The organism is Streptomyces sp. AM25, assembly GCF_058146165.1.
The window spans coordinates 468913-525193 of record NZ_JBKIWN010000001.1 but is presented as its reverse complement, the minus strand read 5'-3'; the positions used below and the strand labels follow the sequence as shown (position 1 = coordinate 525193).

Genomic DNA, 56281 nt, shown 5'->3' with positions numbered 1-56281 from the left:
GACGCCTACGTGAGCGACGCCGTGGAGGCAGGGGCGGCAGGGTTCCTGCTGAAGGACACGCCCCCCGCCGAACTGGTACGCGCCGTCCACCAGGTCTCCGAGGGCCACGCCATGCTCTCCCCGGCCGTCACCCGGCAGATCCTCGACCTGCTGCGCCACCGCCCCAGGACCGCTTCCCCCGAAGTCCGCAGCAAAATCGACACGTTGACCCCCCGCGAGCGGGACGTGCTGGAGCTGCTTGCGCAGGGCCGCTCCAACGCGGACATCGCCGCCGGCCTGTTCACCAGCGAGGCCACGGTCAAGATGCACGTCAGCCGGGTGCTCGCCAAACTCGGCGTCGACAACAGGGTGCAGGCGGCACTGCTCGCCCGCGACGCGGGCCTCGGATTGCCCTGAGCGGGGGCGCAACCCCGGTCGAAGCACTTACGGCGTGGAATAGCCACACCCGTGGCGGGACGGTCAGGCCGATTAGCATCAGCACATGCCCGACGACACCCCGGCTCCCGTCCCGTCCTGCAGGCCGGCGACGGACGGCCTGCTGATCCGTGAGCTGGATCTGAATGATGCAGCAACCGCAGCCGCCGTGTACGTGGCAGGCCGGCGCGCTTACGCTGTCGAGGCCGACGTCATCGGCTTCGACAGCATCCCTGCTCTGCGCGAATCGCTCCAGGAGCTCCAGGCCCGCCCGCTGCGTTGGCTGGGCGTGACCACCGGTGACGGACGGGTGGCGGCCTTCGTGGCCTGGCAGACCCACACCGACACGGACCCGCATGTCACCCGGATCGACCGGGTCTGCGTGGACCCCGACTTCTTTCGACGTGGCCTTGCCACCCGGCTGCTGAACCACCTGCTCAGCAAGGTGATCGACGGTGGCGAAGTGAGAGTCGGCACCGGCGCGGCCAACCGGCCTGCCACGACCTTGTACACCGGCCTCGGCTTCCACCACGCGGCTGACTTCGAACCCGTACCAGGACTCCGCATGTCCACCTTCGTGCTCCACCTCAGCCCCGGCCTCAATCCACACGGTTGAACGTGCCGGCTACCGCTGCCGCAAGGCAGAGGGCCCAGGTCGCCGGGCTCCGGTTCAGCGGGTGCGGCTCCCGGCCCGGCCCGCCTCGACCAGCCTGGCCACTGTCGCCGCGGCGTCGCCACCGGTAACGACGGCCTCGCCGACGAGGACGGCCCCGGCCCCCGCAGCCGCGACGGCCGCGACGTCCTGCGCGTTGCGGATACCGGACTCGGCCACCTTCACCACCGAGTCCGGCAGCAGCGGTGCGATGCGGCCGAAGGCGCTGCGATCGACCTCGAGCGTCTTGAGGTTGCGGGCGTTGACGCCGATCAGCTCCGCGCCCAGGGCGGCCGCGCGCTCGGCCTCCGCCTCGTCGTGCACCTCGACGAGGGCGGTCATACCCAGTTCCGTCGTCAGCCGGTACAACTCCGTGAGCTGTGCGTCCTCCAGAGCGGCCACGATCAGCAGCACCAGGTCGGCACCGCAGGCACGGGCCTCCCACACCTGGTAGGCGGAGACGATGAAGTCCTTGCGCAGCACGGGGACACCGACGGACCTCCGTACTGCGCGCAGATCCGCCAGCGAGCCCAGGAAGCGGCGCTCTTCGGTGAGCACGCTGATGGCGGCGGCCCCGCCGCGCGCGTACTCCGCCGCGAGCAGGGCCGGGTCGGGTATGCGGGACAGCCGGCCCTTGGACGGGCTGGCCCGCTTCACCTCGCAGATCACCGCGACGTCCGGGCCGGACCAAGCTGACACCACGTCGCGTGCGGGGACGGTCGCCAACGCCCGGTCCCGCAGCACCGGCAGGGGCATGGACTCCTCTCTCCTGAGGAAGTCCTCCGTCGCGCCGGCCACCAGGTCGTCGAGCACGGTCATGGGTGCACCATCCATTTGTCTGGGCCTTGCTCTGGGCAGTGCCGGTCACGGTAACAGTGACTCTTCGGCCTTGGCTGCGGCAAAAGTTGACCGATGCCGGGCAATTCTTCGATCGATTCCCCGCCGGTTTTGAAACCGGAAGAAAGCCGGGGCTCGTTCGTCACCGTTCCCGGCGGCCGGTCGGAGGCGGGCGAGACCACCAAGGGGGCAGCACCTACAACCTTTGCCGACAGGTGCGGAACGCCGGGATTTCCAGCATAGAAGTCCAGCTGGACGTCCGAGGGGTGAGGTGTGGGAATGCGCAAATGGCTGACAGGAATGATCTGTGCGATGGCCGCGGGAGCAGTCGCGTTCGGAGTGGAAAGTTCCTTCCCGGCGAACGCGAGCGAGCAGCGTATGGACGCGCAGCTGAGGGAGATCTCCGTCGAGGAACACGCCGCGGGCCGGCAGGACGACCCGGTCGGGATCGACGTGAGCGGCCCCGCTCAGGTGAACTTCCGCAAGATCACGATTCCGCCGGGCAGCGGCACCGGGTGGCACTGCCACTACGGCAACCTGGTCGGAGTGGTGCAGCAGGGGGAGCTCACCCACCAGTTGAGGTCGGGCGGCACCCACACCTACAAGGCCGGGGACTCGGTGATCGAGGGCAGCGGCTATGTGCACCAGGGCTACAACAAGGGCACCGAGGACGTCGTGCTCTGGGTCACCTATGTGACGCCTGAGGGCAAACCGCTCGCGGAGAACGACCTTGCGCAGTGCGACAAGGACACCACGAACCTATGAGAACCGGTGACCGACGGCACCGCCGACGGTGAACCGGGAAAGGATCCCTATGCTCAGCAGAACGCTGCGGAACACCGCGTTGGCGGTCGTTCTCGCCGTGGGTGCGGGGCTGGCTGCCCAGCCTGCGGCCGCCGGCACTCACCGTACATCCGACACACCGGCATTAACTGCGGCCGCCGAGTCCCCCGTTGCCGGTGCGCGCGCCACGGGACTCCCCTTGGACCCGGAGTTCAAGCGGCAGGTCCTCGAACATCTCGGGTCGACCGAGATGGAGGCCGATCACCACAAGCAGATCGTGCGATTCCTCGACCAGGTCGAGTCGGGCAACCCGACCCCGAACGAGCCGTTCAAACGCCAGTCCTACTTCGAGCTGCTGGAGCAGTCCCGCAAGGACATCGACCGGCTGAAGAAGAATGACGGCAAGTTCACCGACGACCTGGACACATACCTCGACGCCCCGGACAAGTACGTCTACATACCGTTCGAGAAGACTGCCAAGGAACTCAATCGGGCATGGACCGACTACATCAACATTCCGAACCCGGCCGACTTCGGCGCCAACCTCGCTGCGGCCCATGACACGGACTGGACGGCGTTCGCCCTCACCGTCGGCGGAGCCTTCAACCTGACCACCTCGATGTGGGGCCCTGCCTACAGCATGTACCTGTCCGCCCAGCAGCACGACTGGGTGAACTTCTCGCTGGCGATCGTCGCCCTGCACGCCATCGCCATCGGTGTCGCCCTGCCCGGTGTCGGTGCGGCCATCGGCCTGGCCACCGCGCTGGTGTCCATGATCTGGGGGCAATTCAACAAGCCGCCGGTGCCCGATGCCGCGAGCACGGCGCGAGAGGGGCGTGACAAGCAGTGGAAGGAGCATCTGGAGAAGAACCTCAAGGACGTGGTCGTGCCTGGTCTGGAGGAGTCGTGGCAGCGTGCGGAGCAGGACGCGGCCCGTGTCACGGCGTTGTCCGAGGCCGTCATGGACGCCCGGTTCGAGGAGCTCTCTCCGGCCGAGCAGCAGAAGGCAAAGGCTAAGGTCGAGGAGAACCGCAAGAAGATGCGGGACGGCCTGCGCGAGAACCTGGACGAATTCGCCTCGGAGGCCAAGAAGGAGCTCACCGAGAATGCGGTCGGAGAGCTCAAGCAGTATGCGCTGGAGAAGCCCGAGGAGGACCGGCGCCAGCCGCTGGGCGACCGGTTCCCCGAGCTCAAGAAGGCCGGCATTCGCTGGGCGGATGCCATCGTCCCCATGCCGGGCCAGGGGGCGGGGAAGGTGTACTGGTTCAGTGACACCAAGGTCGCCCATGTCACGGTGAGTTCCAAGGGTGGGCTCGAAGTCGTCCGTGGTCTTAGGGACATCCAGGAGGAGTTCCCCGCGCTGAAGAACACCGCGGGCGGTGCCTTCGGCAAGGTGTACGCGTCGTTCCCCCGCGGGGACGGGAAGTTCTACTTCTTCGACGGCAACCGCTATGCAGTGATCGATCCCAGCAGCCCCGGAAGCCTCGTCGAAAGTGGCTGGAACGCCGACAAGTTCGATCTCAGCGGCGGTTTCAACGGGTTCTACGCCGTGGCAGACGGTGGCACAAATCAATCGCAGTACAGGCCCCGGCACATCATCTTCAACTCCGACCGTTACCAGCAGCTGGTCATGGACACCTCGAAGCCGCGTCTGGAGAACGGCACTGGCCCGATCACCAACTGGTACGGGCTGAGGGACGCGGGGATGACCAAGGACCTGACCGCGTTCGTGCCGATTCCCGGTACAAACGACGCGTATGTGGTCGATACGCACGGCACCGTGGCCCGCGTCCTGTGGCAGCGGACGGCGAGCGGGCCCGCCACCCCGTTCGCCCGGTTCACCAACGGATACCTCAACAAGAACAAGGAAGCGCTCAAGCCCATTGTCGGCGGATCCGGCTGGTACGACGACAGGTTCGACGGACTCAAGCGGGACCTGCTCGCGGACGACCCGAAGAACTCGATGCCGTCCGATGCCGAACTCGAGGCGCTCGTGCCGGCGTCCGACTTCAAGCCGATCACCATCCCGTACGCGGGGTACTCGGACGTTCCGGAACCGGGCAAGGTCTACCGGCTGACCAACGCCAACAGTGGCCTCGACGTCGCGGTGAAGGACGGCGACAAGGGCCCGGGTGCCGATATCGTCCAGCAGCGCGCCGGTGGTCCGAGCGAGGAGTGGGAGCTGGTCATCTCCGACTCCGGAACCGGCCCGTACAGGAAGTTCGTCAACAAGAACAGCGGTCTCTGCCTCATCAACTACGACAGCCGCCATATGGAGCAGGGGCCCTGCAACCTGGGAGCGGCCCGGGTGCTCTTGAGAATGTGGCCGAACGATGACGGGAGTTACCGCATCCTCAGCTACTCCGGGGCGGAGCCCAAACTGGCCGTCAAGGACAACTCCACGTCGGCAGGCGCATTGTTGGAACTCGTTCCCGCAGCAACGCCCAGCAGCAGCTGGCTGTTCACCGAGGTGAAGCGGTGATGTTCGCCAAGCTCTGAGGACTGCGGACCGTCCGTGACACGGACGTGGCCATGGCCGCCGGGGCCGGTGCAATCGGCTTCGTGTTCACGGGCGGTCCGCAGCACATCGCGGCCGCTGGAAGCGGTGCGCCGTGTCAGACCTCCTCGCCGTCCGGGCCTTCCCCGGACAGCCCGGCCCGGTAGGCGAGCAGCGCGGCCTGCACCCGGTTGTCGGCGTCGAGTTTGGCCATGATGCGGCTGACGTGGCCCTTCGTCGTGCCCTCGGCCATGCCGAGGACTTTGCCGATGCGGAGGTTGGACATGCCGGTGCCGAGCAGCGCGAGCACGTCGCGCTCGCGGTCGGTGAGCCGGTGCAGCAGCCGGCGCTGGGCGAGCGTGAGGCGGGGGCCGCGGTCGCGGGCGGTGGTCAGGACGCGGCGCGTCACCTCGGGGGAGAGTGCCCCGTGGCCCTGGGCGATCCGGCGCACGGTGGCCAGCAGTTCGCGGGGCGGGGAGTTCTTCAGCAGGAAGCCCACGGCGCCGGCGGCCACGGCCTCGTCCACGTAGTCGTCGAGGGCGAAGGAGGTCAGGACCACCACGGCGGGCGGGCGCGGCAGTTCGCCGATCTGCCGCAGTGCGGACAGCCCGGACATACGCGGCATCCGGATGTCCATGAGGACGAGGTCGGGGGAGAGCCTGCGGACTTCCGCGACGGCCTCGACACCGTCCGCGGCCTCGCCGACGACGGTGATCCCGTCGCTCGCGTCCAGCATCGACCGCAGGCCGTAGCGCACGAGCGGGGCGTCATCGGCGATCAACACCCGTGTCGTGGGCTGCTGTCCGACGATCGACGCTGATGACGGCCGTTCCGGACGCGCGACGATCGGCGCCGTATCCGGCGCATCCTGGGGGCTGTTGTGGGGGACGCTGGCACAGTGGGCCATGGGAGCTGCTGCTTTCGGCCTTCGGGGCACGCCGGTTCCGTGCTCGTGGGTGCCGACCGGGCAGTGGATCCGGCGTTGCTCTGGGATTTGCCCGACTGTATCCCAAGAGGGTTCAAGGAAGAGGCAAAGGTCGAATTACCGGCGGGTATCACCTTTTGGCTTCCCCAATCGGCTGCCGACGGTGTAATCGGTCGGCGCGGCAAGGGAATTCACGGTGCCAGGACTTCGGCCCCCCGCGCAGAGGACCTTGGGCCCTTCTGGAGACGAATTCCGGGCTGGCAATGTTCAGGCTGGTTATGGCCTTTCAGGCCGGTGTGGCAGTGAAAGGAGCCGAAGTGCCCGCATCCGTCATGGTGGTCGACGACCAGGAGGCGATCAGGTCGAGCCTGCGCCTGCTGGTGGAATCGACCCCCGAATTCGAGGTCGTCGCGGAGGCCGGTGACGGCTTCGAGGCGCTCGCCAAGGCGCGTACCCACCGCCCCGATGCCGTGCTCATGGACATCCGGATGCCGCGTGCCGACGGAATCGTGGCGACGGAACGGCTCATGCGCTTCGTCAGTCCGCCCAGAATCCTGGTGCTGACCAGCTTCGACGTCGACGACCGGGTGCTGGACGCCCTGGAGGCGGGCGCTGCCGGATTTCTGCTGAAGGACCTGTGTCCGCAGCAGCTGACCGCCGCGCTGCGCACGGTGATGGCGGGCGGCCGGGTCGTGGCGCCGGAAGCGCTGGAGAGCCTCGTGCAGCGGGCCTCCGCGGGCGACCGGGAGAACGGTGCGGGCGCGCAACAGCGACTGTGCGGGCTCAACAGCAGCGAACGGCGGGTGCTCGGGCTGATCGGCGCGGGTCTGACCAATGCGCAGATCGCCCGCCGGCTTCACCTGTCGCAGGCAAGCGTGAAGACCTACGTTTCGAGGATGCTCGCCAAGCTCGGCCTGGACAATCGCACCCAGGCCGCCCTCCTGGCCTACGAAGCCGGGCTCGCGGACAGTGAGCGGGACCACGGCCTGATCTGACGGGCCCGGTGGCGCAGGGCGCCCCGTCGTCTTTCGCCGACGGGGGCCCTGCGCTGCGGCGATTCTGATTGTCATGCTCTGGACATCCTACTGCCGGGTATCGGCCCGTGTGCCAAGGACCGGCGGCGAAAGCGCTCCTCTTGCAAGCTGCACTGCCCTACTTTCGTCGGGGGTCGAAGGCCGACGTTCAGTCGTTCTCGTCCGTGTCGACGGGTGCTTGAGTGAAGAACGGATCCGGGGGAGTTGTCGCCTCGGCCTTCTGTTCGGAGATACACACCCAGATGCACGCTGAACAATTCTTCCGGCTGCGCCCGCCCCCCTTCCTGCCCCGTGCGGTCGACCGGCGCCTGCTGCGCGATGCCGGCATCGCGCTGCTCGTCGCGGTCGCGGCCTGTGTGCAGCTGCGCACGGAGGCCGTGAGCGGCACCGGCCTGGTGCACAGCTACCCCGTGGCCGCGGCGATCGCCGTCGGCGCCTCCGCGACCCTCGTGCTGCGTCGCCGCAGGCCCGAGCTCTGCCTGCTGGCCGGGCTCGTCGCCAGCTTCGCCTCCGACGAGCGGACCCTGCTGATCGCCGCCGCGTACGCCGCGACCCGCTACGGCGGGCAGCGTCGGCGTGCGCTCGTCGCCGCGACCGCCGTCGCGTACGTCGCCACCCGGTACTCCATCGGCATGGCCGCCCACAGCTACCAGCAGCTCCTCTACGGCGTCGTCGTCGAGATCGGCTTCCCCGCGGTGCTCGGCGGGCTCGCCCGGCACCAGCGGGAGCTGCGCGACCTGCTGCGCGAGCGGCTGGACCGGGCCGAGGACACGGTGCGGAGCGCGACCCGCTTCGCCCTGCTGGAAGAGCGGACCCGGCTGGCGTTCGACATCCACGACCACATCGGTCACGAGGTCACCTTCCTGGTCCTGCGCGCCGGTTCGCTCCAGCGGGTGCCCGGCCTGCCGGAGGACGCCCACACGGCCGCCGTCGCCGTGCAGGAGTCGGCGGAGCGGGTGATGGCCGATCTGCGGCAGATGCTGGGTACGCTGCGGGACACCAGTGGAAAGCACACCACCCCCACCGGGCCTGCGAGTTGTGCCGAGTTCCTGTCCGGTCTCGTGCGCAACATGTCGAAGGCCGGCCTGGCCGCCGAGTACCGGTTGCACGGCGTCGCCCGTCCGCTGCCGCCGGCCACCGAGCAACTCCTGTACTGCCTGTGCCGGGAGGCGTTCACCAATGCGGTCAAGTACGCACCGGGCGCTGCTGTCCGGGCGGAGCTGACCTTCGCCACCGGACTGGTCTCGCTGGAGGTACGCAACGGCCGGCCCTCCGGCGTCGCACCTCTGCACAGCTCCGGCCGGATGGGACTGGCCGGCCTGCGCGAGCGGGTCGAGCGGGCCGACGGGCGGCTGAGCGCCGGCCCGCTGCGCGACGGCGGATTCCGGCTGCTGGCGGCGCTCCCGACGCCGCCACCGGCCGGGGACGAGCCGGCGGTGACCGGCGATCCGGCCCGGCCGGAGCAGGAACGAAGCGGCAATTCCAGGTACCAGGGGGCATGGGCAGCATGACCATTCGCGTGATGATCGTGGACGACCAGGCCATCATCCGGATGGGTCTGACGACGCTGATCGACTCCTCCGACGAATTCGAGGTCGTCGGCGAAGCGGGCGACGGCGCCGAGGCGTTGCCGCAGGTGACCGCGCACCGGCCCGACGTGGTGCTGATGGACCTGAACATGCCCCGGATCGACGGGGTCGAGGCCACCCGCCGACTGAGCCGGCTGCCCGAGCCACCCCGCATCCTGGTGCTCAGCGTCTTCGACACCGACGACCGGGTGCTGGAGGCGCTGCGTGCCGGGGCCTGCGGGTTCCTGCTGAAGGACCTGCGCCCCGACGAGCTGTTCGCCGCGATGCACACGGTCGTCCTGGGCGGCCGGGTGATCGCCCCCGAGGTACTGACCAGCCTGGTGCGCAAAGCCGCGGACCGCACACCGATCCGGCTCAACGGGGCGCGCGAGAAGCTGACGCTGTTGAGCCAGGGCGAGCGCCGGGTCCTCGCCCTGGTGGGTGCGGGCATGACGAACACTCAGATCGCTCGCACGCTGGAGCTGTCGGGGGCCAGTGTGAAGACCTATGTCTCGCGCACCCTCGCCAAGCTGGGGCTCGACAACCGCACTCAGGCCGCGATCATCGCGTACGAGATGGGGATCGCCGGGCCCGGCGCAGCGCAGCCGCCCGCCACCGGTGCGCGGACGCCGGAGCCGTAGCGGGTGTCCGGCATCGGGCCGGATTGCATGGTGTTCGGAGCCCGGTCGGCCTCAGCCGACCGGGCTCCGTGTGGCTTGGGGCCCGCCTGGACCGACCGCCTTCAGCCGGCTCTCTCGCCCGGTCCTCGTTCCGGCCTGTTCCGGCCGGCCTTGCGCAGGGCGCGGCGCTCGTGTTCTGCCGTGCCGCCCCAGATGCCGTGCGTTTCGTGGTTGGCCAGCGCGTAGTCCAGGCAGGGCTCCCGGACGGGACAGATCGCACACGCCTCCTTCGCGGGCCCGGAAGACTGCCCCCGGACGGGGAAGAAGATATCGGGATCGGTCTGTGAACATACGGCATCGGACTGCCAGTCGAGTGCGTCGACGTCGAACGCTATGGCACGTATGGGCAGATGAATTCTCTTCTTCACCGGGATCTTCCGTAAACTGCTTCGTCAAACTGCTTCGTTCGTCGACTGAATTTCGTCGACTGAATAGCGAAGTTAACCGACGGTCGGGCGGGCGAACGGCGCGATAAGTTGATCCCGTCAATCGATTTGCGACCCATGGTTGAACCGGGACCCGGAGCCGTCCAGAACGGCTCTGAGGCGGTAGCCGCCGTCCGGCAGTACACCGGCTTCGAGCCGCCCTCCTTCGGCGGTCACGGCTTCGCGCAGGCCCCTCAGCCCCAGGCCGCCGGAGTCGCGGGCCCGCCCGGTGGCTGAGGACGGCCCGTTCTCCACCGACAGGGACACGTCGGTGGCGGTGAACTCCAGCGTCACGGTGACCGTGGCGCCGGGGGCGTGCTTGGCCGCGTTCGTCAGAGCCTCACGGCTGACACGGTGCAGCACCGCATCGGCGCCCGAGGACAGTTCCCGGCGGGTGCCCCGCACCCGGTAGGTGATGTCCATCCCGGCCACCTCCATGTTCCGCACCAGGACCGGCAGGAACTCTGCACACGGGAGCTGCCTGCGGGCAGGCCGGCCGTCGGCGTCCTCGTCGTTCAACACCCTGATGACCGAGCGGAGTTCGTGCATGACCGCGATGGCAGTGTCCGTGATCCGTTCTGCGACGGCGCGCGCCGGCGGCGGCAGGTCCGGCACCTGCTGGAGGCAGCCCGCGTGCAGCACCAGCACGGAGGTCTGGTGGCCGACGTTGTCGTGGATGTCGTAGGCGAGGCGGGTGCGCTCCTCCAGAGCCGCGAACCGGGCGGCGTGCTCCGCGGTCAGTTCGGCGTGGCGGAGACGGTCGCGCAGCAGAGCCTGCAGCGACCGTTCCTTGCGCAGCAGTTCGCCCATGAGCGCCGGAAGGAAGATGTCCACCGCCACCCCGTGGCCCAGCTCCTGGAGCGACGAGGCGGCGGTGCCGACGAAGCACCGGGTGGTGAAGTAGAGGCAGGCCGTGCCGACGACGGTGGGCCAGCGCATGCGGCCGCCGTACTGGCCCAGCGAGTAGAGGGCGACGATCAGCGGGGTGCGCTCGTCCGAGGCGAAGGTGGCCAGCAGCGCCGCGGCCACACAGACGATGGGATGCCTCCGGCGGACCACCAGCACGGCCGCTGCCGCGGTGGCGGCGGCGCAGCTGAGCGGATAGCCGGGGATCAGGCCCGTACCGCCCACCACAGTGATCAGTACGCAGGACAGCGCCGCGACCGCTCCTGCCAGCGCAATGTCGATCGTGCGCGTATCGCTCCACCGCTGCCGGTTCCGGCGGTCGGAAATCATCGGTGCCCTGCTCCGGTTGTCACGTTCTTCGTCACGTTCTTCATCACCTTCGTCGTCGCCAGGAGCGTAGGTTCCGCCGCCGACCGCCCCGGGCGGCAAACGGTGGAGGCGGATCACCGAAGGAGGACACGGGACCAACCAAAGGCGCCTGCTGCGTGGTGAATGCATCCATAACGTTGACGCAGTGCCCTTTCAGCGCCTCTGCCATGGCGCCGCCCCCGCACCGCACCCTCGAAGAGACGGAACGTCCGCGCCATGATCCCCACACCGCCGCCGCAGCGAACTCGCCTGCTGGGCTGGGAGCGTGGCGCGGGCGGCAGGATCCGCCCGGCCGTCTGGGTGTGCCCCGCACTGCTGACGTTGCTGGTCGGCGTGTGGCGGATCGGCCGTGCCGAGGTGTGGCGGGACGAGCCGGCCACCTGGAGCGCCGCCACCCGCTTCCCGGGTCGGCTCGTGGCGTCGGCTGGCGAGATTGATGAGGTGTACGCCCCGTACTACGCGTTCATGCACGGCTGGGTACACCTCTTTGGCGACTCAGCGGTCTCCCTGCGTACGCCGTCGCTGCTGGCGGCGGCTGCCGCTGCGGGGACGGCGGCGCTGCTCGGGTCGCGGATGTTCGGCTACTGGGCGGGAACGCTCGGGGGATTGGTGGTCGCCGTGGTTCCGGCCGTCTCCCGGACGGCCCAGGAGGCAAGTCCGTACAGCCTGGCGATGTTCGCGGCCGCCCTGGCCACGCTGGCCCTGTTCAGAGCGCTGGCCAGACCGACCTGGCAGCGGTGGGCGTGCTACGGCGCGGCGCTGGCCTTCACCGGCGTGTGCCACGCCGTGGCGCTCTGCGTGATCGCCGGGCATGCCGTGGCCGCGATCGCCGCCTGGCGGTGCTCGCGCGACCGACGGACCCTGCGCTTCGTGCCTGCCGTCGTGGGCGCGGTGGCGGCCATCTCGCCGCTGCTGCTGCTCGGCCGGCGGCAGCAAGAGGCGCAGCTCTCTTGGCCGCACCGCCCGTCGCTCGCCGACATGATCGGTGCCGACGACCCGTTCGCCCGCGGCAGTTGGCTCGGGGCACAGGTGTTCTGCTCGTCGTGGGCGGCAGGGGCCGTCCTGGTGCTCGCGGCGCTGGCGTGGCTGCGCCACGACCGGTCCAAGGTCGCCGTCCTGACGGTGGTGGCGCTGCTACCCGTCCCGGTTCTGTGGGGCCTTTCGCAGGGCGGGACTTCGTCCTACGTGCCGCGCTGCCTGATGTTCACCGTCCTGGTGTGGGCGGTCCTGGCCGGAGCGGCGCTCGCTGCTGTGCGTCCGCGGGCGCTGGCGGTCGGCGCAGTCGTGGCGGTGGCGGCGGCAGGAGCTCCCGACCAGGTGGCCAACCACCGTGCGGCGGGCCATACCGGTTCCTCCGATGCGGCCGGCATCATCGTCGACCGGCAGCAGTGGGGCGACGCGATGGTCTACGGGGAGCGCCGCACGGGGTTCCTGGACGAGGATCTCGCGCGCCTGCTGGGCGACCGGCTGCCGCGCGACGTGTTCCTCGACCGCACCGCGGCCGAGGCGGGAAGCCCGTACGCGGTGGAACGCACCGACTACGCCGAATGCCTCGGCGACAACCCGCCCTTGCGGCTGTGGGTACTCACCGCCGGTGAGAACTCCGGCCCGTTCACGCAGGACGCGGTCCAGGGGGCACCGCCGGTGCCGCCGCAGAAGACACACGTGCTGCGCACCTACTACGAGACCGCCGAGACCTTGCACCCGCCGGGGCTCACCCTGACGCTGATGACCTTGCAGGAGAGCGATGAGTGACAAGGACCTCACCTGTGACACCCCCTGTTCCTCCCCACCTGTAACGGCCCTTGTTCCCCGTCCCGAAGGAGTCACTGTGCAGCCGTCCGCACAGACCGCCCCTGCACCGACCCGCACAGAGGTGCACGGCGCGGGTCGGCGCCCGACCGGTGCCGACGCCGGCCCGGCCGAGCAGCTGCGCAAGGCGCCCTCCGGCCGGCCGGCCGTGATCGCCGCATGCGCGGGGGCGATGGCCGCCGCCTGGCCGGCGATCGGCCTGCTCCCCGCCGGACTGGCCGAGTACCTCGTGCCCGACACACCCCGCAATGCGCTTGCCGCGCATACCACGTTGGGCGCCTTCGTCGCCGTGGCCTCCGTCGCGGTCGTCGTCGTGGCACTCAGCGGGCTGGCCCGGGTGCCCAGCGGCAGCGCCCTCGTGCTCACGTTCTGCGGCCGCTATTGCGGCACGGTGCGCAGGACGGGACTGGTGTGGACGAATCCGCTGCACCTGCGCCGCCGCGTCGATGTCCGCGTGCACCACTGGCGGAGTGACGACGTGCAGGCGACCGACCGCGAAGGCGTTCCGCTGCGTGCGTCCCTGCTCGTGACCTGGCAGGTGCGGGACACCGCCCGCGCCTGCCTGAGCACGACGGAACACACCGCATACCTCCGCAACGTGGTCGAGGCGGCGGCGAGCCGCGCGTTCTCCGCCCTGCCCTGCGACCGCTTCCTGCAGGACGGCCCCTCGCTGCGGGCCGACTCCGGGCTCGGCGACGAACTCACCCGGACGGTCGCGGACGGGGCCGGGGCCGTGGGCATCGAGGTCCTCTCGGTCCAGGTCGTCCGGCTCGGCTACGCACCCGAGGTCGCCGACGCCGTGCGCCGCAGGCAGCTGGCCGTACTGGAGGCGAAGGACCGGGAAGCGGTGCTGGACCAGGTGGCCGGGACCGTGGAGGCCGCGACCGCGCGGCTGACGCGGAGCGATGCCGTGGAGTGGGACGCGTATGAACGCAAGAGGTTCGTCCGGGAATTGACCCTCGCACTGTACGCGACCCGGACTGCCGCCCCGGTGCCGCCCGTGGCGAAGGCCGACGAATGACGCCGCCCGCGGCCCGGCCGCCCGTGCGCGTCCTCGTCGTCGACGACCAGCCCCTGATGCGCTCCGGACTGCGCGGACTGATCGACACCTTCCCGGACTTCGAGACCGTCGCCGAAGCGGCGAGCGGTGCCGAGGCGGTGGACCGGTGCCGCGAACTGCGCGCCGACATCGCCGTCGTGGACCTGCGCATGCCCGGCATGGACGGCACGGAGTGCACCGCCCGGCTGCTGGAGCTGCCGGAGCCGCCCAAGGTGCTGCTGCTCACCGGCTTTCCCCTCGACGGTCGGACCCTGGGCTGCCTGGCCTCCGGCGCCGCAGGGCTGCTGGGCAAGGACCTGCGGCCGGCCGAACTGGCCGCCGTCCTGCGCTCGGTGGCCGCCGGCACCGGGGTCGTCTCCCCGGACGTGCTGACCCTGCTGCTGAGCCGGTCGGAGGAGAGCACGGGCATGGGACAGGAACGGGCACAGGAACTGCTCACCCGGCTGAGCGCGAGCGAGCATCGGGTGCTGGCGCTGGTCGGGTCCGGCATGACCAACGACCAGATCGCCTACCGGCTCGGCCTCTCGGGGGCGAGCGTCAAGACGTACGTCTCCCGCGCACTCGCCAAGCTGGGCCTGGAGAACCGCACCCAGGCCGCCCTGATCGTGCTCGAAGCCGGACTGGGCGAGGACCCGTGGGAGTCCGGAGACTGACGCGGCCTGCCGGCCGTGCCGTTCGTCCATCCGCTGTCCACTTTCTCCGACGCTGCGTCACGGTGGCCGGTCCTAGCGTGACGAGTACAGGCCAGGGCGCCGCCGAGGGACCGACACGAGCGTGACCCTCGCCGTCCGGCAGCCGACAGGGCAGACGCCCTGCGGGTGCCACGGCGCCCCCGAACCGAACGCAGGAAGAATCAGATGACCGCTGGGCCCCGCGCCGCCCGCAGCCCTGAAGGGCGTGGCCGGTGGCGCTCTACCGCAGGCTGCCCGCCTGCATCCGGCGCCGGGTGGCCCAGGGCGTCTGCAAGTGGGGCAAGCGGCGCTGTGTCCGCGTCCTCGCGGTGGCGAACCGTGCACACGCCTGCCTGGCGCTGGGCGACGCCTCCCTGTGGTACGTCTGCGTCCGCGGCAAGGCCCTGCGGTCCACCGTCGCCGCGGTGCGCGCCCAGGACCGTCCCCACGCGGAGGCGGCCCTGCGCGCGTCCTGCCGCGAACACCCCGGCTACATCGCCCCGGTCGGCGGAGGGGGCCGACCGGGGCGGCTACGGCCGGGCGCGTCGGCGCGCGCGTGGCGGGCGGCCACGGGCGATGCGGTGGTGCGGGTGACGCGCTTCGGCTGCGACGTGGAGTTCTGGCCCCAGGAGGACGACTTCCTGCACGCGCCGCGGCCCGACTCACCCTCGTCCTGCGCCGGCGCCGGAGCCCCAGGACGTCACTCGTCGCGGGCGATGTCCGGGTGACCGGACGGGACTTCGAGTGCCTGGTGCCGACACGTGAACGGCTGCACAACAGGCTGCTCCGGCAGGAGAACTAGGACTTCCACCTGGCAGCCCACCCGTACCCGTCCCGAGTCCGGGTGGGGCGATTCCTGGACGACGTGCAGGGAGGCAAAGCGATCCACCGCTTCGCGGAACTGACCGTCGCAGAAACAGCCCCCGTGGACCTCTTCCGGCACGGCGCGGAGCCCGCCCAAGTCGCGGTCCGCCCGTACTACACCACGGACAACGATTTGTCCGTGGTGGTGAACGAACTCGCCTGACGGCAACAGCACAAGGAGCGGAAGGAACGGCATGAAGGTCGTGTTCCTGATTCACAACGCCTACGCCATCGGAGGGGTGGTCCGCGCCACGGCGAACCTCGCAGCGGCCTTCGCCGAGCGGCACGAGGTCGAGATCGTGTCGGTGTTCCGCAACGCCGACCGGCCCGCGCTGCCACTGGACCCGCGGGTCAAACTGGTGCCCCTGGTGGACCGGCGGCCGGGAGCGGGCGACGAGGCACACCCCCTGCACGCGGAGCCGTCGCGCGTCTTCCTCGACCTGGACGGCTTCGCCCCCGGCTACACCCGGCTCGCCGACGAACGGGTCGGCGACTACCTGCGCCAGACCGATGCCCAGGTCGTCGTCTCCACCCGGCCGGGCCTGTCCGCCTACTTGGCGGCCCGCACGGACGCCCCGTACCTGCGCGTGGCCCAGGAACACGAAGGGTTCCGTGCCGCGCGGGGACAGATGCGCACTGAACTCGACGCCGTCTACCGGAAATTGGATGCGGTGGTGCCGCTGACCGAGGCGGACGCCCGGCTGCACTGGGAGCACTTCGGCGACACCGCAGTGCGGATCACCGCCATCCCCAACGTCGTTCCGGCACCGCCTGTCACCCCGCCACGGCAGCGCGCCACACTGGTCGTGGCCGCCGGGAGACTGGCCCGGACCAAGCGGTTCGACCTCGTCATCGACGCCTTCGCCCGGCTCCTTCCCGACTATCCCGACTGGCGACTGCGCATTTACGGCCGGGGCCCGGACGAGGCACGGTTGCGCCGCCTGATCAACGACCGGGGCCTGTACAACCACGTGAGCCTGATGGGTTCCCGGGCGTCGCTGGACACCGAGTGGTGCAAGGGCGCCATCGCCGTGGGTGCCGCCGTCCGCGAAACCTCCGCGATGCCCCTGGCCGAGGCCATGCAGTGCGGGCTGCCCGTAGTGAGCACCGACTCCCCGCACGGGCCGCGAGAGATCATCAAGGACGGCGTCACCGGACTGCTCGTCCCCAACGGTGACACAGAGGCGCTCGCGGGCGCGCTGCGCACCCTCGTCGAGGACCGCGAGCTGCGCGAGCGCATGGGCGCCGCGGGCCGGCTCGCCGTCCGACGCTTCGCCCCCCACCGGATCGTCGCCCGCTACGAGTGGCTGTTCGCCTCCCTGGCCCGCACCGAGCCGCCGGTGGCGGACTGCACGGTGCTCAGGCCGGGCCTGCTGCGCATCCGGCTGCGCCCGGTGGGGATGCTGCCCGCGGACACCACGCTCGTCCTGCGACGGCGCGGCAGGGCGGCCGACGAGGTCCGCCTCTTTCGCAACGGGGCCGACGGCGGCTGGGCCTTCGACGTGGAGACGGACATGACGGAACTCCCAGAAGGGCACTGGGACCTGACGGCGGACGTGCCCGGGCGGGCGGCCGTGCCGCTGACCGCAGGGGTGGTCGAGACCGCGGAACTGTTGCTCCGGGGTAATCCCGGCCCGGCGCCGCTGAGCTGGTCCATCCCGTACGCCACCGTCGACGGCAGGCTTGCGTTGCGGGTGTGGAGACGGGAGCGGCACGCCGAGATCACTGATGTGGCCGTCGAGGAGGGCACGGTCACGGTCACCGGGCGGCTCTTCGGACCGGACTGCGGGCCTCCTGCGGACCGGCCCACCGCTGTGCTGCGCGCCCGGCGCAGCGCCCGCGCGGCCGACCTCGAACTGCTGCTGGAGGTCCGGGCCCCGGGACCGGGCCGGCACGACCCGCGCACCTTCACGCTCCGCTTCGCCGCGGTCGACCTCGGCAGCGCCGGGGCCGGACCGCACGACGACTGGGACCTGTGGCTCGTGCCCCGCGCGGAGGAGGAGCCCGTCCGCGCCGGACGCCTGCTCGACGACATCGTCAACCGCAAGCGCGTCGACGTCTACCCGCACATCGAGGTCACCGACGCGGACCGTGGCCCGGTGCGCGTCCGCCCGTTCTTCACCCCCTCCAACGAACTGTCCGTGAACGCCGTTGACGCCATACCGGCCCCTGCAGAGCAGGACAGCGCCGGGTGAGCGACTCCCAGACGACAAGCACCGGGTCCTTGCGGTGTACGGAACCGGGTCGGCCGGGGGACCGCAGGGTCGGGCAGGCGCTGCACCGCAAGGCCTACGGGAGCAGCTGCGCGGAACGTTGCCCCGGCGGGGGCCTGGTCCTGCTGCGGCTCGCCTCCGGGCAGCTCGCCGCCTTCTCGGTCCAGGGGCCCGTGCAGCCGTTGCTCGCCGCCGGGGGAACCGGAACGCCCGGCCCCCTGCGGTTCGAGGGTCGGGGCGTGGGCACTCCGGCGCTGTTCCGCGAACCCGGGGGCGGGCGCTGGCTGTAGGGCTGGGCGACGGCGGGCGGTGGCTGCACGCCCGCGAGCTGCCCTGGTGACCGGGGCCAGCCGGGCCGAGGGCCTCGGCCGACTCTGTCGGGGCTCCGGTAGCAGAACGACGACCTGTATATCGTTGCCCGGCATGGAGTGCCCCTGCCGGGGGTCGGTTTCCAAGGAGATCCTGACGGCCTCGACGGCGGTCCGCTCGCTGCCGGTCAGAGCGACTCGGGCCTTGTCCGCGGCGTCGGAGTAGAACGCGCGTCGGTCACCGGGCGCTGCCGGCGACGTCGGCGAGCTTGCGCCGCAGCTCGGCCGTGACGTCCTCGGCCGACCGGCCCACTGCAGCCGATCCCACGGGGTCGAGCCGCAGCAGGACGCGGTGGCGGTAGTGCTGCGTGATCCGCCGGACCGTCGTCAAGTCGTCCAGGTCGGCCGTTTCCATCGCCTCCGCGAACTGCCCCAGGTCGCCGGGGCGGCCGTGAGCCCGGAGGGCCGCTCGCAGCTCTGGCAGCGTGCGCATGGTCGGCGGCTCGGGCACGGGACGCTGTTCGGGCTGTGCGGTCACGGTGCCCTCCTTCGTGGTGAAACCGACAGTACCCGGCTCCCGGGCGGCCGCACTGCGGTTCCGCTGCCGCACCGTCCCCGACGGGGGCAAGCTCAGTCGATGAGGTCCTTGGCCCTGGACTCCTCGCCCGCCGAGTTCTGCGTGACGGAGGCGGGGATCTCCTGGTCCGCGCGCAGTGCCTCCCACAGCTGCCGGGCCTGTCCGGGGATCGCCACCACACGGTTCGGGTCGATGGTGTCCCGGCTCACCGGCAGTGTCACCAGGTGCAGGTCCGGGGCGCGCAGGTTCTTCAGGGAGCGGGAAAAGCCCAGCAGCTTGTCCACGGAGGCCAGTTCGGAGTCGGTGGTCAGCGACTGGGTCGCGGTGTCGGCGAGTCCGTAGAGGCGGACGGGGTTGCCGAACAGGTCGATGGCGTGGGTCTGCTGCACCAGGGCCCTGACGAACCCCTGCTGGAGCTGGATCCGGCCCAGGTCGCTGCCGTCGCCGACCGCGTGCCGGGTGCGCACCAGAGCGAGGGACGTCCTCCCGTCGAGGGTCTGCGGGCCGGCCTGCACGTCGAGTCCGCTCTCCCGGTCCTTGAGGGCCTGCTTGACGGTCATTTCCACTCCGCCGAGCTGGTCCACCAGCTGCTCGAACCCGGTGAAGTCGACCTCGAAGAAGTGGTCCATGCGGATCCCCGACATGCTCTCCACGGTCTTCACCGCACAGGCCGGGCCACCGATGGCGTAGGCCTCGTTGAACATCACCCGACGTGCTCCGGGCGCGGTGCCACCGCTGTTGTACGGGCATGCCGGCCGGTCCACCAGAGTGTCCCGCGGGATCGAGACGATCGAGGCTTTGCGGTGGCCCTTGTGCACGTGCACGACCATGGCGGTGTCCGATCTGGCGCCGCCTCCGTCGTGCCCGTACCGGCCGTTGTCGCCCGCCCGGGAGTCCGAACCCAGCACCAGGAAGTTCAACGAACCGTCGGTGCTCTCACGAGGACGGTCGTCGCCCAGCGCGGCGTCGATGTCGACGCCCTTGAGGTTGTGGTCGAGCCGGAAGTAGAGGTAGCCGAGGCCGATGATGCCGGCGAGGAGCAGGCCCACCACGCTCCACACGGTGATCCGCAACGCCCTGCGGCGGGAGGGTTTCTTCGATGACATGCCAGCGACGCTAGGGGCGGCCGGCGCCGGGGGACGCTCTCCAAAGTTGACTGCGGAGCATGCAAGGATGACCCGGGTCAGCTCCCAAGCAGCGCTGGAACGTGGACGGTTGCCGCTGCGTGCGGGACGGCCGCCAGCGTGCCCGCGGCCACCGCGGCGGCCAGCGCCGGGGTCAGCACGACCGGTACGAGCACGTGCGGCGGCCGCGGCCCGCGCCACCGTATCGCAGCCGTGGCCACCGTCGTGCCGCACACCGCGGCGCCCGTGCTGACCAGTGCCGCGAGGCCGAAGTCCGTGCCCCACAGCGCCCGGTCCGAGCCCGGCCCGGTCCAGGCGGTCCAGCCGCCGGTGACGGCCGCCAGGGCCAGGGCGGCCAAAGCCGTCACGACCGGGACGCCGCCCCAGCGGTTCAGGGCACCGCAGGAGGTGAGCACGCCCAGCCCCACGGCCGACGCCAGCAGATGTGCCACGGTCAGCGCATCGGCCCCGTCACCCGGGGTGCGGTCCCACAGGGGCCACAGCAGGGCGACCGACAGCGCCAACAGGACCGAGGCCCCCAGGACTTCGCCGGCACGGGACGGTCCGCGCAGCACCCGGTGCCGCGCGGCCGGCGCCGTGACGAACCCGGCCAGCGCCCCGGACAGCAGGGCGCAGGCGGCGAAGGTCAGGGAGTAAAGGACTGCCGTCGTCACGTGGTGGTCGGGAAGCAGCCTCATGGTCCTCGGTGTCGCTTGTCGGTCGGTTCGCGTGGTCCGGTGCTCCGGCCCACGGTCGAACGCTAGAGAGGCTCTGTGCCGGAAACGGTCGGCAAAAGATGACCGGTGTCGGTCAGGAGTCGATGTGCCCATCCCGAACGCGCCGGTGGCAGTGACCGTGTTCGGTCACTGCCACCGGGTCGTCCGCCGCCTGGTTCTCTGGCCGTGTGTACGAACGTGACGCCGGTCGCCGTCCTCTTTGGATACGCGTCTGATCACCCCACCGGGTCGCCGAAGGGCAACTCCAGCACGAACACGGCCCCGCCGCCCGGCGGTTCGGGGGAGACGTACAGTCGTCCGCCGTGCCGCACGGCGATGTCGCGCGCGATGGCCAGCCCCAGGCCGCTGCCGCCGGCATCCCGGCTGCGGGACGCGTCCAGCCGCGTGAAGCGCTCGAAGATCCGTTCCCGGTCGGCGGGTTCGACGGCCGGACCGTCGTTGTGCACCTGCACATGCCAGATGTCCCCGGTGCCTTCGACGGACACGGTGACGGCCGTCCGCGCATGGCGTACCGCGTTGTCGAGGAGGTTGCGCAGCAGCCGCATGAGGTGCAGGGCGTGGCCGCGCACGGGAACGGTCGCAGGCGCGTGGACGTCGATCGCAGGCCCGTCGGGCCGTACCGTACGGGCCTCGTCGGCCAGTTCACGGGCCAGGCCTGCCAGGTCGACCAGGGCGTCCTGCTGTCGTCCGGCATCGGGGCGGGCGAGGAAGAGCAGGTCGTCGGCGAGTGCCTGGATGCGGCGGGTGGCCGTCAGCGCGTGGCGGGTCGCCTCCGGCCAAGGGGTCTTCTCGGGGTGGGCGAGGGAGATCTCCAGCTGCGAGCGCAGTGCCGTGACGGGGCTGCGCAGCTCGTGCGAGGCATCGGCCACGAAGCGCCGCTGCTGCTCGGCGGCGTGCTCCAGCCGGTCGAGGGTCTCGTTGGTGGTGACGGCCATGCGGGAGATCTCGTCCCGGGCGCGCGGGACGGGGACGCGCCGGTCCAGTTGCCGTTCGCTGATCTCTGCGAGTTCGCAGCGGATCGCCTCCACGGGGCGCAGGGCGCGCCGGGTGGCGGCGTAGGCGGTGGCAGCCACGATCAGGGTGGCCACGGGGACGCCTGTCCGGAGGGAGGGGGCCAGGCCGTCGACGACGGCCTGGGCTGCGTCGGGTAGGACGACGACGTAGACCGTGTAACGGCCCCCGGAGCGGCCGAACATGGTGGACTCGCCCTGGGCGACGTCGACGGAGGCCGCGACGAGGGTCAGGGTGCGGTGGGCGAGCGGGGCGGAGGAGGGGGTCCCGTCGCCGGGTGTCGGCTCGGCGGCGAAGCTGATGGTGCCGGTGTCCGGGTCGGTGGCGGGGGACGCGCCGACGGGTGCCGGTTCGGGGGCGCCGAAGCGGACGGTGCGGGTGTCGGTCCAGTCCGGGCGCGCGTCGGCGGGCGCGGCGGGCAACTGCTCCGCCAGCCCCCGGTAGCTGCCGGCGCCGTTGCCCTCGGTGCCGATGCTGCCGTCGGGCTTGAGGACCAGGTACAGCCAGTCCGACTGGTCGGCGGAGATGCCGTTCGCCCGCTGGCTGAGGATGATGTTGCGGGCCACGGCGCGGGCCTGGACCCGGGCCTTGTCCACGGTGTCCGCGTAGCACGCGGTGTACAGCTGCTGCTGGAGCCACCACGCCCCGCCACTGAAGACCACGAGCGCCGCCAGTCCGGCGAGGGCAGCGGTGCGGACGCGCGTGGGCAGCCGGTCAAACATGCACGGGACCGTCCTCGACCAGCCGGTAGCCCGCGCCGCGCACCGTCTCTATGGAGTGCCGGCCGAACGGTGCGTCGATCTTGCGACGCAGGGTGCTGATGTAGACCTCGACGATCGCCGTCCCGCCCGTATAGGCCATGTCCCACACCTCGTCGAGGACGTCGGTCTTGGACAGCACGGTCCCCGGGGCCTGCAGGAGGCACTTGAGGACGGCGAACTCGCGCGGGGTGACGGCCACTTCGGTGTCGCCGCGGCCGCAGCGGCGGGTGGCCGGGTCGAGCCACAGGTCACCGCAGCGGAGCAGTTCCCCGCCGGTGCCGCCGCCGCGGCGGATCAGTGCCCGCAGCCGGGCGCACAGCACCACGTAGGAGAAGGGCTTGGTCAGGTAGTCGTCCGCGCCGGTGTCCAGGCCCTCGGCCTCGTCGTGTTCCCCGTCCTTGGCGGTGAGCATCAGGACGGGGGTGTGCACGCCGGCCGCGCGCAGTTCCGCGCAGACCCGGTAGCCGTGCACGCAGGGCAGCATGATGTCGAGGATGATCGCCCGGTAGGAACGGCGCTGGGCCAGTTGGAGCCCAGTCAGACCGTCCGTGGCGAGGTCCACCGTGTATCCCTCGGCCTCCAGCCCGCGCCGCAGCGCCGCACCGACCTGCGGATCGTCCTCCACCACCAGGATGTTCATGGCGACCAGGATGGCAGATATATACATCTACTCCTTAAGTCGTCTTAAGACTCTTTGGTGGCCATTAGGCGCTTTTCATGCACGCTGTGCGAACCTCCGGCCGACCCGTGCCGGGCCCCGAGCGTGAAGGGTGCTCATGGACGCGCAGGACGACACCGCGGCGCTGCCCGCCGTCAGACACGCCGCCCACGACCCGGACGACGGCCCTCCAGCCACCCCGTCCCGACGGAAGAAGGCGGCAACCGGCACCCTGGTGGCCCTCGCCGTCCTGCTCACCGGCGGCGGTGTGACCTACACCTGGCTCCGCGACCGCCCCGCCGCGGAAGCGCCCGAAGGACCGGGCGAGGCCAGGACGGTCGCGGTGGTCAAGACCGACCTCAGCGAGCACAAGACCATGGCCGGGACCCTGGGGTACGGCGAGGCGGCGACCGTCAAGGGCCCGGGCGCCGGCACGGTCACCTGGCTGCCGAAGGCCGGGGAGACCGCCGAGCGCGGCAAGCCGCTCGCCCGCATCGACGACCGGCCGGTCACCGTCTTCTACGGGGACATGCCGCTGTACCGCAAGCTGGGCCAGGCCGCCGAACCGGCCGAACCGGCCGCCGAGCCGTCCGCCGGAGCCTCCGCGAAGGCCGGCCCTCCCGCCTCCGGCGAGCCCCGTCCCGCAACGACCCCCTCGCCCGGCGGACGGGGCTCCGAAGGCGGCAGCGCCGGCGACGTCGCGGGACCCGGCACCCGCGGCGCCGACGTGAAGATCCTGGAGGAGAACCTCTACGCGCTGGGCTACCGGGACTTCGGCCGTCCCGACACCCTCCTCACCGACGCCACCGTGACGGCCGTCAAGCGCTGGCAGAAGGCCAACGGCGACCAGCACCCCTCCGGCGTCGTCGACCCCGCCGACGTTCGCGTCATCGCGGACAGCGCCCGCATCGGCGAGATCAAGGCCCATGTCGGCGACCGCGCCGACGGCGAGTTGCTCACCCTCACCGGCAGCACCCGCTCCGTGACCGTGCCGCTGCCGGTCGCCGACAAGCTGCTGGCGCCGCAGGGCACCAAGGTGACCGTCGACCTGCCGGGAGGCGCGAAGAGCACCGGCACGGTCCGCGACGTCGGCACCGTCGCCGCCCAGGACGGCAAGAACGGCTCCGGCGGCGACGGCGGGGGAGCGGACGGCGCGGCGGGTGACGCCAAGGTCAAGGTCACCGTCTCGCTCGATGACCCCGGCACGGCCGACGGCCTCGACGGGGCCCCGGTGTCGGTCGGCTTCGCCGGCGGCTCCCGCACCGGCGTCCTGGCCGTGCCCGTGGGCGCCCTGGTGGCGCTGCGCGAGGGCGGGTACGCGGTGCAGGTCGCCGGACAGGGCGCCGAGAAGCCGCACTTGACCTCGGTGAAGACCGGGATGTTCGCGCAGGGCCTGGTCGAGGTCTCAGGACCGGAGATCAAGGAAGGTGTCCGGGTGGTGACCGCACAGTGACCGGCGTCGCACGCCCGACCCCGCCGCCCGTCCTGGAGCTGGAGGACGTGTGGAAGAGCTACCCGGGCGGTGTCCATGCGCTGCGCGGCGTCTCCCTGTCCATCGCCGCGGGTGAACTGCTGGGCATCGTCGGCCCGTCCGGCTCCGGCAAGTCCACCCTCCTGCACCTGATGGGCATGCTCGACCGCCCGACCTCCGGCAGCGTGCGGGTGGGCGGCCGCGATGTCGAAGGGCTCGGCGACCGCCGGCTGTCCGCCCTGCGCGGACGCTCGCTCGGCTTCGTCTTCCAGCAGTTCCACCTCGCCGAGGGACTGACAGCCACCGACAACGTGGCCACCGGCCTGCTCTACGCGGGCGTCCCCGCGCGCCGCCGCCGGGCCATGGCCCGCCAGGCCCTGACACAGGTCGGGCTCGCCGACCGGGCCGATCACCTGCCGCACCAGCTCTCCGGCGGCCAGAAACAGCGCGTCGCCATCGCCCGCGCCCTCGTCAACCGCCCCGCCCTGGTGCTCGCCGACGAACCGACCGGGGCCCTCGACAGCCGCACCGGCCACGCCGTGATGGACCTGCTGCGCGCACTGCACGCCGCCGGCACCACCATCGCCGTCATCACCCACGACCGGGAGCTGGCCGCCGCACTGCCCCGCCGGGTGGAGATCCTCGACGGCCGCGTCCGGCACGACACCGGTGCCCGGCCGCCGGCGAAGGGAACCGCATGATTCCCCGCTTCCACAGGACTGCCCGGCAGGACGCCGGAGCGTACGGCACGGAGGACATCCGGCCCGCCCGCCTGCCGCTGCGGGACGTCCTCGCCCTGGGCGTGCTGCGCCTGCGCACCCGCCCCGCCCGCGCCGTGCTCTCCGCCCTCGGCATCTCCATCGGCGTCGCGACCATGGTGATGGTCGTCGGCATCCCCGCCTCCGGAAAACAGGCGCTCGACGAGGACATGGCGCGACTCGGCACGAACCTGCTGAAGGTGCAGAAGTCCGCCGACGCGGGCGGGGTGCGCAGCGAGGAACTGCCCGAGCAGGCTGCGGCCATGGCCGCACGCATCGGGCCCGTCGAGGCCACCGCGGCGGTCGGCAAGCTGCCCGGCGTGTCCGTGCGCCGCTCCGACAAGGTCCCCGTCGGCGACACCTCCGGCGTCTCCGTCGTCACCGCGAGCGGCGACTTCCGCACGGCACTCGGCGCCGAGGCCCACGCCGGCGCCCTGCCCGGCGGGGCCGCCGAAGCGTTCCCCACGGTCGTCCTCGGCGCGACCGCCGCCCAGCGGCTCGGCATCACCGACCTGCAACCGCAGGACGGCACCGCCGGACCCCAAGTACGGCTCGGCGAGCACTGGTTCACCGTCACCGGCATCCTCAAGTCGATGCCGCTGCTGCCGGAGATGGACTCCGCGGCCGTCGTGAGCCTGCCCGCCGCCAAGGCGCGGCTCGGCTTCGACGGCCACCCCTCCGTCGTGTACGTCCGGGCCAGGGAGTCCGCACTGGACGACGTCCGCGCCGTGCTCGCCGCCACCGTCAACCCGCAGAAGCCCTCCGGCGTCTCCGTCAGCCGGCCCTCCGATGCGCTGCGCGCCAAACAGATGACCCAGACGGCCTTCTCCTCCCTCTTCCTCGGACTGGCCGCGGTCGCACTGCTCGTCGGCGGGGTCGGAGTGGCCAACACCATGGTCATCTCCGTACTGGAGCGCCGCACCGAGATCGGTCTGCGCCGCGCCCTGGGGGCCGCGCGGGGCCAGATCCGCGCCCAGTTCCTCACCGAATCGGTGGTGCTCTGCCTGCTGGGCGGCATCGCCGGGGTGGTCCTGGGCGTCGCCGGGACCGCGGCCTGGGCCGCCTCCCAGGCCTGGCCGGCCGTCCTGCCGCTGCCCGCCGTGTTCGGCGGACTGGGCGCGGCGCTCGTCGTCGGCACCCTCGCCGGGCTCTGGCCGGCCGTGCGCGCCGCACGCCTCACTCCCACCGAAGCACTCGCAACGTCCTGAACTCCATTGAAAAGGAAGCCTCTTATGCGTCGTATCACCCACTCCGCCGTGTTGGCCCTGGCGGCTGTCACCGCCACCGCACTGCTGGCCGGCTGCGGCAGCAACAGCAGCGACTCGGGCAAGGGCGCCGACAACGTCGCATCGCTCCAGAAGCCCGGTGACGGCGCAACGCACCAGAGCTCCGGCACCCCTTCGGCCAAGAAGTACAAGGCTGGCAGCAAGGAAGCCGCCCAGGCGTTCGACGCGTGGCACGCCGAGTTCCGGACGTGCACGGCGAGGAAGGCGCAGCAGCAGGGCATCGACGTCGTGGAAGGCACCGGCAAGGACGAGGGCGAACTCAGGCCGAAGGACCAGAAGGAGTTCGTGCTCGGGGAGGACACGAAGGGCAATCCCACCTACAACAGTCCTCTCACCAAGCAATGGTTCGAGAAGGTGATCAGCCCGTGCCGCCAGGAGCACCCGCTGCCGGAGACCGACGACGACAAGAACGACGCCGCACACCTCGCGCAGCTGCGCAAGACGTACGAGTGCCTGCGCGGCGAGGGCCTGGACGGTCTGCACGAGCCGACGGCGGACGCCCCGGTGCTCTTCACCCAGGAGGGCACGAGCAAGTACTTCAGAGGCAACGCCGACCCCAAGGCCGAGGCGGCCATGGACAAGTGCGGAGCCGGCCGGGGCTGAGCGCCGCCGCGCCGGGGGCTGCACCGTACGGGCACCCGCGGCGTGGTGCGTCCCCCTCCGCTCCACAGCCACGGTACACACGAGGGCATGGCCCGACCGAGTATCCGCAGTGTTGCCGCTCAGATGTTCGCACTGCAGGTGGTGATCGTGCTGCTGCTCGTGGTGGCGGCCGTGACCACGCTGCTGCTGAAGGCCCGCGCGGACAGGTTCCAGTCGGCCCGCGACCGCTCGCTCGCCGGGGCCGAGGCCTTCGCCCACGGCCCCGGCCTGGCGGACGTGCTGGGCGGCCCCGACCCGACCGCGGTGCTGCAGCCGCTCACCGAGGCGGCCCGCAAGGAGGGCGAACTGTCCTTCGTCGCCGTGCTGAACCGCGACGGCATCCGCTACACCAACCCCGACCCCTCCCTGATCGGAAGGCCCTTCCGGGGCACCCTGGGGCCCGCGCTCAAGGGCGGCCGCACCGTCGAGACGGTCGAGGCCACGCAGGGCGAACGGGTCCAGGCGATCGTCCCGGTGAAGGACGCACGGGGCACCGTCGTCGGCCTGGTGGCGGCCGGCATCCAGGTCAGCCAGGTCAGCAGCACGGTCAACCGGCAGCTCCCGGTCGTCATCGGCGCCGGTGCCGTCGCGCTCGCCCTGGCGACGGGTGGCACGGCGCTGGTGAGCCGGCGGCTGCGGCGGCAGACCCGCGGCCTCGGCCCGGGCGAGATGACGCGGATGTACGAGCACCACGACGCGGTGCTGCACGCCGTCCGTGAAGGCGTGGTCATCGTCGACGGGGACGGAAGGGTCCTGCTGGCCAACGACGAGGCGCGCCGCCTGCTCGGCCTGCCCGAGGAGGTGGACGGGCGGCACGTCTCCGGACTCGGCCTCGACCCCCAGGTGGCAGAACTGCTGGCCTCCCGGCGCGTGGTCACCGACGAGGTGGTCCCGGTCGAGGACCGGCTGCTGGCGGTGAACACCCGGCGCACCGACCGCCGCGGCGGCCCGCCCGGCAGCGTGGCCACCCTGCGGGACACCACCGAGCTGCGCGCGCTCGCCGGCAAGGCCGAGGTCGCCCGCAGCCGGCTCGCGCTGCTGTACGAAGCGAGCGTGGCCGTCGGCACCACCCTCGACGTCGAGCGCACCGCAGCGGAGCTCACCCAGGTGGCCACCCGGGAATTCGCGGACTACGCGAGCGTCGACCTCGCCGAGCCGGTCCTGCACGGCGAGGAACCGCCGGCGCTGACATCGGGCACCCAACCGGCCGAGCTGTACCGCGTGGCGCTCAGCGGCGCCCGGGACGACCACCCCCTGTACCGCGCGGGCGGGCCGGTGAGATTCGCCGCGCCCTCTCCAGCAGCCGTGGGCTTCGTCAGCGGACGCCCCGTACTGGTCGCCGACCTGGAGACCGACTCCAGCTGGCGGACCCAGGGCGCCCAGCAGAACCAGGCCGTGCTGGACCACGGGCTGCGCTCGCTCATCACCGTTCCGCTGGCCGCGCGGGGCGTGATGCTGGGCATCACCACCTTCTGGCGCACCCGCGACAGCGAGCCCTTCGAGGAGGACGACCTGTCCCTGGCCGAGGAGCTGGCGGCCCGCGCCGCGGTGTGCATCGACAACGCGCGCCGCTTCACCCGCGAGCACGCCATGGTCGTGACCCTGCAACACAGCCTGCTGCCGCGCGGACTCCCCGAGCAGAACGCCCTCGACGCCGATCACCGCTATCTCCCCGCCCAGGCCGGTGTGGGTGGCGACTGGTTCGACGTCATCCCGCTGCCGGGCGCCCGCGTCGCGCTGGCCGTCGGCGACGTGGTCGGCCACGGCCTGCACGCCGCCGCCACCATGGGCCGCTTGCGCACCGCCGTGCAGAACTTCTCCTCCCTCGACCTGCCACCGGACGAACTGCTCAGCCACCTCGACGAGTTGGTCTCCCGCATCGACCAGGAGGCGGCATCGGCGGACGACGCGCCCCCCGTCGCGGGAGCCACCTGCCTGTACGCGATCTACGACCCGACCACCGGGACCTGCTCGATGGCCAGAGCGGGCCACCCACCGCCCGCGATCGTCCTGCCCGACGGCACGGTGGAGCTCCCCGACCTCCCCGCCGGACCACCGCTCGGCGTGGGCGGTCTGCCCTTCGAAGCGAAGGAACTGCAACTCCCCGAAGGCACCGGCCTGGTGCTCTACACCGACGGCCTCGTCGAGGACCGCGACCGCGAACCCGGCACGGGCCTGCGGACCTTGACAGCCGCGCTGTCCCGCCCCGGACGGACACCCCGGGAGGTCTGCGACGCCGTGCTCGAGGCGCTGCCCCCGGCGGACGACCGCCGGGACGACATCGTCCTGCTGGCCGCCTGCACCCGCGTCCTCCCGCCCGACCACATCGCCGGCTGGGACCTCCCCTCCGACCCCGCAGTAGTGGCCCAGGCCCGCGCCGACGTGACCCGACAGCTCACCGCATGGGGCCTGGACGAGGCCGTGTTCACCACCGAGCTCATCCTCAGCGAGCTCGTCACCAACGCCATCCGCTACGGCACCGAACCGATCCGGCTGCGCCTGCTCCTCGACCGCTCCCTGATCTGCGAAGTCTCCGACGGCAGCAGCACCTCCCCGCACCTGCGCTACGCGGCCGACGAGGACGAGGGCGGCCGCGGCCTCTTCCTCATCGCCCAGCTCGCCGACCGCTGGGGGACGCGCTACACAGCGCGGGGAAAAGTGATCTGGGCCGAGCAGGCGCTGCCCGTGTCACCCGAAGGATGATCCGCAAAATGGCACGTGCGGTGCAAAGATCTGCCGCTGCCGATTGACCATGGCTCTTCTGCGAGCACAACCACCGCCCCCGGCCATCGGCCCAGGGCGCTGGGCGAGGAGGGCCCTGCCCTCCGCCAAGTAGGCAAGAGCAGGCAAGCAGGCGCTCCTTCTGCGCACCGAGCGCCGGTGGCCAATGCACCCCGGTGCGGGCCGTCCCGCCGCCGGCGCTCTCTTGTCGCCCGTGCTGCGGACACCAGTCGCCAGAAGATGCGGGGAGACCATCCCATGACCTACGGCGTGGGCCGAGGGCGCCGCTTAGGTTCGCGACGTACCGCTCTTCCCGTGCCGCATCGGCCGGCCTCCAGAAAAGGCAGCGGAGGAAACACCATGCCCCTCGGTCTTCCCCACGGCGCCCCCCGCCACTCGGGCGGCGGCCCCGCGGCCGTCCTCTCCGGCCTGGGGTCGGCGCTGCCGTCCCGGAAGGTCACCAACGACGAGCTCTCCGAGCGGCTGGACACCTCGGACGCATGGATCCGGCAGCGCACGGGGGTCGAGCAGCGCTTCTGGGTGGACGGTGGGCAGTCCACAGGTGATCTCGCCGTGGAGGCGGGGCGCAAGGCGCTGGAGTCCGCAGTCGGCGAGGCCCGGGTACGGGTCGACACGCTCATCGTGGCGACCACCACACCGGATTACCGCTGCCCGGCCACCGCGCCCGCCGTGGCCGCCCGCCTGGGACTGGGGAACATTGCAGCCTTCGATGTGTCCGCGGTGTGCTCCGGCTTCGTCTACGCCCTGTCCGTGGGGGCATCGCTGATCACGTCCGGACAGTCCGCCCACGCACTGGTGATCGGCGCGGACACGTATTCGACGATTCTCGACCACACGGACAGGAGCACGGTCGTCATCTTCGGCGACGGAGCAGGAGCCGTACTCCTGTCCCGGGGCTCCCGGGGCGACGCGGGGGCCTTCTTCGGGTTCGACCTGGGATCCGACGGGCACCACGTGTCGCAGCGCGTGCTGAACAAGATCCGAGAACGCCAGGAGGGCGCTTCATGATCTCGCATGACGCGAGAGGCGTCCTTGCCGTCGGGGCGCATCCGGAGGACATCGAGCTGAGCTGCCGGGGGACGCTGCACGATCACGTGCCGGCCGACGACCGCGTGGTCATGCCGGTGTTCACCGACGGCGCTGCTGGCCCCGGCACCACGCATCTGAGCCATGCGGAACAGGAGTCGGCCGCGGGCATCATCGGAGCCCGACTCCGCTGGGGCATGCCGGCCGACGGCCGCAGCCGACGGTTCGTCTTCGAACTGCGCGAGAGAGCGGCTTCGAGGAGGGAAGTCGCCTCCGCGGTGAGTGCCGGCTCGAGGCCGGTATGACCTTGCCCCGCACGGCGGCCGCTCTCCAGCACGTCTGCGCGCGAAGGCAACAACCTGGAACAGAGGGCAAGGTGACGTGATCAGCAAGCTATTGGTGGACCGTCTGAAGGCGGTGGAGGAGCGGCTGGTGGCGCTGCACGCCGAGCGCGCGGGCACCGGCCACCGAGCATCCAGCGGTGCCGGGCCGGACCGCGAGCCGGAACCGGGCGTGCAACGGGCCGGGCAGTGGAGCCTCGCTCCTTGGGGCGAGGTGGATCGACTGGCGGTTCTCGCCCGGGACTTCGGGCTGAGCCCGATGGAAGTGGACCTGCTGGTCTGCGCGATGCTGCCCGAACTGAACCCTTTCTGCGGCGGGTTGATACGGCAGTTGACCGGTGCACAGCATTCGTCGCGGCCCACGGTCGCCCTTGCCCTGGACATGATGGGAATTTCGATGTCCGAGGGGCTCGTACGCGGCTTGCTGTGCGCGGAGTCGGCTCCGCTGGCTGCCGGGCTGCTGAAGTACGAGAACCCGGATGCGGTGCACCCCGGTCGTCTGCTGCGGATCCCGGACCGGGTCCTGGGACACCTCGTCGGTGCCCGGCAGAGTGTGGCGGCCGCGCTGGAACGTACCTGCGGACCATGCCTGCGGGCGGTCGTCGACAGCGGGGGGCCCGCTGTCCCATGGGCGATCGAGGCGTTGAGCAGGGCATGGGCCATCGCTGCGGGTTCACCGGTCTACGTACGGGAGCGTGCGGGCGGCGTGGCATTGCCTGCTGCCTGTGAGGCACTCCGGCGGGCCGGGACCCTGCCGCTGCTGGTCGACCCCGACGAACTGGAGCATTCCCCGGCCGACTTGCCGGAGGCGATGGTCCTGGAGGCCCGGCTGCTGCACGGCGGGATCATTGTTCCGGTCTTCACCGACCCGGACGTCCCGGCCGCCGGACTGCTGCGCCGCTTGATCGCGCGTCTGACAGCCTCGCGGGTGCCGGTCGTCCTGTACGGCAGCGGGGAGTGGGACCCCGAAGCCTGGGGGCCGACGCCGCACACAGCCATGGAGCTGACCGCGCCGCCCGCAGGTACCGCGGAGAGCCGGGGGACGGGCCGTGACGTGTATGCAGGGCTGGCACCCCTGCTGGACCAGGCTCAGCGCGAGGCCGCAGTGCGGGGGCGGCACCTCGCGGAGGGCGAGGTCCGACGGATCGTGCACAGCGGAGCCCTGCGCAACCTGGGGCGGCTTGCCCGGCAGGTGAGCCCGGCCGTCACCACGAACGATCTGGTGCTGGCGGAGGCCGCACGCGAGCGCCTGGACGCTCTGCTGATCCGGGCGCGTCACCGTGACGAGGTGCTGGACACGTGGCGCCTGCGCCGGGGCGGCGGCCGGGGCCGGGGGGTGACAGCGCTGTTCGCCGGCGATTCGGGTACCGGCAAGACGATGGCCGCCGAGGCGGTGGCGGCAGAGCTCGGCGTCCCCCTGTCCGTGGTGAGCCTGCCGTCGCTCGTGTCGAAGTACATCGGTGAGACGGAGAAGAACCTGGAACGGGTCTTCTCCGCCGCTGAAGTGCTGAACGGGGTGCTGCTCTTCGACGAAGCCGACGCAGTCTTCGCCAAGCGCGGCGAAGTACGAGGCTCCAACGACCGGCACGCCAACCTGCAGAGCGGGTACCTGCTGCAGCGGCTGGAATCCTTCGACGGTCTCGCCATTCTGACGACCAATCTGCGGGCCAACCTCGACAGCGCCTTCACCCGGCGCTTCGACGAGGTCATCGAGTTCGAGCGCCCCGGCACAGAGGTACGCGTCCGGCTGTGGCGGGGCTTTCTCGGCGACGGGGCCGCGGACTCCTGCGGCATCGAGGACATCGCCGCCCGCTTCGACCTCTGCGGCGGCAGCATCCGCGCGTGCGTGGAGACCGCGGCCTTCATGGCAGTGGCCCACGACCGACCACTGTGCCGCGCAGACCTGTTCAAGGGCATTGAGGTCGAATACCGCAAACTCGGGCGGCTCTTCGACGGCGAGTCCTGACCGCGGACACCGCCTCCGGCTCCCTCTCCCCCCAAGCGCGACGAATGGAAGACGACCATGGAAGCAGTACGGAAAGAGAAGCCGAAGACCAGGAACAGCACGAGGCCGTCCACCCCGCCGCCCCTCGCGCACGAGCCGGCACACGTGCCGGAACCGGAACCGGTCAACTGGGGTGCATCGACGTCAAACAGCCACACGAATGCAACCTCCGCTGCCTCGATCATGGAAGACATCGGCCTGAAGTACGAACACATCGCCGATGCATCACTTGCGAGTGCGGACATCGTCCACCGCTACCACGAGGTGGGGACAGCCGCCGAAGAGCAGATCCAACGGCTCCAGGAACTCCAGGAACAGGAGAACCAACGGCTGTTCGCCGCCATGGACAGCCTCCTCGACTCCATCGGCGTGGACGACCTGAAGCAGGAGGTCAAGGTGATCCTCCAGGAGGAGAAGAGGGAACGACACGTCGCCGCTGCCGCAGCATATGCACAGATCAGGGCCTATGCCCAGGCCCACGGCTACCTCGATGACCGCACGCGGAGCCAGGCGCCGGACACCTTCACGCGACACTTCGTCAGCTCCTTCCAGGAGAACGAGCGGCGCGCCGCCGTCTCCAGTGCCCAAAAAGACCTCGACGATCAGATCGCCAAAGAGCGGAAGGACGCAGAAATCTCGGCCAAGTACGCCCGCCGGGCTGCCGAGCTCGAGATCCACATCCAGAATCAGAAAATCCTCAACGAGCAACTCGAGGCGGAAAGAGTGCGGCTCCAGGCAGAGGAGAAGAGAAAGGAGCAGGAGAACAAGGCCTGGGTTGCCTCGCTCACCGCGCCCAGTCCAGAGGAAATGGCCGTACGGGCACTCCCGGCCGGGGCCTACAAGAACATCCAGCTCAAGCGCCAGGAAATAGAGAAAATCGAGAGCGGGATACGATCCGAAGAGCGCATCGTCGCGGACAGGATCCACGAGTACAGGATGGAATCCAGGAAGCAGGCCGTGATTCTTGCGAATTCGGCGATGGCGAATTACCTGAAACTCCAGGACGGTCTCGAGCGGGCGCGGGGTGAACTCGGCAACCTGCCCCAGGACGAGTTCGTGGCGAACCCGGAAGGATTCCTTCAGCACATCATCGTCTCCACAGGATTCGATCAAGGGCTGGCGAAGCTCTACCCGGAAGTGCCCAATAGCCTCCGAATGGAATTCATCAACGCCATGAAGAACTGGGACAGGCACTGGTTCCGCCTCGCCCCGCACCAGGAGCGCGAGCGGAGGGGCTACCCCTCCTTCATCCTGACGCCTGCCCTGGAGAAGTATGCAGAAGAATTCCCCCAGGATAAACTGCTCGCGCAACTCAGGGACTATTGCCCTGTATCACCGCAGCGTTCCTATGTATCCGCCGCGTACGTGCCTTACTTCACCGGGAAGCCGAGCCCCGGCGACTTCAAGGGCACGATCGGCAACGCACGCGTGCGACGGGAGCAGGACTCGAAGGGTCGGGAATTCAGCCCGGATTTTGTTTTCACTCCGGCAATGAACGGCTGCGCCTTCACTGTTACACGATCCGAAGATCCGGATTACTTCACCGCCTGGCATTTCCAGTCGCCGGGCGCCAACAGGGAACAGGTGGATGAATTTCTGCTGGGAGAAAAGCCGACGGATTGGTTCGGTGACGACAGGTATGAAAGCGCCGTGCAACTGGGCCTGTTCGAAACGACCAACATTTTGTGGCGCAGCCCTGAAGGCTGGAAGATTCTCAGCCAGGAAACAAAATACAGTCATCTCGACAGAGATGACGTTCACGGCATGAAGTTCGGCGAATGGGATTTGAAGCTCAGTGACTGAAAACTCGAATCGGAGTGGCGCCATCTCGAACACGGGAACAGCAGCACGCCGCGTCCGGGGCCGGGCGGCGGCCGCGCTGATCGCGGTCGCTTCACTGGCCCTGTCCCTCACCGGATGCGCGGACAATGCGATTTCGCCGCGTTCGGCACGCAACCTGGCGCTGGACGACAAGGATGCGGCCAGCGGCGTGACCCTCAAGGTCGACTGCCAGAAGGCCAAATGTATAGCCCTGACCTTCGACGGCGGGCCGGGCAAGGACACCCCCCGCCTGCTCGACACCCTCAAGGAAGAGAAGGTGCCCGCCACCTTCTTCCTGCTCGGCAAGAACCACGTCAAGAAGTACCCCGACACCGTGCGCCGTATCGCGGCGGAGGGACACGAAGTGGGCAACCACACCTGGTCCCACCCGCGCCTGGACAAGGAAAACAACGCCACGATACGCAGCGAACTCAGCCGGACCCAGGATGCCATCGCCGAACTCACCGGCATTAAACCGGTGTTGATGCGTCCGCCTCAGGGCCGCACCAATGCCGACGTCGGCGAGGTCTGCAAGGAGCTCGGGCTCTCGCAGATCCTGTGGAACGCAACCGCCAAGGACTATTCCACGAACGACAGCGCCCTGATCGAGAAACGAATCCTGGACCAGGCCGAGCGCGACGGCATCATTCTGCTGCACGACATCTACGACGGCACCGTCCCCGCGGTCCCCGGTATCATCGACGAACTGAAGAAGAGAGGCTTCACGTTCGTCACCGTGTCACAACTGCTCGCCCCAGCCGCGCCCGAGCCCGGGCAGCTCTACCGCCCTTAGGCGTGGTCGGTCGGCTGCGGCGCTACTCGTCACCGCTTGAATTCATACAGGTGGCACTCGTCCGGGTCGCCGGCGTACATGGCAATGTGAGGCTTCTGACGGCTGACGGACAGTGCTCTGTCGTGCCCGCGCCCGATTTCCGAGGCGTGGCCAACCAGGTGTGAGCCAGGGCATGGCGAACTTCCTGTTGCTGGTCGACTTTTCCGGATCTATGTGGAAAGAGTTTCGTGAACAGGTACACCTACTCCTGCCCGCTGCGATGGTCCGACGCTGATGCCAACGGGCACATCAACAACACAAATTTCCTCCGGTACATGGAGGAGGCGCGCATGCGTATGTTCCGGGAAGTGCTCGCCACCGATGAAGAGGGCCGCCGCCGGAAGACATTCGTCGTGGCGCGCGCTGCCGTCGATTACAAGGCCCCTCTGAACTACCGGGACGAACCCGTCGACGTGCGCGTCTGGGTCACCGAGGCCGCTGGCGCCAGTTTTGAACTCGCCTATGAGATCTGCGACGCCGACTGCCTGTACGTCGAGGCGACGACCATGATCGTTGCCTACAACTTCGAGACCGAACGGCCCCGTCGGCTCTCCGAGGCGGAACGCAACTTCGTGGCCCGATACATTCATTCTGCGCATCAGCCAATGCGACCTCGGAGTGCCCGCGCACGGTCGCTGGAGCGATCCGCGCCACCGATGCAGCCATGATGGCCGCACACTCGTGAAGGCCCTGTGGACCGGATACATGCCAAAGGCGTTGCCCGGTGTGCTCAACCCGCACACCAGACACGACCACCAGCATCAAACAGCCTCGTTCTGTCAGCCGTTGTCAGAGCGTCCGCCAGTAGGTCATGGCGGCGACAGCAAGGAGGCACGACGGAACCGAACCGGATGATCATAGAGTTCTCTACGCTCTGTGACCATCGGGAGAGTTCGTGTCCGCCGTGCCTGCGTCCATCATCGCCACCCCAACTCGCCACCTACTGGCGGACGCTCTCAGAGCGAGTTGGCCGTGTGATACAAGGTCTCGGCTTCCTTGCCCAGATGGGTACCGTATTCCCTGCCGTCACCTACGCCCTGAGAGTTGACGGCGACAATGGTGCCGGTGCCCGTCTTCTCGCTGAACCCTTTGAGGTGGGGGCCGCCGCTTGAACCCTTGCCCAGGTCGCAGGAGCCCCACAGCGCAGGCGCGAACTTGTACTTGTCAGGGGCCTTGGTGATCGGGTCGTGGCAGGACAGCAGACGCTGCCCCTGGTTACTGTCCCCGATCCGCCCCTGTCCCTCTTCGCGGCCGCCCTGATAGGGGTAGCCGAAGTTGTACAGCACCTCGCCGACCTTGGGCTCGTCCTGGAAGGAGATCGGCATCGCCCCCACGGCCTTGGCCGCGCTCTGGCCGTCCTTCCCCGAGTTCAGCACAAGCATCGCAGCATCATGCCCGTCATCGATGGGATTCTTGGCCGTGGTCCATTCCTTGGTGACGACGGCACGGCTGACGGTGTATCCGCCCAAGGGAGCCTTCCCGTCTTGGTAGCCGGGAACGAAGTACATGTTCGTGTTCCAGCCACCCGCGCGCTGGTCACCTCCCAGGCAGTGCGCCGCGGTCACGGCCGTGCTGCCCGACCCGCCGACGGTGACGGTCGCCGTGCAACTGCGGTCCTCTCCGTCCTCGGCCGAAGTGAAGAACAGCCGGCCCACAGCCTGGGAAACCAGGCCCTTGCCCTTCCACTCGGCGTCGGTCTCCTTGCGCGGATATTCGGGACCGGGGGTCTGCACCGCCTTCAGCTTCTCCGGTGGGTGGCCGGCCCGGGACGATGTCCCGGTTACTGGGGCATGCTCGTGAGGCAGGTGTGGAACTCGACGGCGAGGTTGCGCATCTCCTCGCCGGCTGCGTGCACAGTGGTGGTCTCGAAGTGCCATTCCTCGGACGGGGGCCGGTCGTGGATACCCCACGTCAGGTGGACATAGCCACCGGGGCGGTGTTCCGCAGAGAGAGTGAGATCCTGCTCCAGGGAGCACCAAGTACGCGCTCCTTCCCCGCCCGGAAATCCTCGGCCAGCGAGGAGAGGAAGCTGTCGAGGCCGTCGCCGTCCCAGGTCCGCACCAGGGTCTCGATACTCACCCATTGCCCGCGCGCCTTCACAAGGAAGTCGAGCGTCGGGTCGTTCCCGAACGGCCGTGACGGCTCGGAGAACAGCAGGTGGACGGGTCGCGGTCCGGGGTCTCCCACCCGGACCGTGGGACTGCCGGAGTCGTCGTAGTCGATCACGGGAACAGGGTAGAAGACCAGGCTGGGCAGCCCGACGTCGTGTTCGTCGCTGAGCTCGTCAAGGCCGATTTGCCCGTAGGGGCAGCGCGGGAAAGGATCGGCGGGCCGTCTCGATACGAGCGGCCGGCAATGCCCAGGGAAAACAAAGCGGGGTGGGATGAGCGAGCACGGCCGACGGCGGCATCACCGTACGGTGGACCGCGTCGTGTGGATTCTGGAGGCCGCTGCGCGGGCGCCGGGCGGGGTGACCGTGGCCGAGTTGGCGCGGGCGGTCCGGGCGCCGGCGAGTTCGGTGCAGGATCTGGTCAACGGCCTTGTCGCGACCGGGTTTCTGCTGGAACAGCACCGGCGCTTCAGGCTCGGGCCCGCCCCGCATGTCCTCAACCTCATCGCCGGCCGGGTCGTCCCGCGGATCAGCCAGGCCGAACTCGGCGAGATGAGCCGCGTCGCGGGTACCCCGGTGCTGCTCACGGTGCGGGTCGGGCTCGACGCCGTGTACCTCGCGCGCGGTGGCGAGGACCATATACCCCGCCTCGTGCCGATCGCCGACCAGCACGTCGCCCGGCCGCTGCTGCGCACCGCCGCGGGCCGACTGCTGCTGGCCTTCACTGACGAGGCGGAGCGTCGTGGGCTGCTCGACGAACTCGCCCGTCACGACCCCGAGGCGGTCGCCGAGTTCCGCTCCGCGCTTCCGGCGATCCGCGCGTCGCGGATCAGCCGCAGCGAGGGGCTGGCCGACCCCGAGGTCAGCGCACTCGCGATCCCCGTCACCGACGGCCCCGTTGTCACGGGAGCCCTCGCCCTGATCCACCAGCGTCGCGGTCGCTCGGAGCGGCTGCGCCTGGACCGGGCGGCGGCCCGGCTCCTTGCGCACCTCCAGGAGAGCCGGATGTGACGTCCGCATCGATTCACGGATATCCGTGAATCCGGGCGCTCGTGCAGGGCCGGGAACGAGCATCCCGGCATGACTTCGAACACTGCGCTGACTACAACCGTGCTGACCACGACCGGCGAGATCGTCTCCCGGCTGCTGCACACTCTCGGCGACCCCGATCCGGCCCGCGGGGCCGAGGACATCACCGTCGTCGGGGCCGACCCCCTGGTGCCCTCGGTGCACCGCCTCGCCGATGCCATGTCCGCCGCGATCGGCGTCTTCGGACGGCAGACGGCAGCGCTCGGCGAACAGCGCGGTCACCGCCGCCAGAAGGTGGAGGTGCAGGCCGGCGCCGCGATCGACCAGCTCATGGCGACGTATCACACGACGCTCTCGGGGCGCCCGCTCACTGCCCTCCTCGACGATCCGACCCTGCTCGGCAACAACGACTTCTACCGGGCCCGCGACGGCCGTTGGATCTTCATCATCACCACCTACCCGCATCTGCGGGACGCGGTCTGCTCCGTGCTCAGGTGCGGCCTCGACAAGGTGGGGATCGCCCAGGCCGCGGCCGACTGGGACGCCTTCACCCTGGAAGAGGCCATCTGCGCGCGCGGCGGCGTCGCCTGCGCGGTGCGCAGCCGGGAGGAGTGGCTCGCGCACCCTGCGGGGCGGTATGTCGCGCAGCGCCCGGTCGTCGAGATCGAACGCATCGGTGACGGACCGGCCCGCCCGCTGGAGCCGGTCGGCGAGGCCGCCGAGGCGCTCACGGGCGTACGGGTGCTCGATCTCACCCATGTCATCGCGGGTCCCGTATCGACGCGGCTCCTCGCCCAGTTCGGCGCCGATGTGCTGCACCTGACGCGTCCCGACCGCCCCGACCCGATCCCGATGATCGCGATGACCGGCGGCGGCAAGCGCAACGCCTACTGCGACTTGCGCGACGACAACGACCGGGCGGCCTTCCACGACGCGCTCCAGGACGCGGACGTCTTCGTGCACGCCTACCGGGGACTCGCCCGGCACGGGGCGTCGACCGAGGAACTCGTCCGGTGCCGCCCCGGGCTCGTCACCCTCGAGTACCACGCCTGGGGCGCCGACGGCCCCTGGGGCGAACGCGGCGGTTTCGACCAACTCGCCTGCTCGGCCACCGGATTCGCCGTCGAGGAGTGGACGGACCGGCCCTCGCTGCCGCCGACGTACCTGCTCAACGACTACCTCGCCGCCTACCTCGGGGCCGCCGCCGTCGCAACGGTCCTGCGCCGGCGTGCGGCGGAGGGCGGCTCATGGCGGATCCGCGTGACCTTGGCCGGGGTGTGCCACTGGGTACAGGAACTCGGGTTGCTGGCACGGGAGGACGTCCTCAACTTGCCCCTGCCTGGGCGTGCGCCGCTCGCCCCGCTGTCGACCACCGGGACCGACTTCGGCCCGCTCACCGAACCGGCGACGCCGTTCGCGTACAGCGGGCGCACGGTCCCGCAGCCCGGCCGGCGTTCCCCGCTCGGGTCCGCCGAGCTCCAGTGGCGCTGAGCGCTCCGCCGGAAGTGCAGTACGTCGACTGCGGGCTCGTCATGGCTGGTCGCGCAGTTCCCCGCGCCCCTTTGGGGCGCGATCACGCACCGCACTTCACCAAACTCACCCAATACCCCAGGAGGCACCGGAAGATGTCCGGAACACCGAGCGGCCCGTCCGGCCGCGGACTCCTCGCCGGAGTCCGCGTCATCGAACTGGCCGGCGTGATCATGGCCCCGTACGCCGCCCAGCAGCTCGGCGACCTGGGCGCCGACGTGATCAAGGTCGAGCCGCCCGCCGGTGACATGACGCGCCACTACCCGCCGCGGCGCCACCCCGGCATGGGCGGCACGGCACTCAACCTCAACCGCAACAAGCGCAGCGCCGTCATCGACCTCAAGGCCCCGCACGGCCGCGACGCCCTGCTCGCCCTGCTGCGCACCGCCGACGTCTTCATCACCAACCTGCGCCCGCAGGCCCTGGAGAAGCTCCGCCTCGGCTACGACGACGCCGCGGCCGTCAACCCCCGCTTGATCTACGCCAACGCCCAGGGATTCCGCAGCGACAGCCGCTACGGCACCCACGCCGCCTACGACGACATCATCCAGGCGGCCAGCGGCCTGGTCTGGCTCAACCACAAGGTCTCCGGCCAGCCGCACTACGTCCCCACCGTCCTCGCCGACAAGATCTGCGGCATGCAGATCGCCCAGTCGGTACTGGCCGCACTGCACTACCGGGAGCACGGCGGCAGCGGCCAGCACATCGAGGTCCCGATGGCCGACACCATGCTCGCCTTCAACCTGGTCGAACACCTGGGCGCGGCCACTCTGGAGCCCGACGGGGAGTTCGGCTCGGCCCGCTCGCTCAGCCCGCAGCGCCGCGCCCAGCGCACCGCGGACGGCTGGATGTGCATCCTGCCGCACAGCGACCGCAACTGGCGGGACTTCACCGTCTTCGTCGGCCGCCCCGACCTGGCCGACGACCCGCGCTTCGCCACCGGCCCCGAACGGGCCCGCAACGCCGACGTGTTCTATCCACTGCTCGCCGAACTGACACCACGTCACACCAGTGCCGAATGGCAGACGTTCTGCGACCGGGCGGGCATCGCCGCCGCCCCGGTGCTCGATCTGGAGTCCGCCGCCACCACCGCCTACGCCCGAGAGGGCGGCCTGCTGCGCGATGCCGAGCACCCCACCGAGGGCCCCTACCGGGTGATCGGCCGCCCGGTCCGCTACTCGGCCGACCCGGATCCGGAGCTGCGGCCCTGCCCGGGCATCGGCCAGCACACCGACGAGGTGCTCAGCGAAGTCGGCTTCGACCCTTCCCTGCTGCAGCCCACACACTGACGGAGCGCATCACTCATGTCTTCTTCGACGCTTTCACCGCTCGCATTCCCCGACGTCGCCCTGCCCGAATCGACGCGTCGGCTCCGCACCGAGGTCCGCGCCTTTCTCGACGAGGAACGCGCCCGCGGCACCGTACTCGGCCGCCCCGACTCCTGGCTCGCCGGCTGGGATGCCGGCTTCAGCCGCCGCCTCGCCGAGCGCGGCTGGGTCGGCATGGCGCTGCCCACCGAGTACGGCGGAGCGGGCCGCGGCTTCCTCGAGCGCTACGTGGTGATCGAGGAACTGCTCGCCGCGGGCGCCCCGGTCAGCGCCCACTGGGTCTCCGACCGGCAGGCCGGCCCGTCCGTCCTCCAGCACGGCACCGAGGAGCAGCGCCGCTTCTTCCTGCCCCGGATCGCCGCCGGGCAGTGCTTCTTCTCCATCGGCATGAGCGAGAAGAGCAGCGGCTCCGACCTCGCCTCGGTGCGCACCCGCGCCGAACGCACCGCCGACGGCTGGCGGTTGACCGGCACCAAGATGTGGACCGGCGGCGCCCACGTCAACGACTACGCCATCGTGCTGGCCCGCACCGACGACGCCGAGGACAAGCACGCCGGCCTCAGCCAGTTCATCGTCGACCTGCGCGCCCCGGGCGTACGCATCGAGCCGATCCGGCTGATGAGCGGCGAGCACCGCTTCAACGCCCTTCACCTCGAAGGCGTCGACGTCCCCGACGGCATGCTGCTCGGGCAGCGGGGCGACGGCTGGAAGCAGGTCACCGGTGAACTCGCCTTCGAACGCAGCGGCCCGGAACGCTACTTGTCCACCTTCCCCCTGCTGGTCTCCCTGCTCCGCGAACTCGAACACCGCTCTGCCACAGCCGAGCAGCTCACCCAGGTCGGCATCCTGACGGCCCGTCTGCACAGCATCCGCCGGCTCTCCCTCGGCGTGGCCGCCGCACTGGACGCCGGAGCCTCGCCCGACGTGCAGGCCGCCCTGGTCAAGGATCTCGGCACCCGCCTGGAGGGCACGCTGACCGACACCGTCCGCAGCGTCCTGCCGACCCCGGCCGACCCACACGCCACCCCCGGCAGCCACCCCGAACTGCTCGCCTTCGCCCTGCTGCACAGCCCCGGCTACACCCTGCGCGGCGGCACCAACGAAATCCTTCGCGGCATCATCACTCGTGGTCTGGAGCAGCGCTGATGAACACCCACACGATCGACACCAGCACCCCCGTCATCCCCGCCGACGCCTACGACACCACCGCCTTCTACGCCGACCCGGACGCCATCGCCGTCGTCGCCAACACCGCCGCCGCCGACGCCGTGGCCCTCCCGTCCCCGGACGCCTCCACCGCTGAACTCCTCACCGCCGCCCAGGAGGCGGGACGCCGCGCCGTACCCGCCCCGGTCGCCGAAACCGCCCTGGTGGCCCGCCCGTTGCTGCACCGCGCCGGAATCCCCGTCCCCGACGGCCCGCTCAGCTACGCCATCGCCCCCGACCTGACGATCCGCTACGCCCACCCGTCCGTCTCGGCCGTCGGCTCGGCCGGCTGCTCGGGCGAGGACGACACCCTGCTGGTCACCGGCACCCTGCGCCGCGTCCCCTGGGCCCGCGCCGCCAGTGCCGTGGTCGTCCTGGCGAACGCCCCCTTCGGACCCGTCCTATTCACCCTCACCCCGGACCGGGCCGTTCTCACCCCCGGCGGCAATCTCGCCGAGGAACCCCGCGACGACCTGCACCTCGCCGCCCTCGAAATTCCCGCCTCACAGGTCCGCCGGATCACCCCGGAGCTGCTGGAGGAGGCCGAACTCCGTGCGGCCCTGGCCCGGTCGGCCCTGATCGCCGGAGCCGCCGAACGCTGCGTCGAACTGACCGTGGCCCACACCACCGCCCGCACTCAATTCGGCCGCCCGCTCAGCCGTTTCCAGGCCGTCAAGCAGGAGGAGGCGCGGCTGATCGAGGAGACCGCTCTGGTACGTGCCGCCGTCCAGGCCGCCGCCGCACCGCTGGACACCGGCGGCCCGGCCGCGCGATTTGCCGTCGCCGCCGCCAAGACCCAGGCATCCGCCTCCGCCGCCGAGATCGCCCGCATCGCCCACCAACTCCACGGCGCCATCGGTATCACCCGGCTCCACCCGCTCCACCTCGCCACCACCCGCCTGTGGTCCTGGCGCGACGAGGACGGCGACGAAACCCACTGGGCACGCCGCCTGGCCCGGTCCGTCCATGCCGCCACCCTCTGGCCCGCCCTCACCACCGAGCCCTGATCCCTCGCCGCCGCCCCTCCTCACCCGCGTCATCGGCGGGCGTTGAGCCGGGCGGCCTGGCGGGTCAGGTGGTCGCGCTCGGCGAGGTTGGGCGCCTTGCGGGCCGCCTCGGCGTACAGCCGCGCCGCCGTCGCCAGGTCGCCGTCGCGCTCGTGGAGGTACGCCGCCACCGCGGCGTGGCGGGGGAGCGAGGCGTCCAGCGCGGCGAGTTCCGCCAGACCGGCGCGCGGTCCGTCGGCCTCGCCGACGGCCACTGCGCGGTTGAGCCGGACGACGGGGTTGTCGGTCAGGCGCGTGAGCTCGTCGTACCACTCGACGATCTGCACCCAGTCGGTCTCCTCGGCGGTGGGCGCGTCGGCGTGCAGGGCCGCGATGGCCGCCTGGGCCTGGAACTCGCCCAACCGGTCGCGGGCCAGGGCCTTCTGCAGGATCGCGACGCCCTCGGCGATCAACTCGGTCTCCCACCGGCCGCGGTCCTGCTCGGCGAGCGGCACCAGGCTGCCGTCGGGCGCGGTCCGGGCGGCGCGCCGGGCGTGGTGGAGCAGCATGAGGGCGAGCAGCCCCGCCGCCTCGGGGTGGTCGACATGGGCCGCGAGCTGCCGGGTGAGCCGGATGGCCTCGGCGGCGAGGTCGACGTCGCCGGAATAGCCCTCGTTGAAGACCAGGTAGAGGACACGCAGCACGGTGGCGACGTCGCCGGGCCGGTCCAACCTTCCCCAAGCTCTCGGCTTCGCTCGAGCAGGGGATACCCCAACCCCGGAGATCGTGCGCTTGGCCCGGCTGATGCGCTGCGCCATGGTCGCCTCGGGTACCAGGTAGGCCTGGGCGATCTGGCGGGTGGTCAGCCCGCCGACGGCGCGCAGCGTGAGCGCGACGGCGGACGACGGCGTCAACGACGGGTGGGCGCACAGGAAGTAGAGCTGGAGCGTGTCGTCCACCGCGGGTGCGGGACCGGGCGCCGGCTCCTCTTCGACGAGGTTCTCACGCCGCCGGCGGGCGGTGTCCGCCCGCACCGCGTCGAGGAACTTGCGCCAGGCCACGGTGACCAGCCAGCCCTTCGGGTCCCGCGGCCAGTCGGCGGGCCACACGCGGACCGCTTCGAGCAGCGCGTCCTGCACGGCGTCCTCGGCCGCCGCGAAGTCGGCTCCGCGGCGGACGAGGACGGCGAGCACGCTCGGCGTGAGGTTGCGCAGCAGGGCCTCGTCCATCGACGGGATCACTCCGTGATGGTGGGCGGGCAGGCCAGGAACGGGCGCACCTCGAGCCACTCGTGGATCGGGTTGCCGCCCGCTCCGGGGGCGGCTGACAGTTCCCCGGCCAGCTCGACGGCGCGCTCGTAGCTGTCGACGTCGATCACCATCCAGCCGGCGATGAGGTCCTTGGTCTCGGCGAACGGGCCGTCGGTGACCGGCGGGCGTCCCTCACCGTCGTAGCGGACCCACGCTCCCTCGGGGGCGAGCGCCTGACCGTCGACGAACTCGCCGTTCTTCTCGAGCCGGGCCGCGAAGTCGTTCATGAACTGCACGTGCGCCGAGATCTCCTCCGGCGTCCACTGGTCCATCGGCACGTTGTTCACCGGAGCCGGGGCGCCGCGGTAGTGCTTGAGCAACAGGTACTTGGCCATCGTGTTTCTCCTCGCTCGTGCGACCCATTGTGGTCGCGTTCACTGCAGGGACGGAGCCGGTCACCGGTTCTCGACATCGCCGTCCGATTTTTTTTGGCGGATCGTGAGGCCGTCCAGAGTGAGGTCGAGCAGACGCTCCGCCTGCTTCCGGTGTTCGGCACCCGCCGAGGTGAGGGCGATGCCCTCCAGAGCGGCGCCGATGTCGGTCGGCCGGATATCGGTACGGATCACCCCGGCGACCGCGCAGGCGTCCATGAGTGTGGTGATGGCGGCCTGGATCAGCTCCCGGCTGTGGCCGTAGGGGTTGCCTCCCGTCGCGGCGATGGCGCGCAGGGCGTCGATCATGCCGTATTTGGCGGTGACGTAGTCCAGGAAGAGGCGTGTCCATGCGCGCAGGGCCTCCTCCGGCGGGTTCTGCGCGAGCAGCGCCGGAACGGCGTCGCACAGGTGGGCCACCTCGTTGCGGTAGACCGCCTCGATCAGCGCCTCCCGGGTGGGGAAGTTGCGGTACAGGGTCCCGCTGCCCACGCCCGCCTCCTTGGCGATGCGCTCCAGGTGAGCGTCCAGCCCCTGCGTCGTGAACACGTGCACGGCGGCCTTGAGGATCTTCTCCCTGTTGCGCCGCGCGTCGGCCCGCAGCGGCCGCGGCGTTCCGTCGGTCATCGGTGCTCGCCATCTCTTCTCGTAGCGTCCGGACTTGCCAACCGGAGGCGCCTCCACTTAGCTTGGGATTAAGCGGGGACGTCTCCGCTTTCACTGTAGGTCAAGGCTCTGACCTGCGCACACTCCACCGCACACTCCGCGAAAGGAAGCCGGCCGTGTCGGGTATCCAGGGAAAGATCGTCGCGATCACGGGCGCCAGCAGCGGCATCGGCGAGGCGACAGCGACCCACCTCGCCGAGAAGGGCGCCCGGCTCGTGCTCGGAGCCCGGCGCGAGGACCGGCTGAACGCTGTCGTGGACGCCATCACGGCCCAGGGCGGCACGGCCACCGGAGTCGTCGTCGACGTCACGCGCCGGGAAGACCTCCAGCGCCTGACGGACACGGCCGTGGAACAGTACGGCCGGCTCGACGTCCTCGTCTCCAACGCGGGCACCATGGCCGTCTCACCGTTCGACGACCTGCGCCAGGACGACTGGGACGCCATGGTCGCCACCCACATCACCGGCCTGCTCAACGGCATCGGGGCAGCCCTGCCCGTCTTCCGCAGACAGCACTCCGGCCAGTTCGTCAACGTCGGCTCCACCGCGGCCTACGTCGTCAAGACCCCCCAGGCCGTCTACGCGGCCACCAAGACGGCGGTGAAGGTGCTCACCGAGGGCCTGCGGCAGGAAGCGGGACCCGACCTGCGCGTCACCCTCGTCTCGCCCGGCTTCACCCACACCGAAGGCGTCGGCAAGGGAGCCAGCCCCGCGGCCGCGGCCGCGATGACGCGGCAACGCGACGAGATCGCCATGCCGCCCAGCGCCGTCGCGTCCGCTATCGCCTACGCCATCGCACAGCCCGACGGCGTCGACGTCAGCGAGCTCGTCGTCCGCCCCACCGCACAAACCTGACCGCAGTGCCCCGGGCCGCAGCGGTCGCCGTCCGAGGCTCAGGCCCGGACGGCGACCGCCGCGTCGTGGGGGAGGGGCCAACGGAACGGTCAGGTCAGCCGCTTGCGGGCCCACCAGAAGACGAACGCGGTCAGAGCGCCCGCCAGCGCCAGGCAGACACCGGCTTCCACCCACTGCAGCGGCCACAGGTGGGACTGCGGGTGGTACTCGGCCCAGCGGCCGCCGATCCCGTGCCGGGCCAGGCACTGCGCCGCCTCGCCGGCCTCGGCGTTGGAGCACGCGGGAACCTCCGCCATCCGCGCCCCGCTCGCCGACAGCGGGCCCTCGCCCAGCACCCAGGCACCGTCCGGCGCCACCGAGGATGCGGGATCCCGCCCGCTGGCCGTGACCGCCGGCCAGAGCGAGCCGCGTATCCGGTCAAGGAGGTAGAGCAGGCCCGCACCGACCACGAGCGTCGCCCCCATGGCGGCCACCGTGCGCCGCAACACCAGGCTGAGCACGGCACCCACCATGAACAGCAGCAGCGACCGGCCCACCGCCGCAGGCCCCAGCGCGTCGTACGGCATCCAGCCGTACCAGGGGAACATGGGGCCCAGGACGTGGGCCACCGGATGCCACCAGGCCGTGACGGCCGCCGTCAGCAGACCGCAGAGGACCACGGTCATGACGGCCGGGACGGCCAGCTTCGCCGTGAACCAGCGGGTGCGGGTGACCGATTGGGACAGGGCGGTGCGGTAGGTGCCCGATTCCAGTTCGTGGGCGAAGAGCGGTGCGCCGAGGAAGAGCCCGACCAGCAGCGGGAGTCCGGCCAGCGCCTGGAGCAGCCGGCGCAGCGGGTGCTGATGGTCTGTCTGGAACGCGGGCACGCCCTGTGTGCAGTGGGCCGGCTGCTCGGCAACGGCCCGGGCACACCCTTCGAAGTGGCCACCGGCGAGGGCATCGAGGGCACCGGCGCGCATGAGCATCGCGTAGCCGCCCAGGGCGAGGACCCCGCCCAGGAACACCCAGAACGCCACCCGGTGCTGGCGCCAGACCAGCCAGGTCACGCCGCGCGGTCCGAAGCGGTTCAGGAGACCGGTCATGCCGGCACCTCGTTCCGGCCCGCGCGGGCCGCGTCGGTGACCAAGGCGGTGGTGGCGGGGGCGGCGAGGTAGGTCATCAACAGCTGCTCCAGGGTGGGACGGGAGCCGTGCGCCGTGCCGTGGTCGTCCACCCGCAGCACGGTGGCCGACATGCCGGGGACGGCCCCGACGGCGTGGCAGCCGTACGGCATGGAGCCGGGGCTGCCGGCCGGGTCCGTCACGATCCTGTGGGCGGCGAGGAGTTCCTCGATGCCGCCGGCCAGCCGGACCGAGCCCGCGCCGACCACGACGACGAAGTCGCAGGCGCCCTCCAGCTCGGAAACCATGTGCGACGAGAGGACGACGGTGGTGCCGTTCTCGGCCGCCTCCGTCAGGAGCGTGGTCGTCATCTCGTGCCGGACCAGCGGGTCCAGATCGGCCATCGGCTCGTCCAGGAGCAGCAGCCGGGGCCGCTTGCCCAGGGCGAGGGCGAGAGCGACGCGGGTGCGCTGGCCGCCGGAGAGGGAACCGGTCCGCGCATCGAGCGGGATCGAGCCCTTGGCGACCACCCGTTCGGCGACGGCCTGGTCCCAGCCGGGGTTCATCTCCCGGCCCATGCGCAGGATCTCACCGACCTTCAGACCGCGGTACAGCGGCTTGTCCTGGCTGAGCAGCGCCGTGGACCGACGCGCCGCCCGGGACCCGGGGGCCTTGCCGAACACGCGGATCGTGCCGGAGCTGGGGGCGAGCAGATCCGCGGCGAGGGAGAGCAACGTGCTCTTGCCCGCGCCGTTCGGGCCCACGAGCGCACACACCGTGCCCGCGGGTATACGGAAGGAGCAGTTCTGGAGGGCCCAGCCGCGCCGGTAACGGCGGCCGAGCCCGTCGACGTACAGGGCGGCGGGACCGGATCGGGGATCCGTGAAGCCTGTCGTGGTTGGCGTCATCGTCAGTTTCTCTGGTACGTGGATGTTGCGCACCGACGCTAGGCGGGGGGCTCGCCGCGCAGCCGTCGGCAAAGAGCCAGAGGGACGCCAACCAATGGTGACCGCCGTGCTGCGGGAAGTTGATTGCTGCTGTTCGTGAACTCGCGAACCGGCGAATCGAAACTCACCGTTCTCGTCGAGGATTTGGCAGTGGCGCGTCCTCTGCCGCCAAGTGGCGCAGGGCGTCCGAGAGCATGTCGGAGAGGGCGTCGAAGTCCCATTCGTCGCCGGCCGAAGCAGCGATGAAGGTCCCGTCGGAGAAGGCGAGGGTGAACTGCGCCAGGCGGCGGGCCAGCGCCGCGTTGTCCCGGCCGGTCTCGTCCGCCAGGACCGAAGACCACCATTGCGTCAGCAGGTTCAGCATCCGGCGCCGTACCTCCAGGAACCGCTGCCGGGCCGCCGAGTCCGCCATCCTGCGCTCCAGGGAGAGCAACAGGCCCAGACGCCAGAAGCCGTGGCTGAAATCCCCTGCGGCGAAGCGGTCGCGGACCACGCCGGCCAGGCCGCTCCGCTGCGGCGGCCCTGCGTCCGTGGTCCAGCCGGTCTGCTGCGCCCATTGCTCGAAGCTGTGCTCGATGAGTGCGGCGAAGAGCTTGTCCTTGTTCTCGAAGTGCCAGTAGACCGAGCCCGACGGCAGCCCGGAGCGCTTGCTGACCTGGGCGATCGTGGTGCCCTCGTAGCCCAGTTCGGAGGCGAGTTCCAGGGTTGCCTCAAGGATGCGGCGCTGCGACTCCGCACTGCGGCGGTGCCGGCTTCCGGCTGTCTTTGCCATGCGCTCTTGCTACCACATGCCGCCGACGCTACCGTCATGCCCAATTCTAGATTCACCATTCTAGATTGACTGTTCGAGAAGACGAAGACTCAGCGACCACACCGGATCGGCAGGTCACCGTGCTCCAATCCCTCGCCTACCTCGGCATCAACACCCCCACCTACGAGCAGTGGGCCGCACTCGGCACCGACATCCTGGGCATGGAACTCGCCCCCCGGCGCCCCGACGGCACCGTCCTGCTCCGCATGGACGACGCCGCCTGGCGGCTCGCCCTGCACCCGGGCGATCGGAACGACATCGCCTACATCGGATGGACCGTCACCGATGAAGCGGCAGCCCTCTCCATAGCCGGTCGGCTCGCCGAAGCGGGCATCGAAACAAATGCCGCCACACCGCAGTTGGCCGCCGAACGGGCCGCGGAGAACCTGCTGTGGTTCACCGACCCCTTCGGCCTGCGTCACGAACTGGCCTGGGGACGGCACTACGCGCCCGCCGCCTTCCGGCCGGGCCGGGCCCTGAGCGGCTTCAAGACCGCGGACCAGGGCATGGGGCACATCGTCCTGCTGCTCCCCGACCTGGCGCAGGCCGACGCCTTCTTCACCGGCGTACTCGGCTTCAGACTCTCCGACCGCATCACCGCAGACGGCCACCCCGGCCTGCGCTTCTACCACGTCAACGGACGCCACCACACCCTCGCCGTCGGCGAAGTGCCCGGCACGGTCGGGCTGCAGCACCTGATGCTGGAGGTCACCTCCCTCGACGACGTCGGCACCGCCCTGGACCTGTGCGAGCAGCACGACGTGCCCATCGCCCTCACCCTCGGCCGCCACGTCAACGACCTGATGACCTCCTTCTACCTGCACACCCCAGCCGGCTTCCAGATCGAGTACGGCTGGGGCGGCATCTCCGTCGACGACCGCCTGTGGGAGCCCCGCAGCTACGACCGCATCAGCATCTGGGGCCACCACCGCACCGAGGCCGCACGCGACTTGCCTCCGGCTCTCATCACCCGCACTCGCACCGATCGGCCCCACTAGGGCGTGTCCGACGGATCGGTATACATTCTCCCGACGCGCCCTGAAGACTGTCCCGCTAAATGCAGGTGAGCGCCGTCTGGCTTACGAGGCGCGTGAACGCCTTCGGCGGCGACCTGGGCGAGTGCGTCGAGTTCGCGGTCGTCGGGCAGGCGCAGGACGAGATCGGGGGTTGTGAGCGTGAGGTGGGACAGCGGCCAGTGGCGCATGGAGGCTCCCCTCTTGTGAGGGTTCAGGAGCCTTCGAGCCCGAAGATGGTGCCGAAGGGGTCGGTGAGCTGGCAGATCCGCCGTCCCTCTTCGACGTCGAGAGGGCCGCGGTGGTGGACGCATCCGGCGTCCAGCAGGCGCTGGCGGGCGGCGGTGAGGTCGTCGACCGCCCAGTACACGACGGGACTTCCCCCCTGCGGGTTGCGCTTGGGGGAGGCCGGATGGAAGCCGTACTCGATGCCGGCCACCATGAACCAGGCGTAGACGTTGTCGCCGTCAACGTCGACATGGACGTCGTCGGCGTTGAAGATGTCCGCCCACCAGCGGGCGGCTTTCTCGGGCTCGTTGACGAACATCATGACGGTGCGGATGTTGCGGAACATCACAGGCGGCTTCTCCGGGTTCACGCATCGGCGCCGTGCAGGGAGCGCAGGCCGGTGGCCTGGGCGAACGCCACGAGGACCGTCTTCAGACTGGTGCCGCTCCACTGCGTGCCGAGCTGGTTGATGTGATGACGGTAGAGGTGGCGGACCTCGGCCGGGGGCAGAATCCGGTGCTCGGCGGCAAGGTAGGCCAGGGTGATCAGGTCAGGAATGCCGATCAGGTCAGGGCGCAGCGTCTAGCTCCGTGTTTCGCAGGTCGCTTGATCAGGTTTGTGGCCAGCGGGTTCGTCTGATGTCGACGTCGAGCAGGTCGAGGAGGTGGAGTTGGATGCCTCGGGTGATCTGGATGGTGGGTGGGTCGGTGACGTGGCCGATGCGCAGGGTGAGTTCGGCGAGGTGGTAGAGGATCATCCGGCCGGTGGGGCGGGCCCGGCGGTTGTCCGGGTAGAGACCGGTCATGGTCTGCCCGGGGCCGAGGGCGCGTCTGACCTGCCGCTCGATCAGACAGAAGACGAGCAGGGCCAGGCAGATCACCTGGACGAGGGCGGCAGCGCGGCGGTTGTGCTGGACGAAGATCGGTGTGACCGCGAGCGGGCCCTTGAAGTCCGCGTAGCGCCGCTCGACTTCGCCCTGTCCCTTGTAGTGGAGCAGGACTTGGGCGGCGGTGGCCCGTTCGGGCGGGAGCGTGGTGATCAGGGCGTACCAGCCGTCGGCAGCGGCCAAGGCGAGCACGACTACGCGGCCCGCGTCATGTTCGCCGCGACCCGCGACTTCGAAGAGCTCGGCGAGCCGGACGACTGGTCCGTCGCCCACCAGAAACTTGCCCTCGCCCACCGGGGTACCGGCGACCTGAACAAAGCCCTGCACTTCATCGGCATTGCCCGCAGCAGCGGCGCCACCGACTCACCGATGCAGCGTGTGCGCCTGGACACCGCTCACGGACACATTCTGCTGTCCGACCCTGCCACCCGCGATGATGGCCTTTCGGCCCTCGATGCAGCTGCGAAGCTGGCTGCCCAGTACGGCATGAGCCACCAGCTGGCCAGCATCGAGAGCATCCGGAAGACCGCGGGGGCATCGAGCCCCTGACGGCGGTGACCAGGGAGAGAGACGCCAGTGACGACGGACATCCAGCGGGGCATCACTGACGACCAGCGCCAGCGGGCCAGGCTGATCTGGGACTACCACCAGATGGGCCACCAGCTGCGGCCGGCGGACGCCGCGATCGGCCTGGGCAGCCACGACTTGGGCGTCCCTGCCTTCTGCGCCGAGCTGTACCGGGCCGGGCTCTTCCCCGCCCTCGTCTTCTCCGGCGGGCCCAACCCGACCCACCCGGGCCGCTTCCCCCGCGGCGAGGCCGTGCACTTCCGCGAGCATGCGCTCGCCCTCGGCGTTCCGGACGAGGCGGTTCTGCTGGAGCCCCAGGCCCGGAACACCGGCCAGAACATCACATTCTCCCGCGACGTCCTGGCCGCCGCCGGGATCGCGGTGAGGACCGTGCTGCTGGTCTCCATGCCCTATATGGAGCGACGCGCGTTCGCCACTGCCCGCAAGGTCTGGCCCGAGGCGGAGGTGATCTGTGCCTCGGCGCCACTGGAGTTCCACGACTACCTGAAGACGATCGGCGACGAGAAGCTTGTCGTCGATCAGCTCGTGGGTGATCTGCAGCGGGTGATCGAGTATCCGAAGCTCGGCTTCGCCATCGAGCAGGACGTCCCGGAGGACGTGCATGCCGCCTACCGATCTCTCCTCGACGACGGCTTCGACAGCCGACTCCTCAGCAACTGACGACTCGTCGCCGGCCGGGGTGTGTGTTGTGCACCAGCCCAACTTCTTCCCCCGGCTCTCGACGCTGGCCAAGCTGCTCGCGGCGGACTGCTGGATCGTGCTGGACGACGTCCAGTTCACCCGCCGCGACTACCAGCACCGCACCCGCCTTGCATGCCTGGACGACCCCGCCGACCGCCGATGGCTCTCGATCCCCACGCACCTGCCCCTCGGCCGCCGCACCCCGGTCCGCGACGCAGTGATGGCCGAACCCGACCGGTCCCGGGAACGGACCGCCCGCGCGCTCCAGCAGCACTACAGGACCAGCCCCTTCTGGCCGGCGTTCCAGCAGGCCATAGTCCCGGTCCTCGACGCCTTCACCACCAGCGACCGGACCGCGGCCGTCGCCGAGGCATCCACCCGCGCCCTGCTGGACCACCTCGGCTGGCAGGGCCGCCTGCTCCACAGCAGCAGCCTCCCGGCCCGGTCGGGGCGCTCGCAACGACTCGCCGACCTCACCACCACCGTCGGAGCCCGCACATATCTCTGCGGAACAGGCGGCATGCGCTACCTCGACACGGCTCCCTTCACCACCAGCGGTATCGCCGTCATCCCGTTCACCACGCCCGCGGCTGGCGTCTGGGAGGCCGCCCGCGACATCAGCAGCATCCGGGCCCTGATGCGCACTGGCCCCCAGCGCTTGGCCAGCACCCTGCACACCACCGGCAGGCACGCAAGGGAATGGCACGCCCCGGTGAACATTTCTGGCCTGGCTGAATCGGCACGGTGACGGCAACGCGGAAACCCCGGCTGAACCGGCGGACCGGGGCTGACCCGCTGTGGGCGTAATGCTGGTGCGGGTGCGCCCCCGTCTCCCGGTCATCGCGAGCAAACACCGCCTGCAAATGCCCAGTTCAGCACTACTGTCAGGCCCGTCACCCATTCCATGTCCTCGATGAGGAGGAGCCCGATGGCACGAGGCGGTAAGGACGACGGCAAGCCCCCGGCACACGGGAAGCCCGGCGGCCCGTCGATCGGCAACAAGCCCCAGCCGGACCGGAGCGGACCTGCGAAGGGCCCGAAGCATGGAGGCGGCGGGAGCGACACGAAGTGAGTGAAGCCCAGAAGCTGTCCAGCAACGGCCCACACCACCTCGCCGACCTGCTGGCCGGGCAAGGCGTCCTCACCGAGCCGTGGCTTCGAGCCGCGTTCGCAAAGGTCCGCCGGCACGAGTTCCTTCCCGACCGGGTATGGCTCGACGACGACAACGCCGAAGGCGGCTACGCCCTGCTGGAACGGACCAAGAACCCGGACCGCTGGTTCCAGGCCGCCTACGGGGACGAGGCCGTCGTCACCCAGCTCGACGACGGAGGCCCGGACCGGCTCGACAGCTACTGGGCAACCCCCACCTCCTCGGCATCGATGCCCAGCACCGTCGCGCAAATGCTCACCGCCATCAGCCTCCCCGCCGACCCTCAGGCCCGCCGCCATGTCGAGATCATGGAGATCGGCGCAGCCACCGGATACAACGCCGCGCTCATGGCGGAACTCGTCGGGCCCCGGAACGTCACCACGATCGAGATCGACCCCGCCCTCGCCGCCGGCGCGCGCACAGCCCTCGACGGCGGCGGATACGGGACGGTCACCGTCGTCACCGGCGACGGCGAACTCGGCCACGCGGACAACGTGCCGTACGACCGGATCCTGTCCACCGCCTCGGTCCTCACCATCCCCTACCCGTGGGTGGAACAGACCGCGAACGGCGGTCTGATCGTGTCCCCGTTCGAGACAGCGTTCTGCCCTACCGGCATGGTCTGCTTGACCGTCCAGAATGGCACCGCGACCGGCCCGTTCAGCCTGCCGCTCCAGTTCATGCGAGTCCGTGGACAGCGCACCCCCGCCCGCTTCGAAGCCCTGTTCACTGACGAAGCGTGGGAAGCCAGGCGCACGAAGCCCCTCCGCTCCGACACCTCGTTCCTCGAAGACCCCGCCGCACAGTTCGCCGTCGGCCTGATGCTGCCCAGCGTCCACCACGGACGACGTGGCGAAGGGCAGTGGCTGTCCAGCGACGACTCGTGGGCATACGTCGACGAGGAGAACGCCTCCCAGTGGGGCCCCCGCGACCTGTTCAACGAAGCCACTGCCGCAGCCGAAGAGTGGCGTAGGCAGGGACAACCGGAGATGAGCAGGTACGGCCTGACGATCACACCCGCCGGACAGCACGCGTGGCTGGACCGTGAGGACAACATCGTCGGCACGACCCCCGCGACGGCCCGCGATCAGCCCTGAAGGGCCTCGCCGAAGGCGATGCCCCCATGAGCGCGCTGTGCGGTCGTCGCTCAGCTTAACTCTGTCCGTGATCTTGGCGGTGAAGGTCAGGTGCCGAGGGTTCGCCAGGACTTCGACCGCGGGATTCCGTGCTGTACCAGGTAGTTCTGGAAGGTGGTCGGCAGTCTCGGTTAGGGTTCCACGGTTCCCAGCAGGCGCGGCTGGAGTACGCCCTGTCGTCGGCAGACGGTCCGGGCGGCAGCGCGGACGTCCTGGTCCCTGTCGCTTGGTCCGCAAGGCCTCCAACGCAGGGAGGAAACTTGGTCGAGCAAGCCCGGCAGCAAAGAAAAGGTCCCGTCCGATCCATGGGATCGGACGGGACCTGGTTTACCGTTCCCGCATGTTCGCACGAGCGGCTGGGTGTGCGAGGGTGGGGCCGCTCGTCATCAGCATGCGTGCCCGGCGCCTACTGGTGTTGAGGGATGCCCTTGCACACCATGTACCAGCACTCGAATGTGACCGTCGCGCTGGGGGACTTCTCCACGGTGCCGTCGGGGTGCGTGTACTCGTAGTGGACGTCAATTACCGTCTGCTTAGACCC

General features: G+C 70.4%; 54 protein-coding genes and 2 pseudogenes (2 of these 56 running past the window's edge). 36 read left to right on the top strand and 20 right to left on the bottom strand.

From position 1 onward, the window contains the following. Together ACLHRZ_RS02085 and ACLHRZ_RS02080 are read left to right on the top strand one after the other, a co-directional pair. On the top strand, window positions 1-396 hold the 3' portion of the coding sequence (locus ACLHRZ_RS02085) for a response regulator (protein WP_490416425.1). Its footprint begins 258 nt before the window's first position; the window shows 396 of its 654 coding nt (coding positions 259-654); the start codon falls outside the window, past its left edge; it ends in the stop codon at window positions 394-396. A gap of 85 nt (window positions 397-481) precedes the next feature. Continuing rightward, the gene (locus ACLHRZ_RS02080; RefSeq protein WP_490416424.1) at window positions 482-1030 is read left to right on the top strand and encodes a GNAT family N-acetyltransferase; all 549 of its coding nucleotides are present in this window, start codon (window positions 482-484) and stop codon (window positions 1028-1030) included. Between the two features lie 54 nt (window positions 1031-1084). On the opposite strand, the gene trpC is transcribed toward ACLHRZ_RS02080, so the two are convergent. After that, entirely contained in the window at window positions 1085-1885 is an 801-nt protein-coding gene (gene trpC, locus ACLHRZ_RS02075; RefSeq protein ID WP_490416423.1) for an indole-3-glycerol phosphate synthase TrpC, read from the bottom strand. 330 nt (window positions 1886-2215) lie between these two features. Between trpC and ACLHRZ_RS02070 the strand changes: the two genes are divergently transcribed. Together ACLHRZ_RS02070 and ACLHRZ_RS02065 are read left to right on the top strand one after the other, a co-directional pair. Further along, window positions 2216-2668: a cupin domain-containing protein gene (locus ACLHRZ_RS02070; protein ID WP_490416422.1), complete on the top strand. Its 453-nt coding sequence runs from the start codon at window positions 2216-2218 to the stop codon at window positions 2666-2668. Window positions 2669-2717: 49 nt separating this feature from the next. Next, on the top strand, window positions 2718-5168 hold the full coding sequence (locus ACLHRZ_RS02065) for an RICIN domain-containing protein (protein ID WP_490416421.1): 2451 nt from the start codon (window positions 2718-2720) through the stop codon (window positions 5166-5168). Between the two features lie 133 nt (window positions 5169-5301). Here the strand turns inward: ACLHRZ_RS02065 and ACLHRZ_RS02060 are convergent, their stop codons facing one another. After that, window positions 5302-5967, bottom strand: coding sequence for a response regulator (locus tag ACLHRZ_RS02060; RefSeq protein ID WP_490416454.1), 666 nt, complete (start codon window positions 5965-5967; stop codon window positions 5302-5304). A 458-nt stretch (window positions 5968-6425) separates the two neighbouring features. On the opposite strand from ACLHRZ_RS02060, the gene ACLHRZ_RS02055 reads away from it, so the two are divergent. The 3 genes from ACLHRZ_RS02055 to ACLHRZ_RS02045 all read left to right on the top strand — a co-directional run bounded on the left by ACLHRZ_RS02055 (window position 6426) and on the right by ACLHRZ_RS02045 (window position 9351). Further along, window positions 6426-7103: a response regulator gene (locus tag ACLHRZ_RS02055; RefSeq protein WP_490416420.1), complete on the top strand. Its 678-nt coding sequence runs from the start codon at window positions 6426-6428 to the stop codon at window positions 7101-7103. 281 nt (window positions 7104-7384) lie between these two features. Continuing rightward, window positions 7385-8653 carry a sensor histidine kinase gene (locus tag ACLHRZ_RS02050; RefSeq protein ID WP_490416419.1) on the top strand — a complete coding sequence of 423 codons (1269 nt, stop codon included), beginning with the start codon at window positions 7385-7387 and terminating at the stop codon, window positions 8651-8653. Continuing rightward, window positions 8650-9351 carry a response regulator gene (locus ACLHRZ_RS02045; RefSeq protein ID WP_490416418.1) on the top strand — a complete coding sequence of 234 codons (702 nt, stop codon included), beginning with the start codon at window positions 8650-8652 and terminating at the stop codon, window positions 9349-9351. Before ACLHRZ_RS02050 ends, ACLHRZ_RS02045 begins: the two co-directional genes overlap by 4 nt. Window positions 9352-9452: 101 nt before the next feature. Here the strand turns inward: ACLHRZ_RS02045 and ACLHRZ_RS02040 are convergent, their stop codons facing one another. Both ACLHRZ_RS02040 and ACLHRZ_RS02035 read right to left on the bottom strand, forming a co-directional pair. Continuing rightward, a complete protein-coding gene (locus ACLHRZ_RS02040; RefSeq protein ID WP_490416417.1) occupies window positions 9453-9758 on the bottom strand; it encodes a WhiB family transcriptional regulator in 306 nt (101 codons plus the stop codon). 117 nt (window positions 9759-9875) lie between these two features. Beyond that, entirely contained in the window at window positions 9876-11051 is a 1176-nt protein-coding gene (locus tag ACLHRZ_RS02035) for a sensor histidine kinase (protein WP_490416416.1), read from the bottom strand. A gap of 255 nt (window positions 11052-11306) precedes the next feature. Here ACLHRZ_RS02035 and ACLHRZ_RS02030 point away from each other — a divergent pair, with 255 nt between their 5' ends. The 7 genes from ACLHRZ_RS02030 (at window position 11307) to ACLHRZ_RS02000 (ending at window position 18000) form a co-directional block, all read left to right on the top strand. Further along, window positions 11307-12845, top strand: coding sequence for a glycosyltransferase family 39 protein (locus ACLHRZ_RS02030; protein ID WP_490416415.1), 1539 nt, complete (start codon window positions 11307-11309; stop codon window positions 12843-12845). Window positions 12846-12921: 76 nt separating this feature from the next. Further along, window positions 12922-13923 carry an SPFH domain-containing protein gene (locus ACLHRZ_RS02025; protein ID WP_490416414.1) on the top strand — a complete coding sequence of 334 codons (1002 nt, stop codon included), beginning with the start codon at window positions 12922-12924 and terminating at the stop codon, window positions 13921-13923. Beyond that, a complete protein-coding gene (locus tag ACLHRZ_RS02020; protein WP_490416413.1) occupies window positions 13920-14615 on the top strand; it encodes a response regulator in 696 nt (231 codons plus the stop codon). The genes ACLHRZ_RS02025 and ACLHRZ_RS02020 overlap by 4 nt, the downstream gene beginning before the upstream one ends. 251 nt (window positions 14616-14866) lie before the next feature. Beyond that, a complete protein-coding gene (locus tag ACLHRZ_RS02015) occupies window positions 14867-15361 on the top strand; it encodes a hypothetical protein (protein ID WP_490416412.1) in 495 nt (164 codons plus the stop codon). A gap of 137 nt (window positions 15362-15498) precedes the next feature. After that, window positions 15499-15660 carry a hypothetical protein gene (locus ACLHRZ_RS02010; protein WP_490416411.1) on the top strand — a complete coding sequence of 54 codons (162 nt, stop codon included), beginning with the start codon at window positions 15499-15501 and terminating at the stop codon, window positions 15658-15660. Window positions 15661-15691: 31 nt separating this feature from the next. After that, window positions 15692-17692 (top strand): glycosyltransferase, encoded by a 2001-nt coding sequence (locus ACLHRZ_RS02005; protein WP_490416410.1) that lies wholly within the window; start codon window positions 15692-15694, stop codon window positions 17690-17692. Continuing rightward, the gene (locus ACLHRZ_RS02000; RefSeq protein ID WP_490416409.1) at window positions 17689-18000 is read left to right on the top strand and encodes a hypothetical protein; all 312 of its coding nucleotides are present in this window, start codon (window positions 17689-17691) and stop codon (window positions 17998-18000) included. Before ACLHRZ_RS02005 ends, ACLHRZ_RS02000 begins: the two co-directional genes overlap by 4 nt. A gap of 256 nt (window positions 18001-18256) precedes the next feature. On the opposite strand, the gene ACLHRZ_RS01995 is transcribed toward ACLHRZ_RS02000, so the two are convergent. The 5 genes from ACLHRZ_RS01995 to ACLHRZ_RS01975 form a co-directional block, all read right to left on the bottom strand. Then, on the bottom strand, window positions 18257-18556 hold the full coding sequence (locus tag ACLHRZ_RS01995; RefSeq protein ID WP_490416408.1) for a hypothetical protein: 300 nt from the start codon (window positions 18554-18556) through the stop codon (window positions 18257-18259). Window positions 18557-18648: 92 nt separating this feature from the next. Continuing rightward, entirely contained in the window at window positions 18649-19701 is a 1053-nt protein-coding gene (locus ACLHRZ_RS01990; RefSeq protein WP_490416407.1) for an LCP family protein, read from the bottom strand. Between the two features lie 77 nt (window positions 19702-19778). Then, the gene (locus ACLHRZ_RS01985; RefSeq protein WP_490416406.1) at window positions 19779-20417 is read right to left on the bottom strand and encodes a hypothetical protein; all 639 of its coding nucleotides are present in this window, start codon (window positions 20415-20417) and stop codon (window positions 19779-19781) included. Window positions 20418-20671: 254 nt separating this feature from the next. Next, entirely contained in the window at window positions 20672-22189 is a 1518-nt protein-coding gene (locus tag ACLHRZ_RS01980; protein ID WP_490416405.1) for a sensor histidine kinase, read from the bottom strand. Beyond that, window positions 22182-22868, bottom strand: a complete 687-nt coding sequence (locus ACLHRZ_RS01975; RefSeq protein WP_490416453.1) for a response regulator transcription factor — start codon at window positions 22866-22868, stop codon at window positions 22182-22184. The genes ACLHRZ_RS01980 and ACLHRZ_RS01975 overlap by 8 nt, the downstream gene beginning before the upstream one ends. A 136-nt stretch (window positions 22869-23004) precedes the next feature. On the opposite strand from ACLHRZ_RS01975, the gene ACLHRZ_RS01970 reads away from it, so the two are divergent. From ACLHRZ_RS01970 to ACLHRZ_RS01920, 11 genes are all read left to right on the top strand, one after another. Then, a complete protein-coding gene (locus ACLHRZ_RS01970) occupies window positions 23005-24339 on the top strand; it encodes a peptidoglycan-binding protein (RefSeq protein ID WP_490416404.1) in 1335 nt (444 codons plus the stop codon). Then, window positions 24336-25058 carry an ABC transporter ATP-binding protein gene (locus tag ACLHRZ_RS01965; RefSeq protein WP_490416403.1) on the top strand — a complete coding sequence of 241 codons (723 nt, stop codon included), beginning with the start codon at window positions 24336-24338 and terminating at the stop codon, window positions 25056-25058. Before ACLHRZ_RS01970 ends, ACLHRZ_RS01965 begins: the two co-directional genes overlap by 4 nt. Continuing rightward, window positions 25055-26323: an ABC transporter permease gene (locus tag ACLHRZ_RS01960; RefSeq protein ID WP_490416402.1), complete on the top strand. Its 1269-nt coding sequence runs from the start codon at window positions 25055-25057 to the stop codon at window positions 26321-26323. The genes ACLHRZ_RS01965 and ACLHRZ_RS01960 overlap by 4 nt, the downstream gene beginning before the upstream one ends. A 24-nt stretch (window positions 26324-26347) precedes the next feature. Further along, the gene (locus ACLHRZ_RS01955) at window positions 26348-27004 is read left to right on the top strand and encodes a hypothetical protein (RefSeq protein WP_490416401.1); all 657 of its coding nucleotides are present in this window, start codon (window positions 26348-26350) and stop codon (window positions 27002-27004) included. Window positions 27005-27091: 87 nt separating this feature from the next. Beyond that, complete coding sequence (locus ACLHRZ_RS01950) at window positions 27092-29746, top strand: SpoIIE family protein phosphatase (RefSeq protein ID WP_490416400.1); 2655 nt, start codon at window positions 27092-27094, stop codon at window positions 29744-29746. A gap of 378 nt (window positions 29747-30124) precedes the next feature. Beyond that, a complete protein-coding gene (locus tag ACLHRZ_RS01945; protein ID WP_490416399.1) occupies window positions 30125-30793 on the top strand; it encodes a ketoacyl-ACP synthase III in 669 nt (222 codons plus the stop codon). Then, the gene (locus tag ACLHRZ_RS01940) at window positions 30790-31116 is read left to right on the top strand and encodes a PIG-L family deacetylase (RefSeq protein ID WP_490416398.1); all 327 of its coding nucleotides are present in this window, start codon (window positions 30790-30792) and stop codon (window positions 31114-31116) included. The genes ACLHRZ_RS01945 and ACLHRZ_RS01940 overlap by 4 nt, the downstream gene beginning before the upstream one ends. A 76-nt stretch (window positions 31117-31192) precedes the next feature. Next, window positions 31193-33118, top strand: a complete 1926-nt coding sequence (locus ACLHRZ_RS01935) for an ATP-binding protein (protein ID WP_490416397.1) — start codon at window positions 31193-31195, stop codon at window positions 33116-33118. A gap of 57 nt (window positions 33119-33175) precedes the next feature. Continuing rightward, window positions 33176-34960 carry a hypothetical protein gene (locus ACLHRZ_RS01930; RefSeq protein WP_490416396.1) on the top strand — a complete coding sequence of 595 codons (1785 nt, stop codon included), beginning with the start codon at window positions 33176-33178 and terminating at the stop codon, window positions 34958-34960. 22 nt (window positions 34961-34982) lie between these two features. Further along, window positions 34983-35771 (top strand): polysaccharide deacetylase family protein, encoded by a 789-nt coding sequence (locus ACLHRZ_RS01925; protein WP_490416452.1) that lies wholly within the window; start codon window positions 34983-34985, stop codon window positions 35769-35771. A 227-nt stretch (window positions 35772-35998) separates the two neighbouring features. Continuing rightward, entirely contained in the window at window positions 35999-36478 is a 480-nt protein-coding gene (locus ACLHRZ_RS01920; protein WP_490416395.1) for an acyl-CoA thioesterase, read from the top strand. A gap of 288 nt (window positions 36479-36766) precedes the next feature. Here the strand turns inward: ACLHRZ_RS01920 and ACLHRZ_RS01915 are convergent, their stop codons facing one another. Both ACLHRZ_RS01915 and ACLHRZ_RS01910 read right to left on the bottom strand, forming a co-directional pair. Further along, on the bottom strand, window positions 36767-37543 hold the full coding sequence (locus ACLHRZ_RS01915; RefSeq protein ID WP_490416394.1) for a trypsin-like serine peptidase: 777 nt from the start codon (window positions 37541-37543) through the stop codon (window positions 36767-36769). Between the two features lie 47 nt (window positions 37544-37590). Next, window positions 37591-37997 (bottom strand): annotated as a pseudogene (locus tag ACLHRZ_RS01910) (DUF6228 family protein). Window positions 37998-38229: 232 nt separating this feature from the next. Between ACLHRZ_RS01910 and ACLHRZ_RS01905 the strand changes: the two are divergent. The 5 genes from ACLHRZ_RS01905 to ACLHRZ_RS01885 all read left to right on the top strand — a co-directional run bounded on the left by ACLHRZ_RS01905 (window position 38230) and on the right by ACLHRZ_RS01885 (window position 44020). Then, the gene (locus ACLHRZ_RS01905) at window positions 38230-38931 is read left to right on the top strand and encodes an IclR family transcriptional regulator domain-containing protein (protein ID WP_490416393.1); all 702 of its coding nucleotides are present in this window, start codon (window positions 38230-38232) and stop codon (window positions 38929-38931) included. Window positions 38932-39000: 69 nt separating this feature from the next. Then, window positions 39001-40440, top strand: coding sequence for a CoA transferase (locus tag ACLHRZ_RS01900; RefSeq protein WP_490416392.1), 1440 nt, complete (start codon window positions 39001-39003; stop codon window positions 40438-40440). Between the two features lie 134 nt (window positions 40441-40574). Next, on the top strand, window positions 40575-41768 hold the full coding sequence (locus ACLHRZ_RS01895) for a CaiB/BaiF CoA transferase family protein (protein WP_490416391.1): 1194 nt from the start codon (window positions 40575-40577) through the stop codon (window positions 41766-41768). 15 nt (window positions 41769-41783) lie between these two features. Next, window positions 41784-42953 carry an acyl-CoA dehydrogenase family protein gene (locus ACLHRZ_RS01890; protein WP_490416390.1) on the top strand — a complete coding sequence of 390 codons (1170 nt, stop codon included), beginning with the start codon at window positions 41784-41786 and terminating at the stop codon, window positions 42951-42953. Then, entirely contained in the window at window positions 42953-44020 is a 1068-nt protein-coding gene (locus tag ACLHRZ_RS01885) for an acyl-CoA dehydrogenase family protein (protein ID WP_490416389.1), read from the top strand. The genes ACLHRZ_RS01890 and ACLHRZ_RS01885 overlap by 1 nt, the downstream gene beginning before the upstream one ends. Before the next feature lie 29 nt (window positions 44021-44049). Here ACLHRZ_RS01885 and ACLHRZ_RS01880 read toward each other — a convergent pair whose 3' ends face one another. The 3 genes from ACLHRZ_RS01880 to ACLHRZ_RS01870 are packed head-to-tail and all read right to left on the bottom strand — an operon-like array spanning window position 44050 to window position 46307. Further along, window positions 44050-45228 carry an RNA polymerase sigma factor gene (locus ACLHRZ_RS01880; RefSeq protein ID WP_490416451.1) on the bottom strand — a complete coding sequence of 393 codons (1179 nt, stop codon included), beginning with the start codon at window positions 45226-45228 and terminating at the stop codon, window positions 44050-44052. Between the two features lie 8 nt (window positions 45229-45236). After that, on the bottom strand, window positions 45237-45644 hold the full coding sequence (locus ACLHRZ_RS01875; protein WP_490416388.1) for a YciI family protein: 408 nt from the start codon (window positions 45642-45644) through the stop codon (window positions 45237-45239). Window positions 45645-45704: 60 nt separating this feature from the next. After that, window positions 45705-46307 (bottom strand): TetR/AcrR family transcriptional regulator, encoded by a 603-nt coding sequence (locus ACLHRZ_RS01870; protein ID WP_490416387.1) that lies wholly within the window; start codon window positions 46305-46307, stop codon window positions 45705-45707. A 155-nt stretch (window positions 46308-46462) separates the two neighbouring features. On the opposite strand from ACLHRZ_RS01870, the gene ACLHRZ_RS01865 reads away from it, so the two are divergent. Then, window positions 46463-47200 carry an SDR family oxidoreductase gene (locus tag ACLHRZ_RS01865; RefSeq protein ID WP_490416386.1) on the top strand — a complete coding sequence of 246 codons (738 nt, stop codon included), beginning with the start codon at window positions 46463-46465 and terminating at the stop codon, window positions 47198-47200. An 89-nt stretch (window positions 47201-47289) separates the two neighbouring features. Here ACLHRZ_RS01865 and ACLHRZ_RS01860 read toward each other — a convergent pair whose 3' ends face one another. The 3 genes from ACLHRZ_RS01860 to ACLHRZ_RS01850 all read right to left on the bottom strand — a co-directional run bounded on the left by ACLHRZ_RS01860 (window position 47290) and on the right by ACLHRZ_RS01850 (window position 50019). After that, window positions 47290-48282 carry an ABC-2 membrane transporter-related protein gene (locus ACLHRZ_RS01860; RefSeq protein WP_490416385.1) on the bottom strand — a complete coding sequence of 331 codons (993 nt, stop codon included), beginning with the start codon at window positions 48280-48282 and terminating at the stop codon, window positions 47290-47292. Further along, on the bottom strand, window positions 48279-49208 hold the full coding sequence (locus ACLHRZ_RS01855; RefSeq protein ID WP_490416384.1) for an ABC transporter ATP-binding protein: 930 nt from the start codon (window positions 49206-49208) through the stop codon (window positions 48279-48281). The genes ACLHRZ_RS01860 and ACLHRZ_RS01855 overlap by 4 nt, the downstream gene beginning before the upstream one ends. Before the next feature lie 163 nt (window positions 49209-49371). Further along, window positions 49372-50019, bottom strand: a complete 648-nt coding sequence (locus tag ACLHRZ_RS01850; protein ID WP_490416383.1) for a TetR/AcrR family transcriptional regulator — start codon at window positions 50017-50019, stop codon at window positions 49372-49374. Window positions 50020-50138: 119 nt separating this feature from the next. On the opposite strand from ACLHRZ_RS01850, the gene ACLHRZ_RS01845 reads away from it, so the two are divergent. After that, window positions 50139-51056 carry a VOC family protein gene (locus ACLHRZ_RS01845; protein WP_490416382.1) on the top strand — a complete coding sequence of 306 codons (918 nt, stop codon included), beginning with the start codon at window positions 50139-50141 and terminating at the stop codon, window positions 51054-51056. 229 nt (window positions 51057-51285) lie between these two features. Here the strand turns inward: ACLHRZ_RS01845 and ACLHRZ_RS01840 are convergent, their stop codons facing one another. Next, window positions 51286-51645 carry a VOC family protein gene (locus ACLHRZ_RS01840; protein WP_490416381.1) on the bottom strand — a complete coding sequence of 120 codons (360 nt, stop codon included), beginning with the start codon at window positions 51643-51645 and terminating at the stop codon, window positions 51286-51288. 264 nt (window positions 51646-51909) lie between these two features. Then, window positions 51910-52368 carry a hypothetical protein gene (locus tag ACLHRZ_RS01835; RefSeq protein WP_490416380.1) on the bottom strand — a complete coding sequence of 153 codons (459 nt, stop codon included), beginning with the start codon at window positions 52366-52368 and terminating at the stop codon, window positions 51910-51912. Here ACLHRZ_RS01835 and ACLHRZ_RS01830 point away from each other — a divergent pair. The 4 genes and pseudogenes from ACLHRZ_RS01830 to ACLHRZ_RS01815 form a co-directional block, all read left to right on the top strand. Continuing rightward, a pseudogene (locus tag ACLHRZ_RS01830) lies at window positions 52366-52734 on the top strand (hypothetical protein); the annotation flags it as partial. The gene ACLHRZ_RS01835 and the pseudogene ACLHRZ_RS01830 overlap by 3 nt on opposite strands. 27 nt (window positions 52735-52761) lie before the next feature. Then, window positions 52762-53433, top strand: a complete 672-nt coding sequence (locus tag ACLHRZ_RS01825) for a YdcF family protein (RefSeq protein WP_490416379.1) — start codon at window positions 52762-52764, stop codon at window positions 53431-53433. Window positions 53434-53461: 28 nt separating this feature from the next. Beyond that, window positions 53462-54202, top strand: a complete 741-nt coding sequence (locus ACLHRZ_RS01820) for a WbqC family protein (protein ID WP_490416378.1) — start codon at window positions 53462-53464, stop codon at window positions 54200-54202. A gap of 320 nt (window positions 54203-54522) precedes the next feature. Further along, a complete protein-coding gene (locus ACLHRZ_RS01815) occupies window positions 54523-55701 on the top strand; it encodes a methyltransferase domain-containing protein (RefSeq protein WP_490416377.1) in 1179 nt (392 codons plus the stop codon). A 445-nt stretch (window positions 55702-56146) separates the two neighbouring features. On the opposite strand, the gene ACLHRZ_RS01810 is transcribed toward ACLHRZ_RS01815, so the two are convergent. Then, on the bottom strand, window positions 56147-56281 hold the end of the coding sequence (locus ACLHRZ_RS01810) for a hypothetical protein (RefSeq protein WP_490416376.1). Its footprint extends 3399 nt past the window's final position; only the last 135 of its 3534 coding nucleotides appear in the window; its start codon lies beyond the right edge, outside the window; its stop codon occupies window positions 56147-56149.

What these genes read in the sequence shown, in the direction of transcription:
- ACLHRZ_RS02080 (WP_490416424.1), top strand. Translation starts at nt 482, where the DNA reads ATGCCCGACGACACCCCGGCTCCCGTCCCGTCCTGCAGGCCGGCGACG.
- trpC (WP_490416423.1), bottom strand. Translation starts at nt 1,885, where the DNA reads ATGACCGTGCTCGACGACCTGGTGGCCGGCGCGACGGAGGACTTCCTC.
- ACLHRZ_RS02070 (WP_490416422.1), top strand. Translation starts at nt 2,216, where the DNA reads ATGGCCGCGGGAGCAGTCGCGTTCGGAGTGGAAAGTTCCTTCCCGGCG.
- ACLHRZ_RS02065 (WP_490416421.1), top strand. Translation starts at nt 2,718, where the DNA reads ATGCTCAGCAGAACGCTGCGGAACACCGCGTTGGCGGTCGTTCTCGCC.
- ACLHRZ_RS02050 (WP_490416419.1), top strand. Translation starts at nt 7,385, where the DNA reads ATGCACGCTGAACAATTCTTCCGGCTGCGCCCGCCCCCCTTCCTGCCC.
- ACLHRZ_RS02045 (WP_490416418.1), top strand. Translation starts at nt 8,650, where the DNA reads ATGACCATTCGCGTGATGATCGTGGACGACCAGGCCATCATCCGGATG.
- ACLHRZ_RS02035 (WP_490416416.1), bottom strand. Translation starts at nt 11,051, where the DNA reads ATGATTTCCGACCGCCGGAACCGGCAGCGGTGGAGCGATACGCGCACG.
- ACLHRZ_RS02030 (WP_490416415.1), top strand. Translation starts at nt 11,307, where the DNA reads ATGATCCCCACACCGCCGCCGCAGCGAACTCGCCTGCTGGGCTGGGAG.
- ACLHRZ_RS02020 (WP_490416413.1), top strand. Translation starts at nt 13,920, where the DNA reads ATGACGCCGCCCGCGGCCCGGCCGCCCGTGCGCGTCCTCGTCGTCGAC.
- ACLHRZ_RS02005 (WP_490416410.1), top strand. Translation starts at nt 15,692, where the DNA reads ATGAAGGTCGTGTTCCTGATTCACAACGCCTACGCCATCGGAGGGGTG.
- ACLHRZ_RS01990 (WP_490416407.1), bottom strand. Translation starts at nt 19,701, where the DNA reads ATGTCATCGAAGAAACCCTCCCGCCGCAGGGCGTTGCGGATCACCGTG.
- ACLHRZ_RS01985 (WP_490416406.1), bottom strand. Translation starts at nt 20,417, where the DNA reads ATGAGGCTGCTTCCCGACCACCACGTGACGACGGCAGTCCTTTACTCC.
- ACLHRZ_RS01980 (WP_490416405.1), bottom strand. Translation starts at nt 22,189, where the DNA reads ATGTTTGACCGGCTGCCCACGCGCGTCCGCACCGCTGCCCTCGCCGGA.
- ACLHRZ_RS01975 (WP_490416453.1), bottom strand. Translation starts at nt 22,868, where the DNA reads ATGAACATCCTGGTGGTGGAGGACGATCCGCAGGTCGGTGCGGCGCTG.
- ACLHRZ_RS01970 (WP_490416404.1), top strand. Translation starts at nt 23,005, where the DNA reads ATGGACGCGCAGGACGACACCGCGGCGCTGCCCGCCGTCAGACACGCC.
- ACLHRZ_RS01960 (WP_490416402.1), top strand. Translation starts at nt 25,055, where the DNA reads ATGATTCCCCGCTTCCACAGGACTGCCCGGCAGGACGCCGGAGCGTAC.
- ACLHRZ_RS01955 (WP_490416401.1), top strand. Translation starts at nt 26,348, where the DNA reads ATGCGTCGTATCACCCACTCCGCCGTGTTGGCCCTGGCGGCTGTCACC.
- ACLHRZ_RS01950 (WP_490416400.1), top strand. Translation starts at nt 27,092, where the DNA reads ATGGCCCGACCGAGTATCCGCAGTGTTGCCGCTCAGATGTTCGCACTG.
- ACLHRZ_RS01945 (WP_490416399.1), top strand. Translation starts at nt 30,125, where the DNA reads ATGCCCCTCGGTCTTCCCCACGGCGCCCCCCGCCACTCGGGCGGCGGC.
- ACLHRZ_RS01940 (WP_490416398.1), top strand. Translation starts at nt 30,790, where the DNA reads ATGATCTCGCATGACGCGAGAGGCGTCCTTGCCGTCGGGGCGCATCCG.
- ACLHRZ_RS01930 (WP_490416396.1), top strand. Translation starts at nt 33,176, where the DNA reads ATGGAAGCAGTACGGAAAGAGAAGCCGAAGACCAGGAACAGCACGAGG.
- ACLHRZ_RS01900 (WP_490416392.1), top strand. Translation starts at nt 39,001, where the DNA reads ATGACTTCGAACACTGCGCTGACTACAACCGTGCTGACCACGACCGGC.
- ACLHRZ_RS01895 (WP_490416391.1), top strand. Translation starts at nt 40,575, where the DNA reads ATGTCCGGAACACCGAGCGGCCCGTCCGGCCGCGGACTCCTCGCCGGA.
- ACLHRZ_RS01890 (WP_490416390.1), top strand. Translation starts at nt 41,784, where the DNA reads ATGTCTTCTTCGACGCTTTCACCGCTCGCATTCCCCGACGTCGCCCTG.
- ACLHRZ_RS01885 (WP_490416389.1), top strand. Translation starts at nt 42,953, where the DNA reads ATGAACACCCACACGATCGACACCAGCACCCCCGTCATCCCCGCCGAC.
- ACLHRZ_RS01880 (WP_490416451.1), bottom strand. Translation starts at nt 45,228, where the DNA reads ATGGACGAGGCCCTGCTGCGCAACCTCACGCCGAGCGTGCTCGCCGTC.
- ACLHRZ_RS01875 (WP_490416388.1), bottom strand. Translation starts at nt 45,644, where the DNA reads ATGGCCAAGTACCTGTTGCTCAAGCACTACCGCGGCGCCCCGGCTCCG.
- ACLHRZ_RS01870 (WP_490416387.1), bottom strand. Translation starts at nt 46,307, where the DNA reads ATGACCGACGGAACGCCGCGGCCGCTGCGGGCCGACGCGCGGCGCAAC.
- ACLHRZ_RS01860 (WP_490416385.1), bottom strand. Translation starts at nt 48,282, where the DNA reads ATGACCGGTCTCCTGAACCGCTTCGGACCGCGCGGCGTGACCTGGCTG.
- ACLHRZ_RS01855 (WP_490416384.1), bottom strand. Translation starts at nt 49,208, where the DNA reads ATGACGCCAACCACGACAGGCTTCACGGATCCCCGATCCGGTCCCGCC.
- ACLHRZ_RS01850 (WP_490416383.1), bottom strand. Translation starts at nt 50,019, where the DNA reads ATGGCAAAGACAGCCGGAAGCCGGCACCGCCGCAGTGCGGAGTCGCAG.
- ACLHRZ_RS01840 (WP_490416381.1), bottom strand. Translation starts at nt 51,645, where the DNA reads ATGTTCCGCAACATCCGCACCGTCATGATGTTCGTCAACGAGCCCGAG.